This window comes from Undibacterium sp. Dicai25W, assembly GCF_049340505.1.
Lineage (GTDB): Bacteria > Pseudomonadota > Gammaproteobacteria > Burkholderiales > Burkholderiaceae_D > Undibacterium > Undibacterium jejuense.
On the sequence record NZ_JBMPOQ010000026.1, the window covers coordinates 1 to 43,881 of the forward strand.

General features: G+C 46.0%; 39 protein-coding genes. 8 read left to right on the forward strand and 31 right to left on the reverse strand.

Features of this window, described 5'->3' with window-relative positions:
• On the forward strand, positions 1 to 131 hold a 131-nt coding region (locus ACO0KY_RS18095; RefSeq protein WP_423044866.1), incomplete at its 5' end, for an ExbD/TolR family protein.
• A 77-nt stretch (positions 132 to 208) separates the two neighbouring features.
• Here the strand turns inward: ACO0KY_RS18095 and ACO0KY_RS18100 are convergent.
• The 6 genes from ACO0KY_RS18100 to ACO0KY_RS18125 form a co-directional block, all read right to left on the reverse strand.
• On the reverse strand, positions 209 to 1,051 hold the full coding sequence (locus ACO0KY_RS18100) for a DUF6348 family protein (protein ID WP_423048424.1): 843 nt from the start codon (positions 1,049 to 1,051) through the stop codon (positions 209 to 211).
• Between the two features lie 297 nt (positions 1,052 to 1,348).
• Positions 1,349 to 3,241, reverse strand: a complete 1,893-nt coding sequence (locus ACO0KY_RS18105) for a glucokinase (RefSeq protein WP_423048426.1) — start codon at positions 3,239 to 3,241, stop codon at positions 1,349 to 1,351.
• 310 nt (positions 3,242 to 3,551) lie between these two features.
• Entirely contained in the window at positions 3,552 to 5,978 is a 2,427-nt protein-coding gene (locus ACO0KY_RS18110; RefSeq protein ID WP_423048428.1) for a TIM-barrel domain-containing protein, read from the reverse strand.
• A gap of 2 nt (positions 5,979 to 5,980) precedes the next feature.
• Positions 5,981 to 7,681, reverse strand: coding sequence for an alpha-amylase family glycosyl hydrolase (locus tag ACO0KY_RS18115; protein WP_423048430.1), 1,701 nt, complete (start codon positions 7,679 to 7,681; stop codon positions 5,981 to 5,983).
• A gap of 94 nt (positions 7,682 to 7,775) precedes the next feature.
• On the reverse strand, positions 7,776 to 9,050 hold the full coding sequence (locus ACO0KY_RS18120) for an MFS transporter (protein ID WP_423048432.1): 1,275 nt from the start codon (positions 9,048 to 9,050) through the stop codon (positions 7,776 to 7,778).
• A gap of 222 nt (positions 9,051 to 9,272) precedes the next feature.
• Positions 9,273 to 11,987, reverse strand: a complete 2,715-nt coding sequence (locus ACO0KY_RS18125) for a TonB-dependent receptor (protein ID WP_423048434.1) — start codon at positions 11,985 to 11,987, stop codon at positions 9,273 to 9,275.
• Positions 11,988 to 12,672: 685 nt separating this feature from the next.
• Between ACO0KY_RS18125 and ACO0KY_RS18130 the strand changes: the two genes are divergently transcribed.
• A complete protein-coding gene (locus tag ACO0KY_RS18130; protein WP_423048436.1) occupies positions 12,673 to 13,044 on the forward strand; it encodes a hypothetical protein in 372 nt (123 codons plus the stop codon).
• A gap of 141 nt (positions 13,045 to 13,185) precedes the next feature.
• Here ACO0KY_RS18130 and lnt read toward each other — a convergent pair whose 3' ends face one another.
• The 7 genes from lnt to ACO0KY_RS18165 all read right to left on the reverse strand — a co-directional run bounded on the left by lnt (position 13,186) and on the right by ACO0KY_RS18165 (position 20,041).
• Positions 13,186 to 14,778: an apolipoprotein N-acyltransferase gene (gene lnt / locus ACO0KY_RS18135; RefSeq protein ID WP_423048438.1), complete on the reverse strand. Its 1,593-nt coding sequence runs from the start codon at positions 14,776 to 14,778 to the stop codon at positions 13,186 to 13,188.
• Entirely contained in the window at positions 14,765 to 15,649 is an 885-nt protein-coding gene (locus ACO0KY_RS18140; protein WP_186913831.1) for an HlyC/CorC family transporter, read from the reverse strand. Before ACO0KY_RS18140 ends, lnt begins: the two co-directional genes overlap by 14 nt.
• Before the next feature lie 132 nt (positions 15,650 to 15,781).
• On the reverse strand, positions 15,782 to 16,681 hold the full coding sequence (locus ACO0KY_RS18145; protein WP_423048440.1) for an ion channel: 900 nt from the start codon (positions 16,679 to 16,681) through the stop codon (positions 15,782 to 15,784).
• 22 nt (positions 16,682 to 16,703) lie between these two features.
• Positions 16,704 to 17,168 carry an rRNA maturation RNase YbeY gene (gene ybeY, locus ACO0KY_RS18150; RefSeq protein WP_423048442.1) on the reverse strand — a complete coding sequence of 155 codons (465 nt, stop codon included), beginning with the start codon at positions 17,166 to 17,168 and terminating at the stop codon, positions 16,704 to 16,706.
• On the reverse strand, positions 17,152 to 18,267 hold the full coding sequence (locus tag ACO0KY_RS18155; RefSeq protein WP_423048444.1) for a PhoH family protein: 1,116 nt from the start codon (positions 18,265 to 18,267) through the stop codon (positions 17,152 to 17,154). The genes ybeY and ACO0KY_RS18155 overlap by 17 nt, the downstream gene beginning before the upstream one ends.
• Positions 18,264 to 19,604, reverse strand: a complete 1,341-nt coding sequence (gene miaB / locus ACO0KY_RS18160) for a tRNA (N6-isopentenyl adenosine(37)-C2)-methylthiotransferase MiaB (RefSeq protein WP_423048446.1) — start codon at positions 19,602 to 19,604, stop codon at positions 18,264 to 18,266. The genes ACO0KY_RS18155 and miaB overlap by 4 nt, the downstream gene beginning before the upstream one ends.
• 65 nt (positions 19,605 to 19,669) lie before the next feature.
• Positions 19,670 to 20,041, reverse strand: a complete 372-nt coding sequence (locus ACO0KY_RS18165) for a hypothetical protein (protein WP_423048448.1) — start codon at positions 20,039 to 20,041, stop codon at positions 19,670 to 19,672.
• A 181-nt stretch (positions 20,042 to 20,222) separates the two neighbouring features.
• Between ACO0KY_RS18165 and ACO0KY_RS18170 the strand changes: the two genes are divergently transcribed.
• Positions 20,223 to 20,732, forward strand: coding sequence for a flavin reductase family protein (locus ACO0KY_RS18170; RefSeq protein WP_423048484.1), 510 nt, complete (start codon positions 20,223 to 20,225; stop codon positions 20,730 to 20,732).
• 5 nt (positions 20,733 to 20,737) lie between these two features.
• On the forward strand, positions 20,738 to 20,992 hold the full coding sequence (locus ACO0KY_RS18175; protein WP_186913825.1) for a SemiSWEET transporter: 255 nt from the start codon (positions 20,738 to 20,740) through the stop codon (positions 20,990 to 20,992).
• Between the two features lie 49 nt (positions 20,993 to 21,041).
• Here the strand turns inward: ACO0KY_RS18175 and ACO0KY_RS18180 are convergent, their stop codons facing one another.
• The 9 genes from ACO0KY_RS18180 to ACO0KY_RS18220 all read right to left on the reverse strand — a co-directional run bounded on the left by ACO0KY_RS18180 (position 21,042) and on the right by ACO0KY_RS18220 (position 30,383).
• Positions 21,042 to 22,085, reverse strand: coding sequence for an L-threonylcarbamoyladenylate synthase (locus ACO0KY_RS18180; protein WP_423048486.1), 1,044 nt, complete (start codon positions 22,083 to 22,085; stop codon positions 21,042 to 21,044).
• The gene (locus tag ACO0KY_RS18185; RefSeq protein WP_423048450.1) at positions 22,085 to 23,305 is read right to left on the reverse strand and encodes a 5-(carboxyamino)imidazole ribonucleotide synthase; all 1,221 of its coding nucleotides are present in this window, start codon (positions 23,303 to 23,305) and stop codon (positions 22,085 to 22,087) included. The genes ACO0KY_RS18180 and ACO0KY_RS18185 overlap by 1 nt, the downstream gene beginning before the upstream one ends.
• A gap of 273 nt (positions 23,306 to 23,578) precedes the next feature.
• Positions 23,579 to 24,076 carry a 5-(carboxyamino)imidazole ribonucleotide mutase gene (gene purE, locus ACO0KY_RS18190; protein ID WP_423048452.1) on the reverse strand — a complete coding sequence of 166 codons (498 nt, stop codon included), beginning with the start codon at positions 24,074 to 24,076 and terminating at the stop codon, positions 23,579 to 23,581.
• A gap of 2 nt (positions 24,077 to 24,078) precedes the next feature.
• The gene (locus ACO0KY_RS18195; protein WP_423048454.1) at positions 24,079 to 24,975 is read right to left on the reverse strand and encodes a phosphoribosylaminoimidazolesuccinocarboxamide synthase; all 897 of its coding nucleotides are present in this window, start codon (positions 24,973 to 24,975) and stop codon (positions 24,079 to 24,081) included.
• Between the two features lie 109 nt (positions 24,976 to 25,084).
• Complete coding sequence (gene fba / locus ACO0KY_RS18200; RefSeq protein ID WP_186913820.1) at positions 25,085 to 26,149, reverse strand: class II fructose-bisphosphate aldolase; 1,065 nt, start codon at positions 26,147 to 26,149, stop codon at positions 25,085 to 25,087.
• A 116-nt stretch (positions 26,150 to 26,265) separates the two neighbouring features.
• Positions 26,266 to 27,705 (reverse strand): pyruvate kinase, encoded by a 1,440-nt coding sequence (gene pyk, locus ACO0KY_RS18205; RefSeq protein ID WP_422993432.1) that lies wholly within the window; start codon positions 27,703 to 27,705, stop codon positions 26,266 to 26,268.
• A gap of 81 nt (positions 27,706 to 27,786) precedes the next feature.
• Positions 27,787 to 28,980: a phosphoglycerate kinase gene (locus ACO0KY_RS18210; RefSeq protein WP_423048457.1), complete on the reverse strand. Its 1,194-nt coding sequence runs from the start codon at positions 28,978 to 28,980 to the stop codon at positions 27,787 to 27,789.
• Between the two features lie 348 nt (positions 28,981 to 29,328).
• Positions 29,329 to 29,658, reverse strand: a complete 330-nt coding sequence (locus ACO0KY_RS18215) for an AzlD domain-containing protein (protein WP_423048459.1) — start codon at positions 29,656 to 29,658, stop codon at positions 29,329 to 29,331.
• Complete coding sequence (locus tag ACO0KY_RS18220) at positions 29,655 to 30,383, reverse strand: AzlC family ABC transporter permease (RefSeq protein ID WP_422993428.1); 729 nt, start codon at positions 30,381 to 30,383, stop codon at positions 29,655 to 29,657. Before ACO0KY_RS18220 ends, ACO0KY_RS18215 begins: the two co-directional genes overlap by 4 nt.
• 257 nt (positions 30,384 to 30,640) lie before the next feature.
• Between ACO0KY_RS18220 and ACO0KY_RS18225 the strand changes: the two genes are divergently transcribed.
• The 4 genes from ACO0KY_RS18225 (at position 30,641) to ACO0KY_RS18240 (ending at position 33,019) form a co-directional block, all read left to right on the forward strand.
• Complete coding sequence (locus tag ACO0KY_RS18225; RefSeq protein WP_422993426.1) at positions 30,641 to 30,850, forward strand: zinc-finger domain-containing protein; 210 nt, start codon at positions 30,641 to 30,643, stop codon at positions 30,848 to 30,850.
• Between the two features lie 64 nt (positions 30,851 to 30,914).
• A complete protein-coding gene (locus ACO0KY_RS18230) occupies positions 30,915 to 31,346 on the forward strand; it encodes a YybH family protein (RefSeq protein WP_423048462.1) in 432 nt (143 codons plus the stop codon).
• A gap of 105 nt (positions 31,347 to 31,451) precedes the next feature.
• Positions 31,452 to 32,408: a YheT family hydrolase gene (locus tag ACO0KY_RS18235; protein WP_423048464.1), complete on the forward strand. Its 957-nt coding sequence runs from the start codon at positions 31,452 to 31,454 to the stop codon at positions 32,406 to 32,408.
• Complete coding sequence (locus ACO0KY_RS18240; protein WP_423048466.1) at positions 32,408 to 33,019, forward strand: DUF2946 family protein; 612 nt, start codon at positions 32,408 to 32,410, stop codon at positions 33,017 to 33,019. The genes ACO0KY_RS18235 and ACO0KY_RS18240 overlap by 1 nt, the downstream gene beginning before the upstream one ends.
• Positions 33,020 to 33,032: 13 nt before the next feature.
• Here the strand turns inward: ACO0KY_RS18240 and ACO0KY_RS18245 are convergent, their stop codons facing one another.
• The 9 genes from ACO0KY_RS18245 to ACO0KY_RS18285 form a co-directional block, all read right to left on the reverse strand.
• Entirely contained in the window at positions 33,033 to 34,043 is a 1,011-nt protein-coding gene (locus ACO0KY_RS18245) for a Rieske 2Fe-2S domain-containing protein (RefSeq protein ID WP_423048468.1), read from the reverse strand.
• A complete protein-coding gene (locus ACO0KY_RS18250) occupies positions 34,040 to 34,681 on the reverse strand; it encodes an acetyltransferase (protein ID WP_423048470.1) in 642 nt (213 codons plus the stop codon). Before ACO0KY_RS18250 ends, ACO0KY_RS18245 begins: the two co-directional genes overlap by 4 nt.
• A 7-nt stretch (positions 34,682 to 34,688) precedes the next feature.
• Complete coding sequence (locus tag ACO0KY_RS18255; protein ID WP_423048472.1) at positions 34,689 to 35,450, reverse strand: SDR family NAD(P)-dependent oxidoreductase; 762 nt, start codon at positions 35,448 to 35,450, stop codon at positions 34,689 to 34,691.
• Positions 35,451 to 35,454: 4 nt separating this feature from the next.
• The gene (locus ACO0KY_RS18260) at positions 35,455 to 36,510 is read right to left on the reverse strand and encodes a ketoacyl-ACP synthase III (RefSeq protein ID WP_423048474.1); all 1,056 of its coding nucleotides are present in this window, start codon (positions 36,508 to 36,510) and stop codon (positions 35,455 to 35,457) included.
• Between the two features lie 2 nt (positions 36,511 to 36,512).
• Entirely contained in the window at positions 36,513 to 36,737 is a 225-nt protein-coding gene (locus ACO0KY_RS18265) for a phosphopantetheine-binding protein (RefSeq protein ID WP_423048476.1), read from the reverse strand.
• 30 nt (positions 36,738 to 36,767) lie between these two features.
• Positions 36,768 to 37,790 (reverse strand): ketoacyl-ACP synthase III, encoded by a 1,023-nt coding sequence (locus ACO0KY_RS18270; RefSeq protein WP_423048488.1) that lies wholly within the window; start codon positions 37,788 to 37,790, stop codon positions 36,768 to 36,770.
• 75 nt (positions 37,791 to 37,865) lie between these two features.
• Positions 37,866 to 38,987: a DegT/DnrJ/EryC1/StrS family aminotransferase gene (locus ACO0KY_RS18275; protein WP_423048478.1), complete on the reverse strand. Its 1,122-nt coding sequence runs from the start codon at positions 38,985 to 38,987 to the stop codon at positions 37,866 to 37,868.
• Complete coding sequence (locus ACO0KY_RS18280) at positions 38,984 to 41,389, reverse strand: tetratricopeptide repeat protein (RefSeq protein WP_423048480.1); 2,406 nt, start codon at positions 41,387 to 41,389, stop codon at positions 38,984 to 38,986. The genes ACO0KY_RS18275 and ACO0KY_RS18280 overlap by 4 nt, the downstream gene beginning before the upstream one ends.
• Before the next feature lie 209 nt (positions 41,390 to 41,598).
• A partial coding sequence (locus tag ACO0KY_RS18285; protein ID WP_423048482.1) for a tetratricopeptide repeat protein occupies positions 41,599 to 43,881 on the reverse strand: 2,283 nt, incomplete at its 5' end.

The following is a 43,881-nucleotide window of genomic DNA, read 5'->3' on the forward strand; positions in this document are numbered from 1 at the left end:
ATCAGCCAGAAGTTCACCTGCGTCCGAACGCAGTCGTACCGTACAAATCGGTCGCTGCTGTAATGGCTGCAGCTCAACGTCTGGGTGTGACCAAAATCGGTATGGTCGGCAACGAGCAGTTCTTGAAATAACTCTGGAACTTAGCTCAAACAAAAATGGCAGGGTTTTCCCTGCCATTTTTTCGTACATAATTATTATCAAACAACATTTATTCTGGTAGCGGCATTGCCATCTTGTTCGCCGTGTCCAAACTACGGCTGACGCTACGGATCACGATATATTGCTTACGGAACTCCAGCCCACGCTGCGGCCAGTTTTCTGCATAATGCACCAAAGGCGTAACTGCCGCCTGAAAATCCTCGCCATTTACCCGGCAATCTGCTGCCAACACCCCGTGGTTATCGCGCGATGCAAATAAACGCACTCCAACAAACTGATCGCTCTGCAGTAGATCGTGAAATGCCGTCATGCTTTCAGTAAACAAGCAGCAAGGGCAAAATGGATGATCTTCTTTTTTCTTAGGTGCAGGCTGGCTTGCTAAATGGGCTACCGGACCTAAGATTACCTGACGATAATGTGCTGTCGCGGTTACTTCATCCGCCGTCGTATTCATCTCTATCACAGTGCAGTTGACAGGTACATCGCGGGTCGCATCCAACAAGACCTGCAAATCCATGTTCATCCATTGCGTAAAACCATCAATGAATGCCGCCTCTTCCGTTGCTGCTAACGCATGTTGAAATTCAAAAATACCTTGCGGAAAATAAGTCGGATGCCAGGCATAAATTTTAGTGCACGTCCGTACCCTTCCCTCCCCTAGCACTACACTTTCAACTTGTTGTACGGCAAACACCAGACCTTCTGGCGTCAACAGCTGCGATTCAGTCTGTTCAACCGTCAGCGATGTCTGCTTAAGCGTATTGCGCAGCAAGGCCAATAATATAGGATCACTCGCGAGCAATGCTGGTGCTGTAGTAACGACCGTGTTTTCTGACGCTGTAGCGTTTTTGAATTTGCCAGCGAGCGCTTTAAAAGCTTGAATCAGAGACATAAAAAACCAATAAAAATGAGAGTGTGCCGATCGCAACATATGCACAACTTATAGGAACATACTACAAACTGGCAATAAACCAGCATTGTACGTTTTTACAGCATGGTGTGGCGTTTCTGCGAGGGATTTTGCGGCTCACCGAACGCCACATGACATCCTTCAAATTCGCCTCGCAGGCGGGTTGCACACAGCTTGACTCTGAAGCGAGCGATCGTTTTACATATTAAATTAGGATAGCCTTGGATAACAGTATCTACACCTTGATCCCCGTTTAAAAGTTTAAACTGAGAAATCAGATCAACTATCCAAATGCGAAATCAATAAATGACTAAAACGCGATAACTCTTTTTGTTTGCCGCCTTCGTCGTGCGTTGCATCTACCGACAGTCCAACGGTTAAAATATCGATCAGTAATAATTGCAATATGCGTGAAATCATCGATAAGAATGTCGCATTGTCCTCGGTATGATTGACCGCCAGACAGACGGTCGCTTTTTTCGCCAGCGGCGACTGATGCGGCGCAATCGCAATCACGTCAGCCCCCGCATGCAATGCAGAATCCACAGCTTTTAAAAGCTCTGGCAACTTGCCGGAATTGCTGACAACAATTACCACATCACCGGGATTAAGCAATTCTGCTGCCATCGAAAACAAATGCGCATCGCCATAAATGGCGGTCGGGATGCGGAAGCGGAAAAATTTATGTTGACCATCCAAAGCCACGGCGCGTGAATTACCCATTGCATAAAACTCGACTTTATTCGCTTTACGCAGCAAGGCAATCGCCTGATCAATCGCATGTACTTCCATCTGATCGCGGAAACTCAAAATCGCCGACACGGTATTATCGATGACCTTAGCACTTAAATCATGGGTACTATCGCTTCTTCTCACCTGACTATGACGGACCGGAATCGTACCGGTCAGACTGCTGGCAAATTTAAGTTTAAAATCGGCCAGACCTGTAAATCCCATCGAGCGGCAAAAACGGATGACCGTCGGTTGACTGACATCAGCAAGGCGTGCGATTTCCACGATTGCCTCATTGAGCACAGTGCGAGGATTTTCCAGCACCAAGGTCGCGACACGGCGTTCCGCCGGTGTCAGCTCGGCTTGTATAGCCTGTATTCTGTCCATCAGTGAACTATCGCCACTGCGGCCCCGCAAGTGTTCCGAAAGGATCGCAGAAACGCCGTAAAACGCAGGATTAGGCGTTGTAATCACATAAGTGGGGATTTGTGCCAGATAACTACTAAACCGCCCCTTAGCTTCAAAGCGGCTGCGGAAAGCAGATTGATGAAAACGCTCGCCCATCAACGGCACAATTCCACCACCGATATAAATGCCGCCAAAAGCCCCCAGGGTCACGGCAAGATTGGCGCTGAAGCTTCCTAACATGCCGCAAAAGCAATCTATACTTTCCAGACACAAAGGATCTGCTTCCTGCAATGCGCCGTGCATAATTTCTTGTGCGGCCAGCGGTTTAACGGTTTGCTGATTTCTATCGGCTAAAGCGCGATAAATCAATTCCAGTCCGGGTCCGGAAATAAGCCGTTCGGTCGAAACGTGTGGCCATTCTTTCCATGCAAATTGCAAAATCGCATATTCGCGCTCATCACAAGGTGCAAAGTTAACATGACCGCCCTCAGAACCAAGGGTCACAAAACCATCAGAGGTCGGAATCAGACCGGAAACACCAAGTCCAGTGCCAGGCCCCAGAACACCAATGACAGACTTAGCAACTGACTTTCCGCCACCCACTTGCATTAAATCATCTGGCTGCAATCCCGGTAAAGACATCGCCAGAGCAGTGAAGTCATTGACGATCAGCAGCGTATATAAGCCAAATTCACGCCGTACGTCTTCGATAGAAAATTCCCAGGCACGATTGGTCATGCGGACATAATCGCCATCGATAGGATTGGCCAGGGCAAATGCAGCATGATGTATGCGTTTTGCCTGATGTTGATCCAAGTAGGCCTTCAACAAATCAATGATGCCGGCATACTCGTCACATTTAAATACTTTCACCGCTTCAAAAACACCATGCGAGGTTTCAAGGGTGAAGCGCGCGTGCGTAGCGCCGATGTCGGCAAGTAATCTGGGGCCGCCGGAAAACCCGGCGCCATTATTCTGCTGAGAATATGTCTGCTCAGTGTAAGCGTGCTCTTTCAATCCGTTTTCAGTCATGGTTCTCGGTTTCAATGTAATACGGCATACGCAAATTTTTTGCCAATAGAGAATTCTTCCACCAGATGAACGTGCTGGCAAAGACCGCAAGCGTCAATCTACTGTACGAGCGCGATTTTTCGTCTCGTTTTCCAAATCTATTTTAGTACTTACGCAAAATTGTTCCAGCAATGCATGGAGATGACAGTACACGGGTACGGCTAGGAGCTATAACCCCGCTGGGGCTGTTTTGCGTAAGTCCTATATTTTTTCGCGTTATAAAAACATCAGCAATTTACCACAGCCAAATTGATCGAGCTCATTTTAACAACTATGACATAATAATTTTCACAACATTTAAATGGTCAGATTTTTTGTGCCACCGCAATGTCAACATCAGGTTTTGGTTTTGCTGATCCCATTTAAAGTCAACCTGCTTGCCACCAATCAAAACCTGCTTCGGGCTTGCAATGATATTGTGAACTACCAAGTCTAGCAATCGGTCTGCCTGTGCGTAATGCGCGCCTGCTTCAGAACGCAATTTCAGCGTCAATGTCTTATTTTGATAGCTGCTATTGAAGTGCAATAAAGCAAATGCCGCTTTTTCAAATGCCTGCGCGGTCACACCATCGTCGTCATACAAGTAACCATGCGACTCAGTTACGCTTTGATCGTGATAGTAATGCAGCTCCAATTCTGCGGTCGAATATTGCGTCGTATTTTGAATTTGGCGCTTCGCAGGAACCAATGGAATAAACGCGCCCGCTCTGACAAACAGCGGAATATGATCGGTACTGACATTCACGGCTTGCGTACTGCCTGCAGGATATTCTTGATTGGTATAAAAATCGAACCATTTGCTCTGTGCCGGAAAATAAACACTGGCTTGCTTCTGGCCTGCCTGCAAAATAGGATGCACCAGCAAATCATTCCCCCACAAGTAGCTATCCGCATTGGCATATAAACGCGGATTGTCGGGTTCAGCATAGAACAATGGGCGCATCAAAGGTAATCCGCGCTGGTTATTTTCAAATGCTAACGTGTAGTTATACGGCAGCATGCGATAACGCAATTGGATTGCCGACTTCGCCAGAGACTTTGCCTCAGGCGAGCGTAAAACCGGTTCGGAAGCGACTTCTTCTTGGGCATGCGGACGGAAGACGGGCTGAAAAACGCCATATTGCAACCAGCGTGTGTACAACTCATCATCCAGATTCGCGCCAGCAAAACCACCGAGGTCAGAATGCATATAGGCCATTCCTTGCATCCCCATTTGCAAGGCGATCTCTGGTTGTGAACGTAATCCCCCCCAGGTGCGGTTGACATCTCCAGACCACGGGATCATGCCAAATCGTTGCGATCCGGAATATCCGGCGCGCATCAAAATAAATGGTCGTTCATCTGGAAAGTCTTTTTGATAACCGTCTGCAATCAGTTTAGCCCATTCATGACCGTAGATATTGTGAACTTCATCAGCAGTGCCAGTTTTATGCAGCAAACCTGAAGGATGGACTTCAGGCTCTCCAAGATCGCCCCACCAGCCAGCGACGCCATACGCCTTTAAGTTTTTGTAGATATTCCAGAACCAACTTTGGGCATGCGGATCAGAAATATCAATCAGACCGGTATTTCCAAAGTAAAAATCATATTTGTACGGCAAGCCATTTTTATCCGTCGCCAGTACGTGCTCATCCACCGCTTCCTGCCAGTTCTTGGAAGTCGTCAATACAAAAGGTTCCGTGATCAGAATCGTCTTGACGCCTTGCGCAGAAAAATCTGCAATCATTTTCTGGGGTTGCGGGAAATTATCGGCATCAAAAGCCAGGTTACCCATGGTTCCCTTGATGTCTTTTCCGAACCAATACAAATCAAAAATAATCGCATCGACTGGAATCTGATCGGCTTTGTATTTTTCTAAAATCTGACGCGCTTCGGCTTCGGTATGGTAACCAAAGCGACTGGCAAAATTACCGAACGCCCAACGTGGCGGCAAGGGTTGCCTGCCCGTCAGACTGGTGTAATTCGCAATCACATCCGTCCACGAATCGCCGGCGATGATTTGATAGGTTTTTCTGCCGCTGATGGTCTCATAAGCCAGTGTATTATTTTTCTTGCTGTCCAGATCTAAAGTACCGATTGCCGCGTTGTCAAAATGAATGCCATAGCGTTTGGATGAAAAAAACAAAGGCATGGAAAAATTCATTTGCTCTGAATGATCTTCGTAGCCGTAATGGGCCTTGTTGTATAACGGCAAGCGATACCCTCGACGATTCATTCCGAGTGCACGCGCCCCTGCACCATATAAGGCTTCATTGTCATCGAGATTAAAGTCGAGTGATTCATTACCATCTTTTTTCTGATAACCATTTTTCTCAGAAATCAGCGGTTTATTTTTATACGAATAGCTGATCTGAAATGGCGCTTTTTGTATGTGTACTCGCAAGTCTGCGGCGACATAATCGATCGCCGTTGATGAGCTCGCTAATTGGGTATGAATATGTTCAGGGGTCAGCACGACCGCGTGCGATAGCAAAGTCTGTGCTTCACCTGCGGGGAGGAAGGTCGTCTCTAAAATGCTAGAGGAATAGGGCTTGAAAACGTAAGTCCCGTCGTTCGTCTTTACTTCGAGCGAGTCGGATTTTTTCTCCACATGCGTAATCATACGTTGCGCATTTTGTGCAGCAACAGGCAGGCTCATCAATAACCCCGATAAACCAAGCATATGAATGATGCTGACGTTCAGTGTATTGTTCTTCATTATTATTGTTCCAGCGCGATTAATGCCATTGCAGATTTGCTGTGAAAATTAACTTTTCCACCGATGACAGTGGCGACATTACCGGAATAATAGTCACGCAATTTCTGACCATTTTTAAATACACCTTGTACCGAAATAGTATTAAATTGCGACGTTGGCATATCCATCGCCACCACGACTTTGTCTGTCAGCCCGTGTCCCTGGTAAGTTCGCTTGAAAGTATAAGGATGATCACTTAATTTCTGATGCACACCCGCGCCTACCGCCACATGATCGTGCCGGAACATTCCCAACTTTCGCCAATGCGCCAGCACCTCAGTGATAACTATACCGCCGCGATGTGTATGATTTTCCAGTTCATCCCAATTCATCATGGAGCGTAATTTCGCGTCGCCTTCTGCGATGCTGACATTGATATCTCTGGCGGTCTCGTCACCATAATAAATTTGCGCGGCACCGGGGCTGAGTAAGAGTTTGGTTCCAGCTTCCAATGCTTTTTGTCGTTCCAGATCAAACGGCTGCAAATCATCGTGGGAACTCACATAATTAAGTATTGAATGGTTACGTAAAATACCATTGAGCTGATCCGAGTAATGGCTGAACAAACTCTCCGGATCTTTTTTGGCGTCATTTTTAAAACTAAAGTTAATCAGACTATCGAAACCATGATCGTAAAAATTGATTTTGCTGCCGCCATCCATGACAAAATCCAAGCCTTGATCCAAGCTATAACCGTACACTTCAGCTGTCATATAAAACGGCTCGTCGCCCAGCTTCTGGGTTGTATGTTCGCGCTTCCAATCTTCAAAAGCGGCGCTGGCAACTTGCTTAAATTCTTTCCAGACTTCGGGCTCAACATGCTTGACCGTGTCTGCACGGAAGCCGTCAAAACCATATTTCCTGACCCAATCAGCATGCCATTTCATCAGGTAATATCGCGGTGCGCGTGGATAACCGGTACGTTTAAAGAAAGCATCCAGTTCTTGCATTTCTTTTTCGTAGCGCCCTTCCGCCTTCCATTTGACGGCTAAAGATGGCGGTAGATCAACGTCTTCATTGCTCTCAGTACGAATGTCCGGCAAACCCTTGACCAAAGCGCAACTCACGGTCGACGGAATATCTTTGTAGGTACATACCGGTTCAGTTCTTACCCAGGTGTCTGGCCATAAGGCATCAATGTGCGTTTGGCGACCGACATGATTCATCACCACATCCAACAATACCCGAATGCCATGCGCGTGTGCAGTGTCGACCAGTTCACGCATGTCCGCAGCACTACCCAAATTGGCGTCGACCTGTGTAAAATCGGCCGCCCAATAGCCGTGAAATCCGTAGGAATTCCCAGCGCCTTCATTGGTCACACCATGTATTTGTTCAACTGGTGGCGTGATCCAAATCGCATTAACACCAAGTTTGTTGAAATAACCTTGTTTGATTTTAGCGGTAATGCCCGCCAGATTACCGCCCATAAAACCACGCAATGGCGCAGCATCTTGCTGTCTGTCGTAGGCCAGATGCGAAGTCGAGTCGGCGTTATAAAAACGATCGGTCAGCAAAAAATAGACGGTGGCATTTTCCCAAATAAATGGGGCTATTGCTTTGATCTGAGGCTTTGCCTGAACATTTTCAGCAGCGACGGCAATCGGTGAAATTGCCGTGACAAACAGAAGTACAAGCGCGAGTGATAACCTGGTCAACTTCATTCAGTACGTCCAATCAAATACAAGCATTCAAATTTTGAAGATCAAAGCGCCGTTCCGGTATGTTGATCTTCAAGGACTAGTGATGCAACACAAGTTAGTTGTTGACTATCGCGTCATCTTTGACCATCAGCGTAAATAGGCCACCAACGACCATACATACACCACCTAACATCAAGACTTTGACGGATTGATTATCGAAAAAATGCTTCAACATCGCGCCCAGCACGATGCCAGCGATGATCTGGGGAATCACGACAAAGAAGTTGAACAAACCCATGTAATAACCCATACGATTTGCTGGCAATGCGCCAGCCAGAATTGCGTACGGCATTGTCAACACACTCGCCCAGGCAATACCAACGCCGACCATCGGTAACAGCAACATTTCTTTACTGCTGATCGCAAAGATACTGATCAGACTGACGCCGCCGATGACGAGGCACAACATGTGTACAAATTTCCGGCTGGTCATTTTTGCGAGGATAGGCAAAACAAACGCTGCAAGCGCAGATACTCCGCCATACACACCAAACATGATGCCTACCCAGTTGCCACCTTCCTGATAGGCAGCAGACTGCGCGTCCGTGCTAAGGAATACGGTTTCGGCAATAGATGGTGTGGTATAGACCCACATCGCGAACAGTGCTACCCAGGAAAAAAACTGTACGACGGCAAGTTGCACCATGGTTTTTGGCATTTTGGCAAAGCCACCAAAAATTTCTTTGATTGCCTTGATCAAACCAAGGTTGTGCTTCTTTTCTTGATGGAATTGTTGTAAATCTTCAGGTGGAATTTCTTTGGTCGTAAATACCGTCCACAGTACCGATAAGGCAAAAACGGTACCACCGAAATAAAATGAATACCGTACGGTGTCAGGAATTGCACCATTCACCGGCACATTACTAACGCCCAGATAGTTTGTAAATAAGCTCGGCAACAAAGAGGCAATTACGCCACCACAACCAATCAGGAAAGTCTGCATTGCAAAGCCAGCCGTTTGCTGCGAAGGATTGAGCTTATCACCAACAAAAGCACGAAACGGTTCCATCGAAATATTGATCGCGCTATCCATCATCCACAACACTAAGATCGCCATCCAGATCAACGTAGAATTTGGCATCAGAAACATAGCAATCGACGCGAGCATCGCACCGATAAAGAAAAATGGCCGACGACGCCCCCACACCGGATGCCAGGTGTTGTCACTGAGGTAGCCGATGATTGGCTGTACCAGCATGCCGGTAATGGGTGCAGCCAGCCAGAATAAAGCGAAGTCATCAGGATTCGCACCAAGCGTGGCAAAAATGCGGCTGGTATTGGTATTTTGTAAGGCAAAGCCGAATTGAATACCAAAAAACCCGAAGCTCATATTCCACAACTGCCAAAACGAAAGCTGTGGTTTGTTGGTTGAAGTGTGCATCCTGATACGTCCCCAATTTTTAAATTTTATTTGCTATTACTTTATTTACGCCGGAACCAAACTGTATTGCCTAAGCCTTAAACAAAAACAGGCCTCATGCAAGAGACCTGTGAACATACCGCAGAAATTCCCGATAAGCAAAAGCCTTCGGGAATTTTTTCATAGATCAGCTTAGAACTTATAGTTCACACCGGCCAATACAGTACGACCATACTTTGCGTACTCCAAAGGTTGATTTGGTGTGCCTTGATATGTTTTATAGGCTGCATCTGTCAAATTACCGACCTGGAAGAACAGACCAAGGTCTTTATACGGACCAGACTGGAAAGTGTATTCTAACTGCGCATCAACGATGGTTTCAGGAGCAATAAAACGTAAGTTACGATTGCCTGCAAAGTTTTCGATATCGCCAACAAACTCAGAACGATAGCGAGCACCGATACGTGCAGAGAAGCCACCCATTTCATAGTAAGCGGTCAGACTTGCTACTGTCTTAGACATACCTGGCAATGGAATTGCTGCACCAACGTCGAAAGAGTTAGACTTCACAACAATAGCACTGTCATTGAAGCTGGCGCTGGCTTGTACGCCAAAGCCTTTCAAAGATGGCACTAACATATCCAATGGCAAAGATCCTGCTAATTCCAGACCTTTGATCGTGCCACCCTGACCGTTATATTGCGAAGAGTACAAACCGCTCGTTGTAATCGCCGTTGTACCAGGTGTCCATTGAGAAAAGTCATAGACATTGCTCTGGTCGTAGATGTAGCTGGTCAGCTTTTTGTAATACAGCGCTGCTGAAACATAAGCTTTTTTCGCAAAATACTTTTCATAAGACAGATCAATTGCGTTTGCACGCCATGGATCAAGCTTAGGATTACCGCCACTACCGCTTGGCAAACCAGTTGCGGTACTGACGTTGAAGTTGAAACCAGCATTCAAATCTTCAAGACGAGGACGCGCAACTTGTTTAGCCGCGGCAAAACGCACAACCTGATCGTTTGGTAATTCAAATACCAGATTCAACTGTGGCAGCACGTCAGTATAAGTTTTACCAATAGTGATTGGTGTCACAGCGCCATTGAAGCCAACAACACCTGTTGACGACTGATCTGTATTTTGCACCTGGACACCAAAATTACCGCGTAAAGTAACAGATGACGACAACTGATGATCCAAATTAGCTTTGACAAATGTTGTCGTTACTTTTTCAGTGACTCCCCATTGTGCAGCAACGTTTGAAGGATCAGCTGGGTTTGGCGCAAATGGCTTAAAGTACTTCGCCATAATGCCAGGTACATTAAAAGATGGAATCATCCCAGTACCAGAGAAACCAAGATCAACTGGCGAGTACAACAAATCAGGTGAAATAACCGTACCGTTAGCGGCGATCAAAGTCTGAGGACCTTGCAGATTGCTATGGTTTTTGCTGTGATCAGAATAATCTACGCCTACATTGAAATCTGACACCCAGTCACTGATCGACTTTGGCGCATCGACTGTTGCGACCAACTTGCCACCCTTCATAGTGTCATCGGTGTGCGGTGCGTGTCCCCATCCTTGGCCGTAGATCGTGTTATTGAGCAATAAGGTATTTGGATTGCTGTAATTTTGCGATCCTGTCATGGTTGGGAAACTACCTGTCGCCCAATTCAATTGAGTCGTATCAAATACTGCGCCGCCCGTACCGGAGACCAGTTGGGTATTCATTTCGTGATAATTTTCGTCACGTACTGCTTTGGAATAATTCACGTCCGCCAGCAATTTCCAGCCGTCGAATTTGAATGAGTTACCCCAGCCCAAAGATTTGATCGAGTCTGTTCGGTCATTATATTGACCACGCACCAATGGATAGGCACCAGTCAATGTACCGCCGTTCAATACACCACCAGATACATTGGCTGAACTAAATACAGGTGATGGATTACCTGGTCCGCCCCAACCTAGGTTTTCTTCCCATTGATTATTGGTTGTCTCTTCATGGAATTTTGAATAAAACAAGTCAATTTTGCTGGTGAAATCTTTATTAGGCTTCCATTCCAAAGTACTGACTAACCCATCGCGCTTGGTGGTGCCACTGACTGCCAGTGATTTGATTCCATTCATTTCAGATACACCCGCTGGCGTACCTGGCAACTGACTCACACCCCATGGCTCATATAAGCCCGTCTCATGATCATTGCGTGGGGATTGCAGATGCGCAATTCCGAATTGAAAACCAATTGTGCGATTGGCAAATTGATCGATGTAGTTAAAACTAAAACGGTTACCCTTGTCAGAAGCATTCGCCACCGAACCCAGGGAGTTTTTCTCACCGCGTACGTTCATGGAAATTGTACGACCTGGGAAAGCCAGAGGGTCGAACGTTTGCATATCAATCGTTCCGGACAAGCCTTGATCAATCAGAGCTGCATCAGGGGTCTTATAGACGACAACTGCGCCAAACAATTCTGCTGGATATTGGTCAAATTCAGCAGCACGGTTATCACCAGTACTTGCTTGTGAACGGCCATTTAATGTCGTGGATGCAAAATCAGGAGACAAACCGCGAATACTAATCGCCTGCGCACGACCAGCGACGCGTTGAGCGGCCAGACCAGGTAAGCGAGCGATTGATTCCGCAATGCTTTGATCAGGCAGTTGACCGATATCTTCAGCAGAAATGGCTTCTACCAATGAAGTCGAATCACGTTTCAGAGAAATAGCATTCTCAATACCACTACGAATACCAGTCACGACGACCGTATTGGCCTGTGTTTCTTCCGCTTGCGCAAAATCAGCTAAACCAAAAACCAACACCGCGCAACCAGCCGCAACTGGACTCAATTTAAAACTACGACGTTTTTGAGTCTGACTCTGAACGCCCTTCTGCATAGATTGTTTCATTAATGTCCCCTCACCCTTTTTTATTTAAGCTTCATCCTTGGAGCAATACCACTTCTTCTTAAATCTTTTCTTTAAATTTTAAGGCCCCGATAAATATTTTGTACTAAAACTAGATTACGTGTCAAACAAAGACTACATAGAACTACATAAATAAATGCACTACATAGGGGACAAATTAAGCTTATTGCACTTTAACGTTGCGTTTCGCCCACAAATGGACATAACTATTATGTAGTTAGACTACTTTTTGTAGCTGAACTACTTTTTTGTAAATTTGTTTTTGAGTGAATATTTGTCTTACTTTTGAATCCCAGGGCAACTTCCCCCAAATCACAGTAATGATAGAAAATGCGTCTTACCGCAACTTCAGCAGGCAAAATGAAGGAAAGTGGGCAGGGCTATGATATATTCAGGGCAAAAATAGGTTCAAAAACGCGCTCTGCAATCAAACATTGGCGCATTCAGCTTCGCAAGCACTGTCAGCACAATCAACAGCGATGAGTTACACAGATAAAATAAGTGACATGCCTGTTTTTTTGAGGCGCTGACTCACTCACCTGCAAACGCTGATGTTTTTTCCTATATTTACATCGGCATCAGGTAAATCGGCATATCCGCCGTTTTGGTACAGAATTTTATCAAGAAGCGACATAGTCAAATTCGCACATCCTCAATGAAAGTAACAATGAACCACAAATTAAGTATCGATGAATATGACGCACTAGAGCAGATCAGTAAGCTGCCAAAAAACGTCAAGCCAAACGCCTGCATAGGTCGCAATACAAAACGCTTGTCCGGGATTAAATTGGTGACCTACCGCAAAGACGGCAGTCTGGAATTAACTGAAATGGGACGCCAGGTTCTATTTATTAAACAGTGCATTGATGGTTTGCGCGCGATCTCCAAGGATTCTGACGCGCCATTATCTGGACCAGTGGCAACGTTTTTAGGCAAAAAAGGTCACATCGAAGTTAATCCTGAAACTGGAAAAACAGAAATCAGCGTTCGCGGGCGTGAGTGCCTGGCAGATATTGATGCGAATGCCAAGAGTAACTAAGTACTTTAGCAATATTGGAAGATAGTTAGATGAGCCGGTTGCTGAGTTTGGCGGGTTTTAGCAGCCCTACTCTACCGGCTCATAAGGACAGGAGCAATGCGCGACACACTCGGGCGCTGCCAGATCACACCACGATCCTGATTAGTTATGCGATTTGCGCGCTGCGCGCTGCGAAAGCCCGCAAGTGGTCAGTAATATAAAAAAGACCAACCCCAGAATGCCACGGTTTCCCCAGAAAATATAAGGGGTTGTGCCGCTATATCCCTGCACACTAGATTCCAGCGTCGCCCGCGTCAGATGCGGCACTTGGGCCTTCAGACTGGAGTCCGCATTGATGACAACGGTGGAACCTGTATTTGTGACACCTAGCCAGGGACGTCCCGTTTCCAGCACTCGCATTTGGGCAAATTGTAAATGCTGCGGCATCGCGAAAGAATTTCCATACCAAGCCAGATTAGATGCATTCAAGAGAATCGTTGCCACTGGAAGATGCGAAGCGATCTGATGCGATAGTTGGGCTGCAATCTCTTCACCAAACAAACTTTCATAGCAAATGTCAGGCATGACAAACTGGTCACGTACCGCCATCGGGGACTGCATTTGATCTGGCACCGATAATTCGCTTAAGGGAATATTCATCATGTGCACAAACCAGCGAAAACCAAATGGCACAAATTCACCAAACGGCACAAGATGATGTTTATCGTAGCGATAAGCGCGATCTGCATGTAATGGTGAAAACCCCAACAAGCTATTGGTATATCGCGCCTCGCCATCTTGCACTACGACGCCGAGCATTAATGCACTATGAGTTTCCTGAGCGTAAGCATTTAATCTTGGTAAGAAATCTTGCGGCAGCATTGAAGTCAACAAGGGAAATGCTGTTTCCGGCGTCACAATCAGATCTGCCGGTGCCGCTGTTAACATTTTCCGGTACAACTCCAATGACGCATTCAAATAAGCGGGGTCGAACTTCATATCTTGCTCGACATTCCCCTGCAAAAGTCGAACGCTGATTGGCTTACCAGTAGCTTGTGTCCAATGCACGTTTTTCAGCAATGCGCCAGCACCGAAGATAAGCGCAAAAGCGATACTCCCCAACACTAATCGCTGCTTTTTGAACCTAGAAATGATAATCCAGGAGAAAATGCCAGAAAGTACTGCTGACAAAAAACTCAACCCATACACACCAAGAATCGGCGCAAAAGCTGCCAACATCGTATTACTTAGAGCATAGCCTGAGATTGACCATGGAAATCCGGTCAAGACCCAACCACGCAGCCATTCATTGAGCATCCAAAGCGCAGGAAGAATAATCAGTACCAGCTTATCATTGGAAATTCGCCAACGTCGCTGCAGCCATAAAGCGAACCAGACTGAGAGCGCGGCATACATCGCCAATCCAGCACTCAACAATGCCAATGCTGCGACCGCGAGTGGAATTGGCAAATCTCCATAGCGGACCATGGCAATCAATAGCCAGCTAGTACAAGAAAAAATCCAGGAGAAACTATACGCCCAAGCCAACCAGGCTGCGCGTCGCAGCACAGAGTTCACCTGGTGTTGCGATAGAAGCGCAAACAATAAAGCCATGCCCGCGATTTGCACCGGCCACATTCCAATTGGTGCAAATGAAAATATATTCAAAGCACCAACACAAAGCATCAAACATAGTGCCTGTCGGAATGATAATTGCGACCACCAGCCGCTTACAAAGCGACTAAGCTTGCTCATCCACAGTTGTCCATGGACGTTGCTCTACTTGCAAAATCTGTACTTCTCGCGCATCTGCACGCAAAACTTCAAAATGCAAAGTGCCAATCTGGAACTCATCGCCTTTATGTGGAACCTTCCCTAAGTGACGCGACACAAAATCGCCAATAGACTCGACGTCACTACCGGGTAAATTAGTCCCCAAAACCTCATTAAATTGATCGAGATCGGTCAGACCTTTCACGCGCCAGCGCTTACCGTTACCCTTGTTTTCGAGTGCAAAAATATTGTCTTCTTCTTCGTCAAAATCGTATTCATCGTCGATATCACCGACAATTTGTTCAAGTACGTCTTCTATCGTAATCAAACCTGCAATACCACCATATTCATCCACGACCATGGCAATATGATTGCGATTAGCTCGAAAGTCGCGCAGCAACACATTCAATCGTTTCGATTCCGGAATATAAACGACGGGGCGCAACATGTCCCTGACATCAAAAGCTTCTTCAGCGTAATACCGCAACAAATCTTTGGCCAACAAAATACCTACCACTCTGTCCTGATCGCCGTCGATAGCCGGAAAACGTGAGTGTGCCGTCGACAATACCTGCGGCATCCATTCTTCTATCGGAGTAGAAATATCTACAACGTCCATTTGTGAACGTGGAATCATAATGTCACGCGCAGACAGGTCTGACACCTGGAACACACCCTCGATCATTGCCAGTGCATCGGCATCAATCAGGTTACGCTCTTGGGCATCCGTCAAAACCTCTAAGAGTTCTGCACGATTTTCGGGTTCGGGAGAGATGAAGGCGGTCAGTCGTTCAAATAAAGACCTGTGGGGTTTAAGGTCAGTCGGTCTGACCTTACTAGAGTGCTCTTGCATAGGAGGCGTGGCGCCGTTGTTTCAATCCTACAGAATACAACAAATCAGTGACTTTCCCAAATTTTAGGGTATTCATGCTGTTGCAATCACATCAACAGCATGAATTCTTCACATTGCCGTCATATTTCAGATTTAGATATCCTTCATAACTTCTACGGGAACTTCTTCTGAATCATGAAATTTCGTGTAATGCAAATGCGGAACAGAGCCCTGCTGATTCAACATGTCGACGTAACGATGATTCCAGCGTATCAAATCTGATGGGTAATGTTTTATTCCGCGTTGATTCTGGTTAGTCGTATCATCCACTCCCTCAATTGTCACTATCAAGGTCGTATTGCCAGACATTTGCTCAGGCGTTAGCCCAAATAAAGGACTGGTTTCATCGATGATATGAATCAAAGTCCATCCCAATACAAATAAAGGATGGTGGTCGCGCTCCAACTTTAGATCGTAGATTTTACGGAATTGCCCCATGGTAGAGGTCTGTTCTTGTCGCATCACATGCATTTTTGCAGATGCTTCGCTAATCAAATTCAAACGCGCATTCGCCATTCTGACCATTAATAGCCGTTTGCCATCAGCCACATGACTGACTGGGTGTTCGGCAAAAATAATACTGGAACGCGGTCTGGAAAAGCGCGCAAAAATCATCCCCGTCGTTACCGCAACACTCGCCATACCAACAAAAATTTCTATACTCGCGATCGCGTGTCCATACACCGTCATCGGATGCATATCACCGTAACCGACTGTCGCCAAAGTCTCGACACTAAAGAAATAGGCGCCCAAAAAATTATTTGGCTGCATATTGGCAATCGAATTTGGTACCAACATGAACAAGCCGGCAAAGACGAGATTAAACAAAACAAAAGTAACAGCAATCGCGCCGAAGAAGCGTGGCCAGCTACAAGACATCGCATAGTAATAAATATCTTGCCAGATATGACTATCTAATCCGTAGGTCACTACTTCGCGACCCGCCATAGAAATACGACGGGCGCGTTGAGGGTGCTTGGAGAATAATTTCATCGATGAATAAAGATATTAAAAATTATTGATAAGGGTTATCCAAACCTAAGCCTGCCAGAATTTCAATTTCCAGCCCTTCCATTTCATCGGCCTCTTCATCGGTTTCATGATCATAGCCTTGTGCGTGCAAAACGCCATGTACGATCAAATGTTGGGCATGCTCCAGTACCGATTTCTTTTGCTCATCCGCTTCCTTCTGGAGGACATCTGTACACAAAATAATATCAGCCTGTGTTACTTCAGCATCTTCATCTTCCGTGTAGGCGAACGTCAATACATTGGTCGCGTAATCTTTGCCACGATAGTCGCGGTTTAACTCTTGTGCTTCCGCAGCATCAACAAAACGCAGCGTCAATTCTGCCGGAAAATACAAAGCTGCTTGAATTGTTTTACGAATTAAAGGACGCGGCAAAATGTCCTGCAAACGTGGATCTGCATACTGCACGGACAAAGTTAATTTATGTTTAGGATTACTTTTTGCGACCATGATGATGAGCTGAATTGAATGGGGTGGCGTTTTTTAACAGACCAATTGCCGCGCTATGCGCATGCGCACTGGCGTTAGCTGATTCATAGGCGTCTACAATACGGCCAACCAGAGGATGCCGTACCACGTCAACACTGGTGAACTGGGAGAAAGCAATTCCGCGAACACCGCTTAACACCTGGCACGCATCAATCAAACCGCTTTTTTGTCCGCGCTGCAAATCGACTTGTGTAACATCGCCGGTAATGACCGCTTTGCTGCCAAAACCTATACGTGTCAGGAACATTTTCATTTGTTCCGGCGTGGTATTTTGTGCTTCATCCAGAATGACAAAAGCATGGTTCAAGGTACGCCCGCGCATGTACGCCAGCGGCGCAATTTCGATGACCTGCTTTTCAAACATTTTTTGGGTACGATCAAAACCGAGCAAATCATACAAAGCGTCGTACAAAGGACGCAGATACGGATCAACCTTTTGTGCCAGATCGCCAGGTAAAAAACCGAGTCGCTCCCCCGCCTCCACTGCCGGACGGGTAAGAATAATACGTTTAACGGCATCGCGCTCCAATGCATCCACCGCACAAGCAACGGCCAAATAGGTTTTACCTGTACCAGCTGGGCCGATACCAAAAGTAATATCGTGTTCAACAATAGAGTTGAGATAGTGATTCTGATGCGGTGTACGACCACGCAAATCGCTGCGACGTGTTTTGAGCACCGGACTTTCAATCGATGAAACAATGACTGATTCTGCGTCAACAGTTTCTTCAGTCGAAACCGCGTCCGCATTGTGTGCGATTTCTAAGGTAGGATTTTTTAAACTTTGTTTGGCTTTTTGTTCGACTAAAGCCAATTGCACTTCATCAATCGAAATCGCTTTTTTGGCGAGTGGATAAAAATGCTCTAACAATTCCAAAGCTTGTTCAGCATTGTGACCACTGACAATAAATTTCTCTCCACGGCGAAAAATCGTCACATCCAATGCCGCCGACATCTGACGTAAATTTTCATCCAATGGGCCGCACAAATTTGCCAGACGCGTGTTGTCCAGCGGTTGCGGAATGAAGTAAGAAACTGGCACAGGAGTTTTAGCCATCATGCAGTCACAGTTTCTTCGACTAATTCGCCGCGCAAGGAATAATTATAGGATTCAGTAATCATTGTATTGACCAATGTGCCGATTAATTCTTTTCCGCCCGCGAAGTTCACAACGCGATTATTTTCGGTGCGGCCCTGTAATTCATTGGGATCTTTCACTGAAGGGCCATCCACCAGGATACGTTGGACTGTGCCTATCATGGCATTGCTATATTTTTTTGTATTGGAATCAATCACTGCCTGCAAAGTTTGCAAGCGACGTAATTTCAATTCTTGCGGTGTGTCATCTTCCAGATTCGCCGCTGGTGTTCCAGGGCGCGGACTGAAAATAAAGCTGAAGCTATTATCAAAGCCAACATCGTCGATTAACTTCATCAAAGCATCGAAATCTTCATCGGTTTCACCAGGAAATCCGACGATAAAATCAGAAGACACTGACATATCAGGACGCACTTTTTTAAGGCGACGTATCACCGATTTATATTCGATCGCGGTGTAACCACGTTTCATGGCAGACAAAATACGATCTGAGCCATGTTGCGCTGGCAAATACAAATGGTTGACCAGCTTTGGCACTTTGGCGTAGCAGTCAATTAAGCGCTGAGTAAATTCTTTCGGGTGACTGGTCACAAAACGGATGCGCTCGATTTCCGGGAACTCAGCAACATACTCAATCAACAAAGCGAAGTCGGCAATCTCGCCATCTTCCATCACACCACGATAGGCGTTCACGTTTTGACCAAGCAAGCTAATTTCTTTAACACCTTGCGCCGCTAAACCTGCCACCTCAGCCAACACATCTTCAAATGGACGCGAGACTTCTTCACCGCGGGTGTACGGCACCACGCAGTAACTGCAATACTTACTGCAACCTTCCATGATAGACACGTAGGCAGTCGCACCATCTACCTTAGCCGGTGGCATATGGTCGAATTTTTCGATTTCAGGAAAACTGATATCGACTTGCGAACGGCCGGACGAACGGCGTGCGTCAATCAATTGCGGCAAACGATGCAAAGTCTGCGGGCCAAACACCACGTCAACATACGGCGCGCGTTTGATAATGGCTTCACCTTCTTGCGAAGCGACACAACCACCAACGCCAATTAACATGTCAGGACGTTTACGCTTTAATTCACGCAGACGACCGAGGTCGGAAAACACTTTTTCAGACGCTTTTTCGCGCACACTGCATGTATTGAGCAGAACAATATCAGCATCTTCTGGCGTGTCGGTTTTAATCAAGCCCTCGGAAACATTGAGTACATCGGCCATTTTGTCTGAGTCATACTCATTCATCTGGCAGCCAAAGGTTTTAATAAAGACTTTTTTTTGCATCATTTTTTCTAAAGTAACAGCTGTTACTACTTCTAATAACTAAATTTTTTTCAAATCGCATCGGGTCAGTTCGCCATCGGCGAGGCAGACTGTGCATTGCTTGCTGGCAATCCTTTGGCAACTTCTGATTTCGTCAGTATCCAGACCTTATCAATATCTTTGAAACCGTTTTCGGTGTAATGAACCACGATGTTGTTGCCTGATAAAGTGCTTGGCATCACAATCAGATTAGTCACCGCAAAAATACGTGATGAAGGCGCTAAGCGTCGCGGATACCCGTCCATCGTGATATTTGGATAATTTGACATGTCCAGAATGCCGCGCTTAGCATTCGGGGGGAATTGTCGATCAGCGGCCACCTGCGCGAAAGCGGAGGCCGTCAGACCAGCCAACACCAGCAATATACCCAGACAACGAAAAATTCTCGCGATAGACATCGCTTACCTCACCATTTCGAATATCAAAAAATTCAAAGAAATCAATTACTTAAAGTCGACAAACAGAACCTGCGAAGGGCATAAGTTTAACACAGACAGCTACGCGCTTCAGGAATTTGCCCGCAATTCAACGAAAACCAGGAAATCTGGGATAATGGCGAAAAAAATTGATGGAACCCCGATGCACACTCGTTCTCCACGCGCAGAAAAGCGCGATTTTGACAGCCGTTACTTCCGCAATGCCCTGTCCCAATTCGCGACGGGCGTCACCGTCATTACCACTCGCCTGGCAGATGGACAATTTCTTGGTTTAACAGCAAGTTCATTCAATTCTGTTTCTCTGGAACCGCCTTTGGTGCTATGGAGCCTTGGTAATTCTGCTAACAGCATGCCTGTATTCACTGGTAATTCACATTATGTTGTTAATGTTTTATCCGCTGAGCAAGCGTGGTTGGCGGAACAGTTCGCAAGTCGCAAAACGGATCGTTTTGAGGGTGTTGAATACACCTTATCCCGCACCGGACATCCTATCTTAAAAGGAGCATCGGCCTGGTTTGAATGTCACAATCGCAGCCGCTACCCTGAGGGCGATCATGTGATTTTCGTCGGTGAAGTTGAACATTGTGAATTTACAGCGCGGGCACCTCTGGTCTATCATGGCGGCCAATTCATTGAAACCTCGCCAAAATAATTTTCATGCTCACTTCTGATTTGGTCGGCTATTGCGCCGCCAGCCTGACCACCGCCGCTTTTATCCCTCAAGCCTGGATGACCTGGCGCTTTAAACGCGCTGAGGGCGTCTCGCTGAGTATGTACGTGATCTTTATTGCTGGCATCCTGATGTGGATGACTTATGGCATCTTGTTGCAGGCGTGGCCCGTCATCATCGCCAATATTGTGACCCTGGTGCTGGCGTCTTTCATTTTGGCGATGAAGTTGATTTACAAGTAAGTTGATGGGATCCGATTGTAGGACGAGTGCAACCCGTCCTACTTTTAACTCAATTCCCCAACATCTTTTCAAACACATCCCTCGAATCAAATGCGGCTCGGCGCAGGCGGTCGTTGACGCCTTGCCAGATTTTTTCTTGCGGCAAGGCTTCAACAAGAATTACATCAGCATGAGCGTGATCGAGTTCACGTAAGCCAGCATACAAATCATGGGCATAACCAACCGGATCATTTGGCAAATGTCGCCAGGCATCGGCATGAATAGCCGGGTGTGCGAGGTAACTCATTAAGGCCAATGTCTTGCCTTTGGCTTGTAATTGTTGAACCACATCATCAAGCTCCTCAACAGCTACCTGCACCACTGGCGTGTGCGGCGCGTAATGGGCATCTAGCGTGCCTGATGCGCGAGGTGCGGCGGCGTCGGGACTGGCAGGTATGACACCCAACACTGCAGCCAATTGTTCTGCGCTGATGTGTCCTGGCCTGAGCAAGACTGGGCCATGGGTGGCTAAACGACTTAAATCGACAATCGTTGATTCGATTCCGACTTCACTCTGACCACCGTCCAGCACCCGGGCAATCAAACCACCTGACTGTACTTCTTGTTCAAACTCTTCGATCACATGAGATGCCATGGTTGGGCTGACATGGCCAAATTTATTGGCTGACGGCGCAGCAACGCCACCTTTACCACCTTTAAACGCACTCAATAGCGCGATCGCCACTGGATGCGACGGGCAGCGTATGCCGACCGTATCCTGACCACCGGACACCGCAGCCGGAATGTGATCGGCACGCTTTAAAATAAAAGTCAGCGGACCGGGCCAAAATGCTGCAATGAGTTTTTCTGCTTCGGCCGGAATCTCTTTCGCCCAGTAACTGATGTCGGCGCCTGGTGCGATGTGCACAATCACAGGGTGATTGGAAGGGCGACCTTTGGCGGCATAGATATTGGCAACCGCCTGCGGGTTTTCTGCATCCGCACCAAGACCATAGACCGTTTCTGTCGGAAAAGCGACCAGCTTGCCAGCTTCTAAAGCTTGTGCCGCCGCGATAATTTCAAGCGGTACATCTGTCTTGCTGACTACTGACATCATACTTGCTCCGGCGCGGCAATCCCGAGAATGACGCAGGCTTTGGCTAATGCTGCCTGCGCTTCTGGCATGCTGGTGGCGACAAAAGTGACATGTCCCATCTTACGTGCGCGACGTGCTTCGGCTTTGCCGTATAAGTGAACATGCGCACCGGGAATGGCCATGACCTGATCCCAGGCTGGTTCGTGCTGGGTATCTGTGCTGGCATTCTCATACCAGACGTCGCCCAAAATATTCAACATGGCAGCGGCGGAATGTTGACGCACATCGCCCAGCGGCAATTGCGCCAAAGCGCGTACTTGTTGCTCAAATTGACTCGTGATGCAAGCATCAATAGTGTAATGACCACTGTTGTGCGGACGCGGTGCCATCTCATTGACGGCCATCGTTCCATCTTGCAGCACAAAAAATTCTATGCACAACACGCCGACATAACCGAGTTCTGCGATGATATCCAAAGCGGCAGCTTGCGCCTTTTTGGCGATGTCTGGTGACACATTCGGGCTTGGTGCTAACGTCGTAAATAAGATGCCGTCACGATGGACATTTTCAGCGATCGGATAGACCACGGCTTCGCCGTCAACACCGCGAGCAACGAGGACGGATATTTCGTAAGCCAGCGGCAGCATTTTTTCTAAAATGCAGTGTTGACCATTCATGCCAGCAAACGCCGCTTCCAATTCTGCGCGGGTGCGAACTCTGACCTGACCTTTGCCGTCATAACCCATGCGTACGGTTTTCAAAATACCAGGCAGCAAATCATCCGGTGCGCTTAGCACATCGGCGTGCGTTGCGATGCCCCAATGCGGCGCTGGGTAAACGCCATTATTCAATGCGCAGCGGGTAAAGAAATGCTTTTCGGCGAGCCTGTCCTGCGCAATAGAAACACAAGCGCCAGCCGGTGCTACAAAGCCACCACGAGCAAAATAATCGAGGCTATCAGCAGGAACGTTTTCAAATTCAGTCGTGACGCTGGTAGCGAGCTTGTGCAATTCGCTCAAACCTGTTGCGTCATCATAATTGGCCTGTACATGGTGTTCTGCCACCTGCGCAGCAGGACAGCCTGCTTCCGGCTCCAGCACGGCAACCTTGTAGCCGAGTGCCTGAGCTGCGTGCGCAAACATGCGACCTAACTGACCACCGCCTAAAATGCCAAGGCAGCTTTTGTCGGTATTCGGCAATAATGGTCGTCTTGGATGTACTTGCTTGTCGATAGTCATGATGTCAAATTCTATGTGAGGCGTTCAAAAACAGCCTGCGATTCAGTGAGGGCATAAAGATACTCCCCCCTTTATTTAGAAAAACACGTCATTTGTCATTGAGACAGAATGGACGTTTTAAAATACTCACTCGGAGTATGCAAACTCTTTCAAATTCATATTGCTGACATACACGCAAAAAGCTGTCTGTCTTTCGTCGTTTTTACGATTCAAAACAGGCAACGGCGATGCTAAGGGTTGAATTCAACATCACCGCTGCACATTGTTAAGCAATCAAACTGGCAGCACCATATCGCGTGCAACTTGCGTTTGCTTTTCTCTGAACGTCAGCAATTGCGTAGCCAAGGCATCATCCGTGGTTGCCAGCATCGCGATCACCGCCAGCGCAGCATTGGCGGCACCGGCTTCACCAATCGCAAATGTCGCCACGGGTATCCCTTTTGGCATTTGCACGATAGACAGCAAAGAGTCTTCACCGCGCAAATATTTTGACGGCACTGGCACGCCAAACACCGGAACAATGGTTTTAGCGGCGATCATGCCTGGCAGATGCGCAGCGCCACCAGCGCCAGCGATAATCGCGCGGATGCCGCGTTCACGGGCGGTTTCTGCAAACGTGAACATTTCATCCGGCATACGGTGGGCAGAGACGACCTTGGCTTCAAAACCGATACCGAACTCTTTTAAAATCGCAACCGCATGCTGCATCACGTCCCAATCAGACGATGAGCCCATAACCACACCAACGACAATTTTTTGCTCTTGGCTCATGATTATGCCTTCAGTTTTTCACCAGTCAGACGCTCCAGCGCTTCCTGATATTTAGCAGAGGTTTTTTGAATCACGTCTTCTGGCAATGTCGGTGCAGGTGCCGTTTTGTTCCAGCTGGTAATGGTTTCCAGATAGTCACGCACAAATTGCTTATCGAACGATGGAGGAGAAATACCAGTTGCATAGGAATCAGCAGGCCAGAAACGAGAAGAATCGGCCGTCAACACTTCGTCCATCAAATGCAGTACGCCGTTGTCATCCAGACCGAACTCAAACTTGGTATCAGCGATAATGATGCCGCGTGTGGCTGCGTAGTCTGACGCTTGGGTATAAAGCTGAATACTGATATCGCGCATCTTGGCGGCGAGTTCTGCGCCGATGCGTTGTTCCATGTCGGCGAAGCTGATGTTCTCATCGTGCTCACCCATTTCGGCTTTTGCTGCTGGTGTGAAAATAGGTTCAGCTAACTTGGCGGCCTGTGGCAAACCAGCAGGCAAAGTAATGCCACAAATAGCACCAGTCGCTTGATAATCTTTCCAGCCAGAGCCGATGATGTAGCCACGGACGACAGCTTCTACCATGATAGGTTTGAGACGTTTAGCAACCACCGCGCGACCACGCACTTGTTCCACTTCATCGGCGGCTACGACGCTCTCGGGAGCAATACCAGTCAGATGATTTGGCACAATGTGACCTAATTTTTCGAACCAGAAATTGGCCATTTGATTCAGCACGCGGCCTTTTTCCGGGATAGGCTCGGACATGATGACATCGAACGCGGATAGGCGATCGCTCGTCACGATGAGCAATTTATCATCGCCAACTGCGTAGTTGTCGCGTACTTTGCCACGGCCTAACAAAGGCAAAGAGTGAAGTGTGGAGCTAATTTGGGTAGTCATGATTTTTCAATACTCTAAAATACTGCACATTAACTGCAAATTTATAATGTAAATGAATGCTGCAAAAATGCTCAGGGCGCATTTTCTGCGCCCTGAGCTTACACATTACTTAGTTGACGATCTGCGACAACGCGCCTTTTTTGTACTGCTCGGCGACTTTTTCCAGCGACATTGGTTTTATCTTCGCTGCCTGACCTTCGCAACCGAACGACAGGTAACGTGCCTTGCAGACCAGTTTCGCTGCTTCACGCGCTGGCTTTAAGTAATCACGCGGGTCAAACTTGCCTGGATTTTCAAACATGTAGCGACGGATCGCGCCAGTCATTGCCAGACGGATATCAGTGTCGATGTTGATTTTACGTACACCATTTTGGATACCAATCACGATTTCTTCCACTGGCACGCCGTAAGTTTCTTTCATGTCACCGCCGAATTGACGAATCTCTTCGAGCAATTCTTGCGGCACGGAAGAAGAACCGTGCATCACCAAGTGAGTATTTGGAATGCGCGCATGGATTTCTTTGATGCGGTCGATTGCCAGAATATCGCCGGTAGGCTTGCGAGAGAACTTATATGCACCGTGGGAAGTACCGATCGCAATCGCCAGTGCGTCACATTGAGTTTGTTTAACGAAATCAGCAGCTTGCTGCACGTCGGTCAACAACTGTTCACGCGTCATTTTGCCGTCAGCACCGTGACCGTCTTCTTTGTCGCCCATCATGGTTTCCAAAGAACCGAGCACGCCGAGTTCTGCTTCGACAGTCACGCCGATGGAGTGCGAAAATTTAACGACTTCACGTGATACTTCAACGTTGTATTCGTAGCTGGCAACGCTCTTGCCATCTTCCATCAAAGAACCGTCCATCATCACCGAGGTGAAGCCGGATTTAATCGCTGCCATACAAACCGCAGGCGATTGGCCGTGATCCTGATGCATCACTACCGGAATATGTGGGTAAGCTTCGACTGCGGCTTCGATCAGATGACGCAAGAATGCTTCACCAGCATACTTACGGGCACCAGCAGAGGCTTGCATAATCACAGGCGCGCCAACTTCATTGGCAGCTTCCATGATGGCAGTCACTTGTTCCAGATTATTGACATTAAATGCTGGCAAACCATAGCCGTTTTCAGCAGCATGATCCAGCAATTGACGCATCGATACGAGAGGCATATTAAACTCCAGAAGTACTATTAAAAATCTTTACTTTCAAATCTGATGCTGCATTAAAAATTGCAGATCAGTTCAACAAATCTTTTTCTATCAGGCCATAAAAGCTACCGGGCTACTTAGGACTGAAATTCACCAACCTTCACGATCTTCAGCGCATTCGTGCCGCCTACTTGCCCCATAGGTTCACCCCAGGTCACAACGATCATGTCGCCTTTGCTGACGACGCCATTTTCCAGCAATACCGTCTCCGCCGATCTCAACACGGCATCACGATCTGCCGCATACGGCAAAGTAAAAGTCCGGACATTGCGATACAGGGCTGCTTTGCGTTGCGTTGCGATACTCGGTGTCAAAGCAAACAAAGGCACATCAATACTGTGACGACTCATCCACAATGCGGTTGAACCAGATTCAGTCAAAGCCACAATCGCTTTGACACCTAAATGGTGCGCAGTAAATAGCGCACCATAAGCAATCGACTGATCAATGCGGGTAAAAGCCAGATTCAGGAAATCCGCATCGAGCTTATATTCCTGGAATTTTTCTGCTTCCAGACAAATCGCCGACATTGCTTCTACCGTCTCTATAGGATATTTACCCGAAGCTGTTTCGGCAGACGCCATCACTGCATCAGTACCATCCAACACCGCATTGGCGACGTCGGATACTTCAGCACGGGTCGGCACTGCATTGACGATCATTGACTCCATCATTTGCGTTGCGGTAATTGCTAATTTGTTCGACGCGCGCGCCATTTTGATCATGCGCTTTTGCAATGCCGGAACTGCCGCATTGCCAACTTCGACGGCCAGATCACCACGCGCGACCATAATGCCATCGGATGCATCCAGAATTTCTTGCAAGACCGGGATCGCTTCAGCACGCTCGATCTTGGCAATCATCATTGGCTTGTGGTTATAAGGCTCACCAGCAATATTGGCCAATTGACGCGCCATTTCCATGTCTGTCGCATTTTTCGGGAATGAGACCGCAACATAATCTGCCTGGAATGACATCGCTGTTTTGATGTCTTCCATATCTTTTGCCGTCAAAGCAGGTGCAGTCAAACCACCGCCTTGACGATTAATACCTTTATTGTTCGACAGCTCTCCACCGATTTTAACGACCGTGTGGATTTCATTACCGATAATGCGTTCAACAATCAATACGATCAAACCATCATTGAGCAATAAAACGTCGCCCACTTTGACATCACGTGGCAAGGCTTTGTAATCGAGACCAACACGTTCCTGGTTACCCATCGTGCAATCCGCGTCGAGAATAAACTTATCGCCATTCTCAATTTGAATACGGGTATTTTCAAACTTGCCGATACGGATTTTTGGACCTTGCAAATCCGCCATAATTGCCACTTCGCGTCCGCATGCTGTTGCAGCCTGACGTACCATGTCGGCGCGATCGATGTGATCTTGCGCCTTGCCATGGGAAAAGTTCAGACGCACCACATTGACGCCCGCGTTAATCATCCGTTTGAGTGTTTCCACATCATTGGAAGCGGGGCCTATGGTGGCAACAATCTTAGTAGCACGTAACATCTGGTCTCCTGAATTATTATTAATGGTTTGATGCGGTGATGAACTAATTTCTTTGAACTAATTTCTTTGAATTTAATTTCTTTACTGTGCCGCGCGTTGCAATAAAATTTCTACCGCGGGCAAAGTTTTCCCTTCCAAAAATTCCAGGAAAGCGCCACCGCCAGTCGAGATATAACCAACACGATCAGCGATCTGGTATTTAGCAATCGCTGCCAGCGTATCACCGCCACCTGCAATCGAGAATCCAGCAGAATCAGCAATCGCCTGCGCCAAGACTTTGGTGCCATTGCCAAACTGATCAAACTCAAATACGCCAACGGGGCCGTTCCAGACGATCGTGCCAGCAGTTTTGATTTGCTCTGCCAATAAAGCAGAAGTGACTGGGCCGATATCAAGAATCATGTCGTCATCGGCAACATCCGCCACGGCTTTAACCGTTGCTACAGCCGTTGGTGAAAATTCTTTCGCGCACACCACATCAGTAGGAATCGGTACGGATGCGCCACGTTTTGCCATCATATCTATGATCGCTTTTGCTTCATCCACCAGATCCGCTTCTGCCAGTGATTTACCGATTTTTAAGCCGGAAGCCAGCATGAACGTATTCGCAATACCACCGCCGACGATCAGGTTATCAACTTTATCTGCGAGGGATTTCAGGATAGTCAGTTTGCTCGATACTTTAGAACCCGCGACAATCGCTACCAAAGGACGCGCTGGTTGGCCAAGCGCTTTGCCAAGAGCATCTAGTTCCGCAGACAATAATGGACCAGCTGCAACGACTGGCGCGTATTTTGCGATACCGTGGGTAGTCGCTTCGGCGCGGTGCGCAGTACCAAATGCGTCGTTCACATACACATCGCACAGCGCTGCCATTTTTTGTGCGAGCGCGTCGTCATTCTTTTTCTCGCCTTTGTTCACGCGGCAGTTTTCCAACAACACCACTTGACCAGCAGCGACTTCAACGCCGTCAACCCAGTTCTGTTTCAAACTGACAGGTACGCCAAGTAACTCGGATAAACGCACTGCAACTGGCGCCAGACTATCTTTGGCCTTGAACTCACCTTCTGTCGGACGTCCCAGATGCGATGTGACCATCACTGCCGCCCCCGCCTTCAACGCTTGTTGAATCGCCGGAACTGATGCACGAATACGCGTATCTTCGGTAATATTGCCGTGGTCGTCCTGAGGAACATTGAGATCGGCACGAATGAAAACACGTTTGCCTTGAAGCTGATTAGCTGCGATCAGGTCGCTGAGTCGATTAAATTTCATCGCGATGTGGAATGAGAATTGGCTAGGTTGAAGGAAAAAGCGATCTGACTCCGAATCAAACAAATATTAATTCCGCAGCAATTTCGTTATAAACAACATTGCCGAGCAAGATTCGAAAGTAAGACAAATGCGCTAAAACCGCTATTTTACCAAAGCCCCCAGCCCACGCCACAGAGTTTTGCATCTGATTTTGGCGCCAGCTTACCTAAATTGCCTGCATACCAGTGTAAAAATGTTAATGTATTAATATTTTCTAGTTTCCGCAGGGCGGATAAAGCCCGCGCGGAAGCTACGGTAAATGAAAACGGCGGGTCGTCCCGCCGTTCGTATCTATTTATATTTGACCAACTAAAGCAAACGCAAACCGGTGAACACCAACATACCAAAAATGATTGTATGCAACATATTTTTGCTCAGTTGAAAAAACACCGTCGCAGCGATACCCGCCATGAGCTTAGGATTGTGCCAACTAAAATCCCATTCACTGCCGCCATGCGGATTAAGCAAAAAATCAGGAACAATAATTGCCGCCAACGCGCAGGCAGGTGCATAGCGCAGGGCTTCCTGGACGCGTTGCGGTAAATTAATCCGGTTTCCAGCCAACCAAAAGCCACTACGAGCAATAAAAGTTGCCAACCATAAAGAAAAAATAACGATCCAGATCTCAAGATCACTCATGCTTGCTCACTCCCATTCGGTGCTTTTTTGTTCTTGAGCATATGTTCTTCCAACAACATCGCAGTTGCCATACCCAATATCACTGCGAGTAACAGGCCGAGTTTATAAGGGAAATGAAAGCACAATAGCGCCACAACGCCAGCGACGACCACTCCGGCCAAAGCCGCACGGTTGATAATCAAAGGCAGCATCACGCACAAAATCGCCAGTGTGCCAGCAACACCGAGCCCCCAACTGGCGGGAACCTGACTTCCTAACAAAATACCAATGACAGAGCCGATTTGCCACGCAGCCCAATTCGGAAAGATAAGACCCTTCAAAAACGCCAACTTGCCTTTCATGTCCTTCAAGTCAGGAAAGCGTTGAATAAATAAGCCCACCGCCACATCGCCAGTCAAAAATCCCAACCAGGCACGGCTACGCCACGGCAAATGCGAGAAATGCGGCGCTAATATCGCTGAAAAGATAACAAATCGCAGATTGACCGCCAGCGCCGTCGCGAAGATCACCCACACTGGCGCATGCGCCCCGATCAGCGGCAAAGACGCCAATTGTGCGGACCCACCAAAAACAATAAAGGTCATCCCAAACGCTTGCGGCAGACTCAAGCCCGCTTTGATCATGGCTATGCCAACCACCAATCCCCAGGCACCGATACCAAACCAGGTGGGCGCCCCCAGACGCAGCGCCTCTTTGGTGGCAGCTTGATCAGATTCAAAAGACATGGCAACTTTTCTCAACAAATAGCCGTGCATTTTAGCCTTGATCAGAAAAGCTCGCCAATCAGCGATACAATCAACGATACAATCAGCGATAGTTAACGACAGCAAGTAGCTGGAATCCGTTAAAATCACCGCTTGAATTTGAGAACCGATGCAAATAGCAACCCATGGCGTGTCCAAGCCGCAAAATGCTTCGCATGCCAAGCTGCTTTTGCATCCAATATTGCACCTAATTAGCAAACATTTTTACCGGAGTCTTTATGTCCACGAATACAAGCGCCACAACAGCTAGCAATGTCGTTGAACTGCAAGCAAAAGATTTGCCTGCACATTGCCCAAATCCAGCAATGCCATTGTGGTCGTCGCATCCACGCGTTTTTCTTGATTTGTCCCATGGTGGCTCTGCGACTTGCTCTTACTGTGGTACGCAATACAAACTGGCTCCAGGTACCGTGATCAAAGGCCACTAAGATTTTCCATCGCTGCGCATCGCACTCGCGGTCAAAGCACCAGCAAAAATCAGGTAAGCTCATCATGCCCGCAAAAAAGCAATTTAATGGCAGTGCCGACGAAGTCGAAGCTGCATTCTATGATGCCATCAGTCGCGCTGATCTCGATGTATTCATGGATTTGTGGGCGGATGACGAAGAAATTGTCTGCATTCATCCCGGCTCTAGCCGTCAAGTAGGTCATGCAGCCATCCGGGCGTCGTGGGAAGCAATCTTTGAACGGGGCAATGTCCACATTCAGGCAACGCAATTACACGCGACGCACAATCTGTTGACCGCCGTGCATAGCGTCATCGAGCAAATTCACCGTCCGAATGAAACCTTGCCGGATGTCCATATTCTGGCGACCAACGTTTATCTGAAAACACCGCAAGGATGGCGTATTGCTATGCATCACGCCTCGGTCGCAGCAGGCAAAGCCCCCTTGGATTTATTCAAGGCCAGTGTTTTACATTAAGGTAATTAGTTTAAAACGACAATGAGGCGTGCATTTACAACCAGAATGGCGCACAGTACGACTCACCCGTAACATGCAACCCGTTTCACCCACTAAGATGCAAGAATGAAATATCAGTCTCCCCGCTGGCTCCCCGGTGGTCATTTGCAAACCATCTACCCTGCTTTATGGATACCTCGCCCCGAAGTCAGCTTCCGGCGCGAACGTTGGGTGACGCCTGACGAAGATTTTATCGATATCGATTTTGTGGATGGAAAACCTGGCCAACCTATGGTTGTGCTATTTCATGGATTAGAAGGTTCCAGCGACAGCCACTATGCACGGGCTTTGATGGCAGCAATCCAGGCGAGAGGATGGTCGGGCGCGATTCCACATTTTCGTGGTTGCTCGGGTGAATTGAATCAGGCGCCGCGCTTTTACCATTCCGGTGATGCACAGGAAATTGACTGGATATTACGTCGCGTTCAATCTCAGCATCAAACACAACACGGCGATGCTGATGTTTTTGCGGCTGGCGTTTCACTCGGTGGTAACGCCCTGCTACGCTGGCTGGGAGAATCGCAACATCAGGCTGAATTTGTCAAAGCCGCTTGCGCGATCTCAGCACCACTCGATCTGGCACAAGGTGGCGCGTCTTTGTCTAGCGGCTTCAACATGCTCTACACCCGCATGTTTCTCAAAACTTTAAAGCCAAAGTGCCTGCAAAAACTGAACCAGTTTCCCGGGCTGTTCGACAGAAATCGTTTGCTAGAAGCCAAAAATCTCTACGAATTCGATAATGTCGTGACGGCGCCTTTGCATGGTTATCTGGATACCGACGATTACTGGAATCGCGCCAGCGCGCGCCACGTGCTGCCCGACATTACACTACCGACCTTGGTCTTGAATGCGCAAAATGATCCTTTTTTGCCCGGTCAATATTTACCTCAAAAAGCCGCGCCCGCTGTGATTCTTGACTATCCTAAACATGGCGGCCATGTCGGCTTTGCCGCTGGCAATGTACCCGGCAGCCTGCATTGGTTACCAGAAAAAATTCTGCACTTTTTTGACAAGGCAAGCTAATGGACGAGATCGTCAAAGCCGCCATTGCAAAATGGCCCAATGTACCGCATTGCTACGGCTGGTTAGCCCTGGATGCACGCGGCCAATGGCGCATGCGCGATGAACGCTGCCAGGCCCTAAAACTCCCCGGCGACATCATCCGCCATCCCGCTTTGATCGACTTCATCAACCGCAATTACCAATGCGACGATCAAGGCTGCTGGTATTTTCAAAACGGTCCGCAGCGCGTGTATGTTGAGTTGGAGGCGACGCCGTTTATTGCTCACACCACACCGACAGGTTTGCGCTTGCATACCGGCCAGGTCATGCAATCAATAATCGGCGCGTATTTTGATGAGAGTGGACATTTGGTCTTCGCTTCAGAAAATACACTGGCGCAAGTTGATGATCGTGATGTGGCAGAATGTCTTAATTGGATTCGAATTGATGGTCACGAATGTATAGATGATGATCTGCTTTTGTGGTTAGAACAAACAACACTGTCAGTGAAAGCCCATATTTTTGTATCAAATGTTGAAGTCATCGTACAAAAAGAAAACGTGGGAAGTCTGATGAAAAAGAGGGGTTACACACCCCACCCATCAAATACAAATGCGCATAAAGATATTTAAATTCGCGTGCGATTCACGCTCCTAAGGTTTGCAAAATTTTGCGGAAGTGAATGATTTTTTCTTCATCAACAGATAAAAATTGCGTGCTTTTAACGTCATAGAACTGTGGCGCAATTTTCTTGCAAATCGCATGGTCTTCTTCAAAAACCTGACGATTGACCTGCGCCGTTGAAGCAAAAAAATGATCCATAGTCGATGCCGGATAATTTTTATTCAAGCATCCCTTCAATAAACGGCTATAGAAAAACGTCTTGTTTGACTCTTGAGATGGAAAAAAATTCTGTAATGAATACGAATAGCCAAACGTAGAAGTAAGCATCGTAAATGGAAACAAATAAATACTCTGGTACCCCTCATGTTGATCTGAAATATTAAACATGCGGCTGATCAAGCGGAGTTTTTTTTCGACGCTGGCATCCGTTATTTTAAAATTGGCTACTGAATTGGCTCGATGGTATGTATTTACCGGCTCAGAAAGAGAAAGGCGACCCAAAGACTCTGCGTGCACGTATGGGGTATGCAAAGAATCCAAACCATTTTCTATTGCAATCTTCCAATTACAGTCATAAATATAAGAATTAAAATCTGCCCGTCCATTAATATTGAAAGAAATCGATGCAAGTAAAGCGTAACTTTCGCCTAACTGATCTTCCAAACCAGAGGCTGGTTGTATTGAAGCAAATAGAAAATCACCGCACCAGTCAACTTTTAAAGTATTTAATCTAGCTTCATTAATTTCCTCTGGCTTAAATTTATCCCGGCATGGGATATGTAATTTTCCAGATTGAAAACTCCAGCCATGATAAGGGCAACTGACGACTCCCTTCCCATAAGGCTCATTAAAAAATCTTGTACCACGATGAGGGCACAAATTATCGAAAACTAGCATTTCTCCATGGTCGTTAAAAACGACAACCTCGTCGGAAAGCCAATTAAGCTTTAGGAATGCTCCTGCCTCAGGTAATTCTGTGCGATGACCTAATAAGTGCCAGTAATTATTACGTAATTCAACGTCAGTAATCATAGCGTCCTTGCAGGTTGAGCATAGACGGTTGCGCTCTCTTTGACGCGACGTACAACAATTGCTCCTGCGCCAATTTTCGCATAATCACCTATTTCAACATTAGGTAATATTGATGCGTGTGAACCGATAAAAACGGCCTTACCCACCTTAACATGTCCAGTTAAATCAACGTGAGCACAAATTGTTGATCCGTCGCCAACAAACACATCATGACCTGCGCCCGAATGACAATTAATCATTACAAAATCTGAAATTTCGCTGTCTGCTGAAATGAAACAATATGGATAAATAACTACGCCTTTGCCAATTTTTGCGGTATCAGAAACAACCGCATTGGGGTGGATGAAGCTAAAAAACTTTGCTCCTTTTTCTTCAAGAGCTTTTGCCAATTCCAATTTTGCCCGCGGATCACCTATTGCCAGGACTAAATAATCGTTTTCAACAGGAACGTAACTAGAAATACTTCCTAATAGGGGAACTGGGTAATTCTCATTCAACATATCACTGACAGGGAGCGTATCATCCACAAATCCTGCAATACGTATATGACAAGCATCAGCTTCCGGCTTAAGCAACGAGTAAATCTCTCGACCCAAACCGCCAGCACCAACAATGATAATATTTTTTATCTTTTCCATATTTGCCTCATCTAGCCATATAGCCACCATCGACTAACCAACTCGCACCTGTGACCCATCGACCAGCATCAGAAAGCAGAAACGCCGCAACGTGCGCAATATCTCTCACCTCGCCAAAACCCAGCAAGTGCTTATCATGATAGTCTTTAACCGAGTCTTCCGACAGTGAGGTGGTAAGCCTTTCATGCATTTCCGTGATCACTGCTCCAGCAACAATACTATTGACAGTTATCTTTCGAGGAGCGAATTCAACCGCCAGCGACTTACACATGCCATCAATTGCCGCCTTTGCAGCAGAATAAATACTCATTCCAGCCTGTCCACGCTGTCCTGCTACGGATGACATAAAAATTATTGAGGACTGATCAGCCATTACATTCCGTAGAGAAGCTCCACGCGCGAGCGCGAGCGCTGTCTTGGCACTGGATGCAAACACGTCATCGAAATTCTTCTCTTTTGAAAGTTTAACGGGGCGCACGGAGCTAACGCCTGCTGCATGAAAAATTCCATTTAGTGGTAAGCTATCTTTTGTAAGTAACTGCAAGTAGTCAGCAATGTCGTCACCACCAGTCAAATCGAACACATTGAGTTGATGTCCACCACCTTCAAGTTGCGCCAGCGTTTCTTGCAAACGCTGCTCGTCACGGCCCAACGCAATAATCGTCGCGCCACAGCTTGCCAACAAAATTGCAGTAGCGCGCCCAATTCCAGATGATGCGCCTGTCACCAAAATGCGGCGCCCCGTGAGGCAGGTTTTATCAAAGACCATATATTTAAATTTCTATCAAGGAATTAACCTGCATCTGATCTAAAGTTATCAATGCTGAGGCCCACGAGTAACCCACACCAAACCCGGTAAGAACAGCCGTTCCACGTAAAATTTTATCTCTACCTAAGTCTGTCATTACCAACGGAATTGACGCACTAGACGTATTACCAAAACGATCAATATTCATCGGGGCTTTTTCTGCGGGCAATTTCAATTTCTTAGTAATGTGCTTGAGCATAAATTGGTTAGCCTGATGGAATAAATACCAATTGACTTCATCTCGTTGTTTAACAGAAAAATCTAATAAATCGTTAACCAACGGTGGAACGCTCTTGAGTGTAAAATTGAAAACGTCCGCACCGTCCATATACAAACAAGTTAAATCAGAATCAACCATGCGTGGGTCTACGTCCTCAAATTTCCGGTATGCACCTTTCGGAACAATTAGATTTTTTTCACCTGTGCCATCGGTTCCAAGAACAAAGTAGGTTGTCTGAGCGTCCTTATTAAATTCGAGCGCTGTTGCTGATCCAGCGTCACCAAATAGCATTGCCGTAGCCCGATCGGCCGGATTTACTAGTTTGCTAGACGTATCACCAGCAAGTAATAATACGCGTCGTACAGCGTGACCATCTATTAGTTTAGAAGCTAACCATAGGCCATACACGTAGCCAGAACATCCAAGGTTGATATCGAGTGCGGCACAAGATGTTCGCAATTTCAATCGGGACTGCAACGCACATGCGGTAGCAGGTAATCGATAATCAGGTGTTTGCGAAACGAATACAATTGCATCAATACTTTCGGGAGACCAAGCAAGTTCCGACATTAATTTCTGTGCCGCAGCCTGACAAAAGTCAGCGGTTGTCTGTTGATCATTAGAATGCCTTCGGGTCTGAACGCCGATCATCTTAACAATTTCATTAACTGCAGCCTCGCCAAACTGCGCATGAAACAAATCATTTTTAACTTCAGACGCGGGAACTGCAGTGACAATACCTTTCAACATTACATGATCGACACGAACATGCAATCCCGAGATGGCAGCCTCATTTTCCATGATTATGCTTTCTTAGCCAATTCAACTGCAGCCAAAATATCAGATAATTTTTCACATTTAGCCAGAACCTGCCCATCTAACATCACGCTAAAGACGTCATCAACCAATGCCATTGTAGATACCACTGCTAAAGAATCCCAGGCATAGTCAGTCAGGTTCAACTCTGGGCCAACGTTCGCGACATCTATCTCAAGTATTTCAGCCATTCCTTCAAAAAATTCTTCCATCATTACTCCTTACGTTTAATTCAAAAATGACTAATAGGACTCAAGGATTGCGGCACCCCAAGAGTAACCAACTCCAAAACCAAGTATCAGAACAGTATCACCACGGCGTATTTTCCCTTTTTGTTTGGCACGGGCAATCGCAATTGGGATCGTCGATGAAACCGTATTACCAACTGTGTCTAGTTCGATTATAAACTTGTCGTGCGGAATCTTTATTTTCTTTCTCAATGCTTCCAGCATAAATTTGTTTGCCTGGTGAAAAACTACGTGATCTATATCGTCAATTGTTTTTCCTGCTTGTTCTAGTATTTCCTTGAAAACAGCGGGAACAGAAGTCAAGGTAAAACTCATTATCTCAGGGCCATTCATATATAAATGATTCTGACTGCGGACATTGCCCATGGTGTCAGTATATTCAACTGCTGTTTCGGCACCAGAAAAAAGTCTGCTACCCCCGGCCGGTATGATTAAATTTTCAGCACCAGCACCATCAGTGCCAAAAACAAAAGGCCCAATTTGAGCTCCAGTCGCATCTGAAGAAACGACCAGCGAAGCAGTCGCCGCATCACCAAAAAGTGTACGCACGCTCCGGTCTTTTGGATGCATATATTTTGAATACGTGTCTCCGGTTAAAAATAGAACGTTTTTAGAAATGCCTGCTTCAATCATGGCTTTAGCAAGTGACATGCCATAGACGTAACCAGAACATCCCAGACCAATATCGAGCGCACCGCATTGTTTCTTCAAACCTAATCGTTCGTGTATCAGGCAAGCAGACGTCGGTAATAAGTAATCTGGCGTTTGCGTACAAAAAATCAAAAAATCGATATCATCCTTATTGATTTTTTGCTCACAAAACAGTTGCTCAGCAGCGAGATAAGCCAAATCAGCGGCCGTTTCGTTGAGGTCAGCAACGCGTCTTTCGATAATCCCTGTTTTTTCCAGAATTTTGTCTGGCGTCCAATCAGGAAACTCTGAAGAAAGAGTCACATTATCCAGTCTCAGTTCTGGCAAGTAATACGCAATCGCACTAAGTCGAGCATATGTTTTCATCGTACGTGCACCATTCTTATGATTGTCGACATCACCTAAGCAAGAACCCAATTGCCACACAACAATTGCCTACTATCAAACAGCATCTGCTATGTGCCGGACGATAGCCTCTACGGTCTCCATCTCAAGATCCGGATAAATAGGTAGGCACAAAATTTGTTTTGACGCATTATCAGCTACTGGTAAATGATGTTTATCCGATGATGTCAGACCGCGATACATAGAGAATTCAGATATCAAGGGATAAAAATAACGTCGGGCAAAAATGTTATGGGTCTTTAGCATTTCATACAAACCATCCCTTCCTAGCGGATATTCTGGACTGACTAGGATAGGAAAATACGAAAAGTTAGTATCGTGTGGTGTCGTATCCAACAAACATCGAATTCCTTTGATACCAGTGAGCATTTTACGATATGCATGATCGATTGCTTTTCGTTTCGCAATTAAATCGTCAATATGCTTGAGCTGTAACAAGCCAAGCGCGGCATTGATTTCGCTCATCTTGCCATTGATTCCGGAAGCAACGACGGTTGTTTCATTCACAAAACCAAAATTTTTCAGGTTATCAATATGCTTTTTTGTTTTCGCATCCGGGCAAACAATCGCTCCACCTTCAAAGGTATTAAATACCTTGGTCGCATGAAAACTTAACACCGATAAATCACCATAATTCAAAATGCTACCATGCTGATTTTTAACGCCAAATGCGTGAGCAGCATCATAGATCACCTTGAGATTATAGTTATCTGCGATGCGTTGAATCGCATCGACCTCACAAGGTGTTCCGTAACAATGCACAGGCATGATTGCGGTCGTCTTTGGTGTAATCGCTGCCTCAATTCTGGCAGGATCGATGTTAAGGGTGTCCGGCTCAATATCAACAAAAACCGGTGATATGCCGTTCCATAACAATGAATGCGCTGTCGCGACAAATGAGTACGGCGTCGTAATGACCTCACCTTCAATGCGCAACGCTTTTAATGCGGTCACTAAGGCAATGGTCGCATTCGCGAACAAGCAAATATGCTTCACCCCAAGGTATTCACATAAGGCCTGTTCCAGCTCCTGATGAAAAGGACCACAATTGGTCAGGACACGGGTGTCCCAAATTTTTTGCAAATACGGCATTAACTCCTCCAGCGGAGGTAGTGCCGGACGGGTCACATAAACTGGTGGTGATATTTTTTGAGTCATAAAGCCTCGTTGGCGTCGTATAAGCGAATTTTGTCGTCAGCTACTTCAAAAGCAACTGGTGGTAAATCAGCACACCAGCGCTCAAACATATATCTAATGGCGAGTTCAAATGAGCGAGCAACCAATTCGGGTTTAGAAAAGTTCGAATCAGAAAAGGCCTTTCTGAGTGATGCTCTGATCGTCGCCAGCTCGTCAACATGTTCTGAAAAATAAATCGCTTTTTGAACAAAATCATCTTCATCAACCGCTGCAAATTGCTTGCCTAAGCCAACTTGGGATAAATTCGCAATACCTTGTCTGCCCGCAGGTGTTTTACCGACCAGCGTTAACGTTGGAACCCCCATCCATAAGGCGTTATTCGTCGTCGTTCCACCAGTATACGGAAACGTGTCGAGACAAATATCGACTTGGTGGTGTAATGATAGATAAGTATGAATATCGCTTCTCTGATAGAAACGAATGCGATTCAAGTCTATATTTTCCTCTTTTAACCAGGTACGTAGATTTTCACTTCCACCCTCAACAGGCATTGCAGCCATGATTAGCTGGGATTCAGGGATTGCTCTCAATATCCTCGACCAGAGCGCAATAACCCTACGATTCATTTTATCAATCCGATTAAAACTAGCAAATGTTAAATAGCCATTTCTCAAAGCAGGTAGATCGTTGACTGACGGTGCATTAATATTCGCTTTGAATGTCGTGGTGATCGGTAAGCGAACGATTTTTTCGGTAAATTGTTGATCAATATCTCCATAAGGTAAAAAATATGGATCGCCAAAAAAATAATCCAAAGACTTTAATCCTGATGTGCCTGGGTAGCCTATCCAACTAATTTGAACTGGAGCAAGCCTCATAGCAAAGGCAGATAATCTATGCCTTGCCGTATGGCCAGACAAATCAATTAATACATCAATTTGGTCGCTTTTTATTTTTTCAACGAGTTGCTCATTACTTAAAGTAATAACTCTTGCCCATTCGCGAAAATATCCTTTCAACCTGAATGTCACCTCGTCTTCAAAGTTGCCGTTATCATACGCGTATAAATGTAGGTGAGGCTTTCTGGCCAAATCGGAAAATACTGGTTCAATAAAAGATACTAACGCATGATCCCGCAGATCGGCAGAAACAAATCCAATACGTAAAACCCGATCAACATTTTTTTTGTTCTCTAAAGGTGTTATTGAATTTATTACTGGGACTTCATAAAGTGAGGAAAAATGAATATGTTCCTTAAATAACTCATTAGCAGTGATGTCGGGACTATGGCAAATTGAAAACAAATAATTACTATACGCAGTTTCAAAAGTGGGATCAAAATTAAATGCCTTATAGTAGCTTTGAATTGCCTCTTCAATTCTGCAAGAATTTTGCAAACATTGAGCCAAATTATTATGCGCGAGCGCAAATTCAGGATTTAATTGTATCGCCTTTTGGTGCGAAGAAATTGCCTGTTCTAACCGGCCAGCTCTTGCGTACACAATCCCTAAATTGCAATAAATTCCGGCTGGTTCCGAACTAAAATTGATCGCTTGTTGATAGGAATTTATCGCATTCTGGTCGTCACCACTATCCGAATAAGCGTTACCAAGGTTATTCAATACTTCTGGGACATTCGGATTGATTTTCAAGGACTTTTTAAAACATGCAATTGCCATTGCATATTCTGCGAAGCGATGTAAGCCCATTGCAACCTGATAATAAAAATTAGGATCACTACTTTGGCAATGAAATGCTTTACGACATTGTTCAAGCGCGCATTTCACGTTGCCTATATTAGAATATGCATCGATCAGCGGGACATGTACTTCGATTAAATGCGGATATTGTTTTTCTAATGCGAGCAAGACCTCAATACCTTGATCAATTTTTTTATCCAAAATCAAAGCATTACTCAAATGAAGACTTGCTTGGGTATAATCGGGGCGTTTTTTTTGCGCCTCACTAAATTGAACTGCGGCCTCACCAAATTTCCCCAAACGTAATAATGCTAACCCGTATGAGACGTAGCCATCAACAAACTCGGGTCTCCATTTAATAGCATTAATATAAAAAGGAATGGAGTCAGTTGCCCTATCAGACTTGAAATAAGCATTTCCAATATTAAAGGATGCTGATGCATATTGAGGATTCAATTTGAGGGCCATTTGATAAGCAGCTATTGCTTTATCAAAGTCTTTCAACTTCAGATAGACATTACCCAAATTTAAATGAGCTCTTGGCAATTCAAGTTGCTCTTCGATTGCGCTTTGGTATAAGCGTATCGCAAGTTCCAGATCTCCACTGTCTTCTGCTTGGTTACCTTTAGTGATCAGATCCACATTGGCGTAACTAATTTCGACAGGCGCACTGGCTATGTCATTATTTTTTTTAAAAAACGCAAATTTATCGAAAAGACCCATGTTTACTCAAACCAATTAACATTCACAAAAACAATCGAAGTTACCTAAAAATCATCTCCGCCATTTATAGAAAAAATATGCTTACCGCTAACCAGTCAAGATGTTGATTTTGCTCATCTTACTGTTGATGCCGACCCAGCTAGAGCAACTACTAATCCAGCCAACACAGGTATGGGAGATCAAGATAAACCGACCTCGCAACTTTAAAGTCACAAAGCCTCGTCGGCATCATATAAACGAATTTTATCGTCTGCTACTTCGAAAGCAACTGGTGACAAATCAGCACACCAACGCTCGAACATATATTTAATGGCTAGTTCAATTGAGTGAGAAACCAAATCCGGTTTGGAAAAATTCGACTCAGAAAAAACTTCTCTCAGCGATTCTCTGATGCCCGCCAGTTCATCAACATGTTCTGAAAAATAAATGGCCTTTTGCACAAAATCATCATCATCCAATGCGGCAAATTGCTTATCTAAACCAACCTGCGATAAATTCGCAACCCCTTGCCTACTAGCTGCCGTTTTACCAACCAAAGTTAAAGTAGGTACTCCCATCCACAAAGCATTATTCGTCGTTGTTCCTCCAGTATAGGGGAAGGTATCGAGGCAAATATCGACTTGATGATGTAAAGACAGATAAGTATGAATTTCAGAACGTGGATGGAAAGTGATACGATCAGACGTAATACTTTCCTCTTTAAACCACGCCAGCAAAGTATCCATTCCACTTTCTACACGCATTGCTGCCATTACCAACTTAGCATTGGGTAAAGTCCGCAGAACTCTACCCCATAACGCAATCACAGTACGGTTAAGTTTGTCTGTGCGATTAAAACTACCGAAAGTTAGATAACCATTGGTCTTTGCAGGTAACTCACTGACTGGAGGCGCTTTATCGCTGGCCTTAAATGTAGTGGTACATGGAAGGCGGACAATTTTTTCAGTAAATTGCTTATCCATCTCTCCAAACGGAAGAAAATTTTGATCCCCAAGAAAATAATCCATAGCATCCAGGCCAGACGTTCCAGGGTATCCTATCCAACCAATTTGAACCGGCGCGGGACGCATAGCAAATGCTGTCAACCTGTGTTTTGCCGTATGTCCTGACAAGTCAATCAAAACGTCGATTTGATCCTTTTTAATTTTGTCTACAAGCTGTTGATTACTTAACGGTAGGACTCTGGACCACGCCCTAAAATACGCTTTCAACCTGGATGTAACACTGTCTTGAAGGTTACCATTATCGTACGCATATAGGTGTATGTCTGACTTTCGTGCCAAATACGCGAAAACGGGCTCGACAAACGAGACGACAGCATGATCTCTCAGATCTGCAGAAACAAAGCCAATCCTAAGAATTCGATCAATAGTTTTTCTATTTTCCAGTGGTTTTATCAAACCTTGAACTGGCTTTTCATAAATATCTGAAAAACGCTTGTGTTTCGCAAATAAAGTATCCTCATCAATTTTCGGATCGTGGCAAAGAGCGAATAAGTAATTACTGTAAGCCAAATCAAGCTCAGGATTAAGTTCAAATGCCCTGTAATAACTTTGAATTGCTTCTTCTATACGCCCGAAAACGACTAAGCATTGCGCTAAATTATTATGTGCATTCGGAAGTTCAGGATCAAGTTGAATCGCTTTTTCATAAAATGAAATTGCCAGTTCAAATTTGCTAGATTGTTGGTATGCGAGCCCTATATTACAGTGCAAACCAGCCGATTCAGGTAATAATTTGATTGCTTTGTTAAAATAGCGAAGCGCACTCTCACTGTCGCCACTATCTAAATATGCGTTACCAAGACTGTTCAATACCTCGGGAACATCCTTGGCGACTTTCAATGCTCTTTGGAAGCACGTAATTGCGACTTCATATTCTTTAAATTCATACAATCGTGTACCCAATTGAAAATAAAAGTTGGGATCTTCACTTAGGCATCTGGCTGCTACTCGGCATTGGTTTATCGCCTCGCTAATTTCCCCCTTTGCTGAATAAGCGGCAATCAAAGGTAAATGACTCTGAATCGAATCAGGATATCGCTTTTCCAACCTAAGCAAAATCTCAATACCTTGATCATACCTTTTATCTAAAACTAAAGCGTTACTCAAATTAAGACTCGCCTGAGGATCATCAGGTCGGCTATTAAGGACCTCGCTAAATTGAATTATTGCCTCACTATAATTCTGCAGTTTTAGTAGTGCTAGTCCGTATGAAACATAAGCATCTACAAATTCTGGTCTCCATTTAATTGCATCGATATAAAAGGGAATGGATTCAACTGCTCTTTCAGACTTGAAATAAGCGTTCCCAATATTAAAATACGCTGATGCATATTCAGGATTGAATTTCAGCGCCATTTGATAAGCGTCGATTGCTTTGTCAAAGTCATTCAACTTCAGATACGCATTGCCCAGATTTAGATATGCTCTTGGTAGTTCAGGTTGCTCTTCGATTGCGCTTTGGTATAAGCGTATTGCAAGTTCCAGATC

Excerpts from the sequence above, each read along its gene's own strand:
- ACO0KY_RS18100 (WP_423048424.1), bottom strand. The coding sequence starts at position 1,051 with ATGTCTCTGATTCAAGCTTTTAAAGCGCTCGCTGGCAAATTCAAAAAC.
- ACO0KY_RS18105 (WP_423048426.1), bottom strand. The coding sequence starts at position 3,241 with ATGACTGAAAACGGATTGAAAGAGCACGCTTACACTGAGCAGACATAT.
- ACO0KY_RS18110 (WP_423048428.1), bottom strand. The coding sequence starts at position 5,978 with ATGAAGAACAATACACTGAACGTCAGCATCATTCATATGCTTGGTTTA.
- ACO0KY_RS18115 (WP_423048430.1), bottom strand. The coding sequence starts at position 7,681 with ATGAAGTTGACCAGGTTATCACTCGCGCTTGTACTTCTGTTTGTCACG.
- ACO0KY_RS18120 (WP_423048432.1), bottom strand. The coding sequence starts at position 9,050 with ATGAGCTTCGGGTTTTTTGGTATTCAATTCGGCTTTGCCTTACAAAAT.
- ACO0KY_RS18125 (WP_423048434.1), bottom strand. The coding sequence starts at position 11,987 with ATGAAACAATCTATGCAGAAGGGCGTTCAGAGTCAGACTCAAAAACGT.
- ACO0KY_RS18130 (WP_423048436.1), top strand. The coding sequence starts at position 12,673 with ATGAACCACAAATTAAGTATCGATGAATATGACGCACTAGAGCAGATC.
- lnt (WP_423048438.1), bottom strand. The coding sequence starts at position 14,778 with ATGAGCAAGCTTAGTCGCTTTGTAAGCGGCTGGTGGTCGCAATTATCA.
- ACO0KY_RS18140 (WP_186913831.1), bottom strand. The coding sequence starts at position 15,649 with ATGCAAGAGCACTCTAGTAAGGTCAGACCGACTGACCTTAAACCCCAC.
- ACO0KY_RS18145 (WP_423048440.1), bottom strand. The coding sequence starts at position 16,681 with ATGAAATTATTCTCCAAGCACCCTCAACGCGCCCGTCGTATTTCTATG.
- ybeY (WP_423048442.1), bottom strand. The coding sequence starts at position 17,168 with ATGGTCGCAAAAAGTAATCCTAAACATAAATTAACTTTGTCCGTGCAG.
- ACO0KY_RS18155 (WP_423048444.1), bottom strand. The coding sequence starts at position 18,267 with ATGATGGCTAAAACTCCTGTGCCAGTTTCTTACTTCATTCCGCAACCG.
- miaB (WP_423048446.1), bottom strand. The coding sequence starts at position 19,604 with ATGCAAAAAAAAGTCTTTATTAAAACCTTTGGCTGCCAGATGAATGAG.
- ACO0KY_RS18165 (WP_423048448.1), bottom strand. The coding sequence starts at position 20,041 with ATGTCTATCGCGAGAATTTTTCGTTGTCTGGGTATATTGCTGGTGTTG.
- ACO0KY_RS18170 (WP_423048484.1), top strand. The coding sequence starts at position 20,223 with ATGCACACTCGTTCTCCACGCGCAGAAAAGCGCGATTTTGACAGCCGT.
- ACO0KY_RS18175 (WP_186913825.1), top strand. The coding sequence starts at position 20,738 with ATGCTCACTTCTGATTTGGTCGGCTATTGCGCCGCCAGCCTGACCACC.
- ACO0KY_RS18180 (WP_423048486.1), bottom strand. The coding sequence starts at position 22,085 with ATGTCAGTAGTCAGCAAGACAGATGTACCGCTTGAAATTATCGCGGCG.
- ACO0KY_RS18185 (WP_423048450.1), bottom strand. The coding sequence starts at position 23,305 with ATGACTATCGACAAGCAAGTACATCCAAGACGACCATTATTGCCGAAT.
- purE (WP_423048452.1), bottom strand. The coding sequence starts at position 24,076 with ATGAGCCAAGAGCAAAAAATTGTCGTTGGTGTGGTTATGGGCTCATCG.
- ACO0KY_RS18195 (WP_423048454.1), bottom strand. The coding sequence starts at position 24,975 with ATGACTACCCAAATTAGCTCCACACTTCACTCTTTGCCTTTGTTAGGC.
- fba (WP_186913820.1), bottom strand. The coding sequence starts at position 26,149 with ATGCCTCTCGTATCGATGCGTCAATTGCTGGATCATGCTGCTGAAAAC.
- pyk (WP_422993432.1), bottom strand. The coding sequence starts at position 27,705 with ATGTTACGTGCTACTAAGATTGTTGCCACCATAGGCCCCGCTTCCAAT.
- ACO0KY_RS18210 (WP_423048457.1), bottom strand. The coding sequence starts at position 28,980 with ATGAAATTTAATCGACTCAGCGACCTGATCGCAGCTAATCAGCTTCAA.
- ACO0KY_RS18215 (WP_423048459.1), bottom strand. The coding sequence starts at position 29,658 with ATGAGTGATCTTGAGATCTGGATCGTTATTTTTTCTTTATGGTTGGCA.
- ACO0KY_RS18220 (WP_422993428.1), bottom strand. The coding sequence starts at position 30,383 with ATGTCTTTTGAATCTGATCAAGCTGCCACCAAAGAGGCGCTGCGTCTG.
- ACO0KY_RS18225 (WP_422993426.1), top strand. The coding sequence starts at position 30,641 with ATGTCCACGAATACAAGCGCCACAACAGCTAGCAATGTCGTTGAACTG.
- ACO0KY_RS18230 (WP_423048462.1), top strand. The coding sequence starts at position 30,915 with ATGCCCGCAAAAAAGCAATTTAATGGCAGTGCCGACGAAGTCGAAGCT.
- ACO0KY_RS18235 (WP_423048464.1), top strand. The coding sequence starts at position 31,452 with ATGAAATATCAGTCTCCCCGCTGGCTCCCCGGTGGTCATTTGCAAACC.
- ACO0KY_RS18240 (WP_423048466.1), top strand. The coding sequence starts at position 32,408 with ATGGACGAGATCGTCAAAGCCGCCATTGCAAAATGGCCCAATGTACCG.
- ACO0KY_RS18245 (WP_423048468.1), bottom strand. The coding sequence starts at position 34,043 with ATGATTACTGACGTTGAATTACGTAATAATTACTGGCACTTATTAGGT.
- ACO0KY_RS18250 (WP_423048470.1), bottom strand. The coding sequence starts at position 34,681 with ATGGAAAAGATAAAAAATATTATCATTGTTGGTGCTGGCGGTTTGGGT.
- ACO0KY_RS18255 (WP_423048472.1), bottom strand. The coding sequence starts at position 35,450 with ATGGTCTTTGATAAAACCTGCCTCACGGGGCGCCGCATTTTGGTGACA.
- ACO0KY_RS18260 (WP_423048474.1), bottom strand. The coding sequence starts at position 36,510 with ATGGAAAATGAGGCTGCCATCTCGGGATTGCATGTTCGTGTCGATCAT.
- ACO0KY_RS18265 (WP_423048476.1), bottom strand. The coding sequence starts at position 36,737 with ATGGAAGAATTTTTTGAAGGAATGGCTGAAATACTTGAGATAGATGTC.
- ACO0KY_RS18270 (WP_423048488.1), bottom strand. The coding sequence starts at position 37,790 with ATGAAAACATATGCTCGACTTAGTGCGATTGCGTATTACTTGCCAGAA.
- ACO0KY_RS18275 (WP_423048478.1), bottom strand. The coding sequence starts at position 38,987 with ATGACTCAAAAAATATCACCACCAGTTTATGTGACCCGTCCGGCACTA.
- ACO0KY_RS18280 (WP_423048480.1), bottom strand. The coding sequence starts at position 41,389 with ATGGGTCTTTTCGATAAATTTGCGTTTTTTAAAAAAAATAATGACATA.